Source organism: Streptomyces chartreusis (genome assembly GCF_008704715.1).
GTDB classification, from domain to species: Bacteria; Actinomycetota; Actinomycetes; order Streptomycetales; family Streptomycetaceae; genus Streptomyces; species Streptomyces chartreusis.
Map to the genome: position 1 here is coordinate 7,600,052 of NZ_CP023689.1, position 55,648 is coordinate 7,655,699.

General features: G+C 71.7%; 56 protein-coding genes and 1 riboswitch (2 of these 57 cut by a window edge). Of the genes, 26 read left to right on the plus strand and 30 right to left on the minus strand.

Features of this window, described 5'->3' with window-relative positions; translation table 11 throughout:
- The 11 genes from cobM to CP983_RS33580 form a co-directional block, all read right to left on the minus strand.
- Window positions 1–485, minus strand: the 5' portion of a protein-coding gene (gene cobM, locus CP983_RS33530) for a precorrin-4 C(11)-methyltransferase (RefSeq protein WP_125528611.1). Its footprint begins 334 nt before the window's first position; 485 of the gene's 819 nt are visible here — the first part of the coding sequence; it begins with the start codon at window positions 483–485; its stop codon lies beyond the left edge, outside the window.
- 53 nt (window positions 486–538) lie between these two features.
- Entirely contained in the window at window positions 539–1,270 is a 732-nt protein-coding gene (cobI, locus tag CP983_RS33535; protein WP_150503778.1) for a precorrin-2 C(20)-methyltransferase, read from the minus strand.
- Window positions 1,267–2,613, minus strand: coding sequence for a cobyrinic acid a,c-diamide synthase CobB (locus tag CP983_RS33540; protein WP_189749021.1), 1,347 nt, complete (start codon window positions 2,611–2,613; stop codon window positions 1,267–1,269). Before CP983_RS33540 ends, cobI begins: the two co-directional genes overlap by 4 nt.
- On the minus strand, window positions 2,613–3,212 hold the full coding sequence (cobO, locus tag CP983_RS33545) for a cob(I)yrinic acid a,c-diamide adenosyltransferase (RefSeq protein WP_125529964.1): 600 nt from the start codon (window positions 3,210–3,212) through the stop codon (window positions 2,613–2,615). Before cobO ends, CP983_RS33540 begins: the two co-directional genes overlap by 1 nt.
- The gene (locus CP983_RS33550; RefSeq protein WP_150503780.1) at window positions 3,212–5,221 is read right to left on the minus strand and encodes a putative cobaltochelatase; all 2,010 of its coding nucleotides are present in this window, start codon (window positions 5,219–5,221) and stop codon (window positions 3,212–3,214) included. The genes cobO and CP983_RS33550 overlap by 1 nt, the downstream gene beginning before the upstream one ends.
- A complete protein-coding gene (gene cobN / locus CP983_RS33555; protein ID WP_150503782.1) occupies window positions 5,218–8,874 on the minus strand; it encodes a cobaltochelatase subunit CobN in 3,657 nt (1,218 codons plus the stop codon). Before cobN ends, CP983_RS33550 begins: the two co-directional genes overlap by 4 nt.
- Window positions 8,871–10,382, minus strand: a complete 1,512-nt coding sequence (locus CP983_RS33560; RefSeq protein ID WP_093745542.1) for a cobyric acid synthase — start codon at window positions 10,380–10,382, stop codon at window positions 8,871–8,873. The genes cobN and CP983_RS33560 overlap by 4 nt, the downstream gene beginning before the upstream one ends.
- Window positions 10,379–11,320, minus strand: a complete 942-nt coding sequence (locus tag CP983_RS33565) for a cobalamin biosynthesis protein (protein WP_150503784.1) — start codon at window positions 11,318–11,320, stop codon at window positions 10,379–10,381. The genes CP983_RS33560 and CP983_RS33565 overlap by 4 nt, the downstream gene beginning before the upstream one ends.
- Window positions 11,321–11,419: 99 nt before the next feature.
- Window positions 11,420–11,539, minus strand: a riboswitch (cobalamin riboswitch).
- Between the two features lie 155 nt (window positions 11,540–11,694).
- Window positions 11,695–11,916 (minus strand): hypothetical protein, encoded by a 222-nt coding sequence (locus tag CP983_RS33570; protein WP_030956485.1) that lies wholly within the window; start codon window positions 11,914–11,916, stop codon window positions 11,695–11,697.
- A 35-nt stretch (window positions 11,917–11,951) separates the two neighbouring features.
- Entirely contained in the window at window positions 11,952–13,187 is a 1,236-nt protein-coding gene (locus CP983_RS33575; RefSeq protein WP_107907276.1) for an inorganic phosphate transporter, read from the minus strand.
- A gap of 153 nt (window positions 13,188–13,340) precedes the next feature.
- Window positions 13,341–14,114, minus strand: a complete 774-nt coding sequence (locus CP983_RS33580) for a lysozyme (RefSeq protein ID WP_107907277.1) — start codon at window positions 14,112–14,114, stop codon at window positions 13,341–13,343.
- A 206-nt stretch (window positions 14,115–14,320) separates the two neighbouring features.
- Between CP983_RS33580 and CP983_RS33585 the strand changes: the two genes are divergently transcribed.
- The 3 genes from CP983_RS33585 (at window position 14,321) to CP983_RS33595 (ending at window position 18,239) form a co-directional block, all read left to right on the plus strand.
- A complete protein-coding gene (locus tag CP983_RS33585) occupies window positions 14,321–15,049 on the plus strand; it encodes a class II aldolase/adducin family protein (protein ID WP_150503786.1) in 729 nt (242 codons plus the stop codon).
- A 463-nt stretch (window positions 15,050–15,512) separates the two neighbouring features.
- Window positions 15,513–16,628 carry an alpha/beta hydrolase gene (locus tag CP983_RS33590; protein ID WP_107907278.1) on the plus strand — a complete coding sequence of 372 codons (1,116 nt, stop codon included), beginning with the start codon at window positions 15,513–15,515 and terminating at the stop codon, window positions 16,626–16,628.
- A gap of 207 nt (window positions 16,629–16,835) precedes the next feature.
- Window positions 16,836–18,239, plus strand: a complete 1,404-nt coding sequence (locus CP983_RS33595; RefSeq protein ID WP_163017027.1) for a hypothetical protein — start codon at window positions 16,836–16,838, stop codon at window positions 18,237–18,239.
- A gap of 12 nt (window positions 18,240–18,251) precedes the next feature.
- Here CP983_RS33595 and CP983_RS33600 read toward each other — a convergent pair whose 3' ends face one another.
- Window positions 18,252–18,662 (minus strand): VOC family protein, encoded by a 411-nt coding sequence (locus CP983_RS33600; protein ID WP_163017028.1) that lies wholly within the window; start codon window positions 18,660–18,662, stop codon window positions 18,252–18,254.
- Between the two features lie 256 nt (window positions 18,663–18,918).
- Between CP983_RS33600 and CP983_RS33605 the strand changes: the two genes are divergently transcribed.
- From CP983_RS33605 to CP983_RS33615, 3 genes are all read left to right on the plus strand, one after another.
- Window positions 18,919–20,517 (plus strand): ABC-F family ATP-binding cassette domain-containing protein, encoded by a 1,599-nt coding sequence (locus CP983_RS33605; RefSeq protein WP_147996808.1) that lies wholly within the window; start codon window positions 18,919–18,921, stop codon window positions 20,515–20,517.
- Window positions 20,518–20,852: 335 nt separating this feature from the next.
- Window positions 20,853–21,074 (plus strand): helix-turn-helix domain-containing protein, encoded by a 222-nt coding sequence (locus tag CP983_RS33610; RefSeq protein ID WP_004002281.1) that lies wholly within the window; start codon window positions 20,853–20,855, stop codon window positions 21,072–21,074.
- Between the two features lie 131 nt (window positions 21,075–21,205).
- A complete protein-coding gene (locus CP983_RS33615) occupies window positions 21,206–22,009 on the plus strand; it encodes an enoyl-CoA hydratase/isomerase family protein (RefSeq protein WP_150503788.1) in 804 nt (267 codons plus the stop codon).
- Between the two features lie 11 nt (window positions 22,010–22,020).
- Here CP983_RS33615 and CP983_RS33620 read toward each other — a convergent pair whose 3' ends face one another.
- Window positions 22,021–22,743 carry a nucleopolyhedrovirus P10 family protein gene (locus tag CP983_RS33620; protein WP_150503790.1) on the minus strand — a complete coding sequence of 241 codons (723 nt, stop codon included), beginning with the start codon at window positions 22,741–22,743 and terminating at the stop codon, window positions 22,021–22,023.
- A gap of 88 nt (window positions 22,744–22,831) precedes the next feature.
- Between CP983_RS33620 and CP983_RS33625 the strand changes: the two genes are divergently transcribed.
- The 5 genes from CP983_RS33625 to amaP are packed head-to-tail and all read left to right on the plus strand — an operon-like array spanning window position 22,832 to window position 25,210.
- Window positions 22,832–23,308, plus strand: coding sequence for an Asp23/Gls24 family envelope stress response protein (locus tag CP983_RS33625; RefSeq protein WP_150503792.1), 477 nt, complete (start codon window positions 22,832–22,834; stop codon window positions 23,306–23,308).
- A gap of 45 nt (window positions 23,309–23,353) precedes the next feature.
- A complete protein-coding gene (locus CP983_RS33630; protein WP_107907285.1) occupies window positions 23,354–23,545 on the plus strand; it encodes a hypothetical protein in 192 nt (63 codons plus the stop codon).
- 5 nt (window positions 23,546–23,550) lie between these two features.
- Window positions 23,551–23,949: an Asp23/Gls24 family envelope stress response protein gene (locus CP983_RS33635; RefSeq protein WP_229914977.1), complete on the plus strand. Its 399-nt coding sequence runs from the start codon at window positions 23,551–23,553 to the stop codon at window positions 23,947–23,949.
- Window positions 23,946–24,626: a DUF6286 domain-containing protein gene (locus tag CP983_RS33640; protein ID WP_150503795.1), complete on the plus strand. Its 681-nt coding sequence runs from the start codon at window positions 23,946–23,948 to the stop codon at window positions 24,624–24,626. The genes CP983_RS33635 and CP983_RS33640 overlap by 4 nt, the downstream gene beginning before the upstream one ends.
- Window positions 24,623–25,210 carry an alkaline shock response membrane anchor protein AmaP gene (amaP, locus tag CP983_RS33645; RefSeq protein WP_107907288.1) on the plus strand — a complete coding sequence of 196 codons (588 nt, stop codon included), beginning with the start codon at window positions 24,623–24,625 and terminating at the stop codon, window positions 25,208–25,210. Before CP983_RS33640 ends, amaP begins: the two co-directional genes overlap by 4 nt.
- Before the next feature lie 12 nt (window positions 25,211–25,222).
- Here the strand turns inward: amaP and CP983_RS33650 are convergent, their stop codons facing one another.
- Genes CP983_RS33650 through CP983_RS33670 form a run of 5 tightly spaced genes read right to left on the minus strand, consistent with a single transcriptional unit; the run spans window position 25,223 to window position 30,227 of the window.
- A complete protein-coding gene (locus tag CP983_RS33650; protein WP_107907289.1) occupies window positions 25,223–25,978 on the minus strand; it encodes an SDR family oxidoreductase in 756 nt (251 codons plus the stop codon).
- A 5-nt stretch (window positions 25,979–25,983) separates the two neighbouring features.
- Window positions 25,984–27,771: a glycoside hydrolase family 15 protein gene (locus tag CP983_RS33655; RefSeq protein ID WP_150503797.1), complete on the minus strand. Its 1,788-nt coding sequence runs from the start codon at window positions 27,769–27,771 to the stop codon at window positions 25,984–25,986.
- A gap of 34 nt (window positions 27,772–27,805) precedes the next feature.
- Window positions 27,806–28,120 (minus strand): hypothetical protein, encoded by a 315-nt coding sequence (locus tag CP983_RS33660; protein ID WP_107907291.1) that lies wholly within the window; start codon window positions 28,118–28,120, stop codon window positions 27,806–27,808.
- Window positions 28,117–28,692 (minus strand): sigma-70 family RNA polymerase sigma factor, encoded by a 576-nt coding sequence (locus CP983_RS33665; RefSeq protein ID WP_107907292.1) that lies wholly within the window; start codon window positions 28,690–28,692, stop codon window positions 28,117–28,119. Before CP983_RS33665 ends, CP983_RS33660 begins: the two co-directional genes overlap by 4 nt.
- Entirely contained in the window at window positions 28,689–30,227 is a 1,539-nt protein-coding gene (locus CP983_RS33670; RefSeq protein WP_107907293.1) for a sodium:solute symporter family protein, read from the minus strand. The genes CP983_RS33665 and CP983_RS33670 overlap by 4 nt, the downstream gene beginning before the upstream one ends.
- 168 nt (window positions 30,228–30,395) lie before the next feature.
- On the opposite strand from CP983_RS33670, the gene CP983_RS33675 reads away from it, so the two are divergent.
- The gene (locus tag CP983_RS33675) at window positions 30,396–30,614 is read left to right on the plus strand and encodes a DUF3311 domain-containing protein (protein WP_125528423.1); all 219 of its coding nucleotides are present in this window, start codon (window positions 30,396–30,398) and stop codon (window positions 30,612–30,614) included.
- A 56-nt stretch (window positions 30,615–30,670) separates the two neighbouring features.
- Window positions 30,671–32,797 carry a carbon starvation CstA family protein gene (locus tag CP983_RS33680; protein ID WP_150503799.1) on the plus strand — a complete coding sequence of 709 codons (2,127 nt, stop codon included), beginning with the start codon at window positions 30,671–30,673 and terminating at the stop codon, window positions 32,795–32,797.
- 255 nt (window positions 32,798–33,052) lie between these two features.
- Here the strand turns inward: CP983_RS33680 and CP983_RS33685 are convergent, their stop codons facing one another.
- The 3 genes from CP983_RS33685 to CP983_RS33695 all read right to left on the minus strand — a co-directional run bounded on the left by CP983_RS33685 (window position 33,053) and on the right by CP983_RS33695 (window position 35,206).
- A complete protein-coding gene (locus CP983_RS33685; protein WP_150503801.1) occupies window positions 33,053–33,847 on the minus strand; it encodes an SURF1 family cytochrome oxidase biogenesis protein in 795 nt (264 codons plus the stop codon).
- 49 nt (window positions 33,848–33,896) lie between these two features.
- Window positions 33,897–34,130 (minus strand): hypothetical protein, encoded by a 234-nt coding sequence (locus CP983_RS33690; protein ID WP_037873332.1) that lies wholly within the window; start codon window positions 34,128–34,130, stop codon window positions 33,897–33,899.
- An 80-nt stretch (window positions 34,131–34,210) separates the two neighbouring features.
- Window positions 34,211–35,206 (minus strand): DEDDh family exonuclease, encoded by a 996-nt coding sequence (locus tag CP983_RS33695; protein WP_107907417.1) that lies wholly within the window; start codon window positions 35,204–35,206, stop codon window positions 34,211–34,213.
- 196 nt (window positions 35,207–35,402) lie between these two features.
- Between CP983_RS33695 and CP983_RS33700 the strand changes: the two genes are divergently transcribed.
- Window positions 35,403–36,113, plus strand: coding sequence for a VIT1/CCC1 transporter family protein (locus tag CP983_RS33700; RefSeq protein ID WP_107907297.1), 711 nt, complete (start codon window positions 35,403–35,405; stop codon window positions 36,111–36,113).
- Window positions 36,114–36,250: 137 nt separating this feature from the next.
- Complete coding sequence (locus tag CP983_RS33705; protein ID WP_150503803.1) at window positions 36,251–37,294, plus strand: zinc-dependent alcohol dehydrogenase family protein; 1,044 nt, start codon at window positions 36,251–36,253, stop codon at window positions 37,292–37,294.
- Window positions 37,295–37,327: 33 nt separating this feature from the next.
- Here the strand turns inward: CP983_RS33705 and CP983_RS33710 are convergent, their stop codons facing one another.
- The 3 genes from CP983_RS33710 to CP983_RS33720 all read right to left on the minus strand — a co-directional run bounded on the left by CP983_RS33710 (window position 37,328) and on the right by CP983_RS33720 (window position 41,382).
- Window positions 37,328–38,332, minus strand: a complete 1,005-nt coding sequence (locus tag CP983_RS33710) for a CopD family protein (RefSeq protein ID WP_150503805.1) — start codon at window positions 38,330–38,332, stop codon at window positions 37,328–37,330.
- Between the two features lie 129 nt (window positions 38,333–38,461).
- Complete coding sequence (locus tag CP983_RS33715) at window positions 38,462–39,829, minus strand: CoA transferase (RefSeq protein ID WP_150503807.1); 1,368 nt, start codon at window positions 39,827–39,829, stop codon at window positions 38,462–38,464.
- Window positions 39,830–39,852: 23 nt separating this feature from the next.
- Window positions 39,853–41,382, minus strand: coding sequence for a S8 family peptidase (locus CP983_RS33720; RefSeq protein WP_107907301.1), 1,530 nt, complete (start codon window positions 41,380–41,382; stop codon window positions 39,853–39,855).
- Between the two features lie 387 nt (window positions 41,383–41,769).
- On the opposite strand from CP983_RS33720, the gene CP983_RS33725 reads away from it, so the two are divergent.
- The 3 genes from CP983_RS33725 (at window position 41,770) to moaA (ending at window position 44,880) form a co-directional block, all read left to right on the plus strand.
- Entirely contained in the window at window positions 41,770–42,126 is a 357-nt protein-coding gene (locus tag CP983_RS33725; RefSeq protein WP_107907302.1) for a DUF485 domain-containing protein, read from the plus strand.
- Window positions 42,123–43,742, plus strand: coding sequence for a solute symporter family protein (locus CP983_RS33730; RefSeq protein ID WP_126901741.1), 1,620 nt, complete (start codon window positions 42,123–42,125; stop codon window positions 43,740–43,742). Before CP983_RS33725 ends, CP983_RS33730 begins: the two co-directional genes overlap by 4 nt.
- A 148-nt stretch (window positions 43,743–43,890) precedes the next feature.
- Window positions 43,891–44,880 (plus strand): GTP 3',8-cyclase MoaA, encoded by a 990-nt coding sequence (gene moaA / locus CP983_RS33735; protein WP_217284858.1) that lies wholly within the window; start codon window positions 43,891–43,893, stop codon window positions 44,878–44,880.
- Here the strand turns inward: moaA and CP983_RS33740 are convergent.
- A complete protein-coding gene (locus CP983_RS33740; protein WP_093745523.1) occupies window positions 44,863–45,087 on the minus strand; it encodes a hypothetical protein in 225 nt (74 codons plus the stop codon). The genes moaA and CP983_RS33740 overlap by 18 nt on opposite strands.
- 213 nt (window positions 45,088–45,300) lie before the next feature.
- The gene (locus tag CP983_RS33745; protein WP_150503809.1) at window positions 45,301–45,699 is read right to left on the minus strand and encodes a DUF3099 domain-containing protein; all 399 of its coding nucleotides are present in this window, start codon (window positions 45,697–45,699) and stop codon (window positions 45,301–45,303) included.
- A gap of 245 nt (window positions 45,700–45,944) precedes the next feature.
- Here CP983_RS33745 and CP983_RS33750 point away from each other — a divergent pair, with 245 nt between their 5' ends.
- Entirely contained in the window at window positions 45,945–46,226 is a 282-nt protein-coding gene (locus tag CP983_RS33750; protein ID WP_150503811.1) for a GlsB/YeaQ/YmgE family stress response membrane protein, read from the plus strand.
- 148 nt (window positions 46,227–46,374) lie between these two features.
- Here CP983_RS33750 and tyrS read toward each other — a convergent pair whose 3' ends face one another.
- The 3 genes from tyrS to CP983_RS33765 are packed head-to-tail and all read right to left on the minus strand — an operon-like array spanning window position 46,375 to window position 50,613.
- Window positions 46,375–47,643: a tyrosine--tRNA ligase gene (gene tyrS / locus CP983_RS33755; protein ID WP_107907307.1), complete on the minus strand. Its 1,269-nt coding sequence runs from the start codon at window positions 47,641–47,643 to the stop codon at window positions 46,375–46,377.
- Between the two features lie 55 nt (window positions 47,644–47,698).
- Entirely contained in the window at window positions 47,699–49,093 is a 1,395-nt protein-coding gene (locus tag CP983_RS33760; protein ID WP_150503813.1) for a metallopeptidase TldD-related protein, read from the minus strand.
- On the minus strand, window positions 49,090–50,613 hold the full coding sequence (locus CP983_RS33765; RefSeq protein ID WP_107907418.1) for a TldD/PmbA family protein: 1,524 nt from the start codon (window positions 50,611–50,613) through the stop codon (window positions 49,090–49,092). Before CP983_RS33765 ends, CP983_RS33760 begins: the two co-directional genes overlap by 4 nt.
- 239 nt (window positions 50,614–50,852) lie before the next feature.
- Here CP983_RS33765 and fabG point away from each other — a divergent pair, with 239 nt between their 5' ends.
- The 3 genes from fabG (at window position 50,853) to CP983_RS33780 (ending at window position 52,855) form a co-directional block, all read left to right on the plus strand.
- Complete coding sequence (fabG, locus tag CP983_RS33770) at window positions 50,853–51,557, plus strand: 3-oxoacyl-[acyl-carrier-protein] reductase (protein ID WP_107907309.1); 705 nt, start codon at window positions 50,853–50,855, stop codon at window positions 51,555–51,557.
- A gap of 5 nt (window positions 51,558–51,562) precedes the next feature.
- Window positions 51,563–52,330, plus strand: a complete 768-nt coding sequence (gene fabI, locus CP983_RS33775; protein ID WP_030946156.1) for an enoyl-ACP reductase FabI — start codon at window positions 51,563–51,565, stop codon at window positions 52,328–52,330.
- Window positions 52,331–52,492: 162 nt separating this feature from the next.
- The gene (locus tag CP983_RS33780; protein ID WP_107907310.1) at window positions 52,493–52,855 is read left to right on the plus strand and encodes a hypothetical protein; all 363 of its coding nucleotides are present in this window, start codon (window positions 52,493–52,495) and stop codon (window positions 52,853–52,855) included.
- On the opposite strand, the gene CP983_RS33785 is transcribed toward CP983_RS33780, so the two are convergent.
- On the minus strand, window positions 52,833–53,525 hold the full coding sequence (locus CP983_RS33785) for a FadR/GntR family transcriptional regulator (RefSeq protein ID WP_107907311.1): 693 nt from the start codon (window positions 53,523–53,525) through the stop codon (window positions 52,833–52,835). The two genes, CP983_RS33780 and CP983_RS33785, sit on opposite strands and share 23 nt — an antisense overlap.
- 70 nt (window positions 53,526–53,595) lie before the next feature.
- On the opposite strand from CP983_RS33785, the gene CP983_RS33790 reads away from it, so the two are divergent.
- The 4 genes from CP983_RS33790 to CP983_RS33805 form a co-directional block, all read left to right on the plus strand.
- Window positions 53,596–54,891 carry a CynX/NimT family MFS transporter gene (locus CP983_RS33790; RefSeq protein ID WP_150503815.1) on the plus strand — a complete coding sequence of 432 codons (1,296 nt, stop codon included), beginning with the start codon at window positions 53,596–53,598 and terminating at the stop codon, window positions 54,889–54,891.
- Between the two features lie 48 nt (window positions 54,892–54,939).
- A complete protein-coding gene (locus CP983_RS45000) occupies window positions 54,940–55,056 on the plus strand; it encodes an SGM_5486 family transporter-associated protein (protein WP_093745518.1) in 117 nt (38 codons plus the stop codon).
- A 193-nt stretch (window positions 55,057–55,249) separates the two neighbouring features.
- On the plus strand, window positions 55,250–55,456 hold the full coding sequence (locus CP983_RS33800; protein WP_107907419.1) for a hypothetical protein: 207 nt from the start codon (window positions 55,250–55,252) through the stop codon (window positions 55,454–55,456).
- 65 nt (window positions 55,457–55,521) lie between these two features.
- Window positions 55,522–55,648, plus strand: the 5' end (the start) of a protein-coding gene (locus CP983_RS33805) for a SixA phosphatase family protein (protein ID WP_150503817.1). The gene runs 392 nt beyond the window's last position; only the first 127 of its 519 coding nucleotides appear in the window; its start codon is at window positions 55,522–55,524; its stop codon lies beyond the right edge, outside the window.

The following is a 55,648-nucleotide window of genomic DNA, read 5'->3' on the forward strand; positions in this document are numbered from 1 at the left end:
TTGGCGAACTCCCGCACCTCCTCGCCCGGCGGCATCGGAGTCTTGCCGCCACCGAGCCGGGTCAGCACCACGGACTGGGCGACCTCGGGGATCGTCAGTTCCCGCTGGGCGAGCGCGGCCACGGCGGAGAAGGCGGAGACGCCGGGGACGACCTCGGTGGCGATGCCGATCGAGGCGCACCGGTCGAGCTGCTCCTGCGTGCCGCCCCACAGCGCCGGGTCGCCCGAGTGGATACGGGCGACCTTGAGGCACTCGGCCCACGCCCGCTCGTACACGCCGACGACGTCCTCCAGGGACATGGTCGCCGAGTCGAGGATCTCGGCACCCTCCCGCGCGTGCTGGAGGACCTCCGCCTGCACCAGGCTGGCCGCCCAGATCACGACGTCGGCCTCGGCGATGGCGCGCGCGGCACGGAACGTCAGCAGATCGGCGGCGCCGGGGCCGGCACCGACGAAGGTCACTTTGCCGCTGGGGGCATCGGCCATGGGGATCGGTCCTCTCCTACAGGTACAGGGGTCGGTGGGCGCGGGGGCGGGCGTCAGAGCTTGCCGCCCCGGCCGCCGTCGCGCCGGGCGGGTGCGATCAGGGTCGAGAGGTAGGGCAGCGGGGTGTCGTCGAGGTCGGCGGCCGGCCGGATCGACTCCTCCGCGAGGCCCAGCGCCGACCCCCACACCGCGTCGTCGATCCGCCCGGTCTCCCGCAGCGCCTCGGCGACCTCGGCCGCCTGCCGCCCGAACTTGTAGGCGACGACGGTGCCGGGCCCGGCGAGCGCGTCCTTCAGCACGGCCGAACCGGCGGTGACGGGCACCAGCGTGAGCGGCTCCGTCCCCTCGGTGAGGACCGCTCCGGAGCGCGCGGCGAGGTCCTGCATGGCGGTGATGCCGGGCACGGTCTCCACGACGGTGCCGGGGACCAGCTCGCCGATGGTCTGGGCGAGATACGTGAACGTGGAGTACACGTTGGGGTCACCGATGGTGGCGAAGGCGACGGCGCCGTGCTCCGCCAGCAGCCCGGCGACCCGCTCGCCCGCGGCGTCCCAGGCGGCCTCGCGCCGCGCCCGGTCGGTGCGCTCGTTCAGCGCGAACACGACCCGTACGACCTTCTCCTCGGGCACGTAGTGCAGCACGGTCGCCTCGGCCCGCCCCCGCTCCCCGCTGTCCATGACGGGTACGACGACGACGTCGGCGGCGCGCAGCGCGTTGACGCCCTTCACGGTCACCAGCTCCGGATCGCCGGGACCGACCCCGACTCCGATCAACCTGCTGCTCATGACGTCCGGCACCTCTCCACGAACCGACGGGCGACACCGGGCTCGGCGGCCCAGTGCGTGTGCAGATAACTCGCGTGCACGCCCTGCTGTACGAAACCTTCGACCCGGCGCTGAGGGGACCTGACTCCCCAGGCGGGCGCCGTCCCCGAGCCGGGCTCGACGACGGTCCGATGAAACTCGTGCGCCCGCATCCGCGTCCCGGCGACGGCGAGCGAGCTGTCGCCGACGGCCACGGCGTCCCGGTACCCGAGGGTGAGCCGCTCGCTCATCCGGGCGCTCGCGTCGAGCACCCCGCACATGGGCAGCCCGTCCAGTTCGCGGCACAGATACAGCAGCCCCGCACACTCGGCGGCCACCGGAGCGCCGCTCTGCGCGAGTGCGGCGACGGCCTTGCGCAGCGGCTCGTTGGCGGACAGCTCGGCCGCGTACACCTCGGGGAACCCGCCCCCGATCACCAACCCGGCCGTCCCGTCCGGCAGTTGCTCGTCCCGCAACGGATCGAAGGCAACGACGTCCGCACCGGCGGCGCCGAGCAACTCGGCATGCTCGGCGTAGGAGAACGTGAAGGCGGGGCCGCCGGCGAGGGCGACCACCTCACGCTTCTCCGTCGTGGTGAGCTGGGGTTCCCATGCCTCGCACGACAACGCACCCGCGCTCCGCGCCAACGCCAGCAACCCGTCCAGGTCACACCCCTGCTCGACCCGCGCCCCCATCGCCGCCACCGCGTCCACCGCCTCGGCGCGCCGTTCCGCGACCGGCACCAGCCCCAGATGCCGCGAAGGCGTGTCCACCTGGACGGCCCGGCGCAGCATCCCGAGGACCGGTACCCCCGCCGAGTCCAGGGCGTCCCGCAGCAGTTCCTCGTGCCGGTCCGAGGCGACCTTGTTCAGGATCACGCCCCCGACCCGCACCTGCGGATCCCAGGACGCGAACCCGTGCACCAGCGCCGCCACGGACCGCGACTGCGACGAGGCGTCCACGACGAGCACGACCGGCGCCCGCAGCAGCTTCGCCACATGGGCCGTGGACGCCAGCTCGCCCTCCCCGGCGGCCCCGTCGTACAGCCCCATCACACCCTCGACGACGGCGATGTCACACCCGCGCGACCCGTGCAGGAACAACGGCCCGACCAGCTCCGGCCCGCACAGATACGGGTCGAGATTCCGCCCCACCCGCCCGCTCGCGAGCGTGTGGTACCCGGGGTCGATGTAGTCCGGTCCGACCTTGTGCGGGGACACGGCGAGCCCCCGCGCGGCGAACGCGGCCATCAACCCCGTGGCGACGGTGGTCTTGCCGCTGCCGGAGGACGGCGCGGCGATGACCAGCCGAGGGACGGAAGGCATCACCACTCGATGCCTCTCTGGCCCTTCTGGCCCGCGTCCATCGGGTGCTTGACCTTGGACATGTCGGTCACCAGATCGGCGAACCCGACCAGCTTCTCCGGCGCGTTCCGCCCGGTGATCACGACATGCTGGGTCCCCGGCCGGTCGCGCAGCACGTCGACGACCTCGTCGGTGTCGATCCAGCCCCAGTGCATCGGGTACGCGAACTCGTCGAGCACGTACAGCTTGTACGTCTCGGCGGCGAGGTCCCGCTTGACCTGCTCCCAGCCCTCCCGGGCCTTCTCCTCGTTGTCCATCTGGGCGTCCCGCTGGACCCAGGACCACCCCTCGCCCATCTTGTGCCAGTCGACGGAGCCGCCCTCGCCGGAGGCGCCGAGCACCCGCAGCGCGTTCTCCTCGCCGACCTTCCACTTCGCGGACTTGACGAACTGGAACACCCCGATGGGCCACCCCTGGTTCCAGGCGCGCAGCGCGAGCCCGAACGCGGCGGTCGACTTGCCCTTCCCGATGCCGGTGTGCACCACCACCAGCGGCCGATTACGCCGCTGACGTGTCGTCAGACCATCGTCCGGCACCACACTCGGCTGCCCCTGCGGCATTACGCGGCCCTCCTCTTCGACCCACCCTGAACATCCCTGACCAGCCCCGCGATCGAGTCCGCCCGCAACTCGTCCAGCGTCACCGCCGTACCGCCCAGCTCACCCGCGAGCTGCCCCGCGAGCCCCAGCCGCACCGGCCCCGACTCGCAGTCCACGACCACGGAGGCGACCTCGTCGGCCGCGAACAGCCGGGCAGCCCGCCCCGCGAGCGCCACCGGCTCCGGGCCACCCGTGGCCCGCCCGTCGGTCACCAGGACCACCAGCGCCCGCCGGGCGGGATCGCGCAGCCGCTCGACCCGCAGCACCTCGTGCGCCTTCAGCAGCCCGGCCGCGAGCGGGGTCCGCCCACCGGTCGGCAGGGACTCCAGCCGGGCCGCCGCGGCGTCCACGGACGACGTCGGCGGCAGCGCCACATCGGCGGCCGACCCCCGGAACGTCACCAGGCCCACCTTGTCCCGCCGCTGATACGCGTCCAGCAGCAGCGACAGCACCGCCCCCTTCACCGCGCCCATCCGCTGCCGCGCGGCCATCGAACCGGAGGCGTCCACCACGAACAGCACGAGGTTCCCCTCGCGCCCCTCCCGCACGGCCTGCCGCAGATCGTCCCGGCGCACCACGAGGCCGCGCCCCGACCGTCCCCGGGCCCGCTGATGCGGCGCCGCCGCCTGCACGGTGGCCGCCAGGTGCAGCTTCGTCAGCGTCCCGCGGGGCCGTCGGGCCCCCGTGGTCCGCCCGTGCTCGGTCCGCGCCCGCGAACGCCGCCCGGCGGCACCGCCCTCACCGACACCCGGCACGCTCAGCGCCTTCGCCCGGAACGGCTCGGAAGCCCGTACGGGAGTCTGCTCCCCGGCCCCGGAGCCCTGCGGCTCCCCGTCCTCACCGGCCTCGGGACGCGCGGCCGTGTCGCCCCCTTGCGGGCCGTCGTCGGACTGCGGCGGCTGCCCGCCGCCCCCGCCGGGACCGTCCGGCCCGGGATCCGGGTCCTCGTCCTCGGAGCCCCCGAACTCCTCCAGGGTCTCGTCGAGCTTGTCCTCGTCCAGACCGGGCGCGTCGAAGGGGTTGCGGCGCCTGCGGTGCGGCAGCGCCAGCAGCGCCGCCTGCCGCACATCCTCGGCGAGCACATCGGTCCGTCTGGCCCAGGCGGCCAGAGCGGTCGCGGTGCGGGCCATCACGATGTCGGCCCGCATGCCGTCCACCTCGAAAGCGGCACAGGTCGCCGCGATCTGCCTGAGCGCCCCGTCACCCAGCCGCACCGACGGCAGCAACTCCCGTGCGGCGACGATCCGTCGACGTACGGCACGCTCCTCGTCGGCCCACCGGGCGGCGAAGGCACCCGGGTCGTCGTCGTACGCGAGCCGCCGTCGTACGACCTCCACCCGCTGGTCGGGCTCCCGCGAGGCGGCGACCTCGACGGTCAGTCCGAACCGGTCGAGCAACTGCGGCCGCAGCTCGCCCTCCTCGGGGTTCATGGTCCCGACGAGAAGGAAACGGGCGGCGTGCCGGACCGAGACACCCTCGCGTTCGACGTACGACGCACCCATCGCCGCCGCGTCAAGGAGCAGGTCGACCAGGTGGTCGTGGAGGAGGTTGACCTCGTCGACGTACAGGATCCCGCGGTGGGCGTCGGCGAGGAGGCCCGGCTCGAACGCCTTCACGCCCTCGGCGAGCGCACGCTCGATGTCCAGCGCGCCGACCAGCCGGTCCTCGGAGGCACCGACGGGCAGTTCGACCATGCGGGCGGGGCGTCGCGTGCCGGCGCCCGTCTCCTCGTGCGGTCCGTCCGGGCACGCGGGGTCCGGGGCGCCCGGGTCGCAGGAGAAACGGCAGCCGGGGACGACCGGGACCTCGGGCATCAGCGCCGACAGCGCCCGTACCGCCGTCGACTTGGCGGTGCCCTTCTCGCCGCGCACCAGCACACCGCCGACCGCCGGCGACACGGCGTTCAGCAGCAGCGCGAGCCGCAGGTCGTCCTGGCCGACAACGGCCGTAAAGGGGAAGGGGGTGGTCACTTCTCGTCGCCCTCCAAGTCGCCTTCCAGCTCCAGGTACGTGGCGCGCAGCCGCTCCAGCGTGTCGGCGTCCGGCTCGGCCCACAGCCCGCGGTCCGCGGCCTCCAGGAGCCGTTCGGTGATGCCGCGCAGCGCCCAGGGGTTGGACTTCTTCATGAAGTCCCGGTTCTCGGCGTCGAAGACGTACTCCGCGCTGAGCTTCTCGTACATCCAGTCGTCGACCACGCCCGCGGTGGCGTCGTAGCCGAACAGGTAGTCCACGGTCGCCGCCATCTCGAAGGCGCCCTTGTAGCCGTGCCGGCGCATGGCCGCCATCCAGCGCGGGTTGACCACGCGGGCGCGGAAGACGCGGTGGGTCTCCTCGCCGAGGGTGCGCGTCTTCACCTGGTCGGGGGTGGCGCTGTCGCCGACGTACGCCTCGGGGTTGGCGCCCGTCAGGTGCCGCACCATGGCGACCATGCCGCCGTGGTACTGGAAGTAGTCGTCGGCGTCGACGAGGTCGTGCTCGCGGGTGTCGACGTTCTTCGCGGCCACGTTGATCCGCTTGAACGCGGTCTCCATGTCGCCGCGCGCCGCCCGGCCGTCGAGCCCGCGCCCATAGGCGTAGCCGCCCCAGACGGCGTACACCTCGGCGAGGTCGGCGTCCGAGCGCCAGTTGCGGGCGTCGATCAGCGGCAGCAGACCGGCGCCGTACGCGCCCGGCTTGGAGCCGAAGATACGGGCCGTCGCCCTGCGCCGGTCACCGTGCTCGGCGGTGTCCTCGTCGGCGTGCGCCTTCACGAAGTTCCGGTCGGCGGGCTCGTCCAGTTCGGCGACCTTGCGCACGGCGTCGTCGATCAGGCCGACGACGTGCGGGAACGCGTCCCGGAAGAACCCGGAGATACGGACGGTGACGTCGATGCGAGGCCGCCCGAGCTCCTCAAGGCCGATGATCTCGAACCCGGTCACCCGGCGCGAGGCGTCGTCCCACACCGGGCGGCAGCCCAGCAGCGCGAGGATCTCGGCGATGTCGTCGCCCTGGGTGCGCATGGCCGAGGTGCCCCAGACCGTCAGGCCGACGGACTTCGGGTACTCACCCGTGTCCTGGAGGTACCGCTGCACCAGCGAGTCGGCGAGCGACTGCCCGACCTCCCAGCTCAGCCTGGACGGAATGGCCTTGGGGTCGACGGAGTAGAAGTTCCGGCCCGTCGGCAGGACGTTGACCAGACCGCGCGTCGGCGAACCGGACGGGCCCGCCGGGACGTAACCGCCGTCGAGCGCCTTGAGGATGTGGCCGATCTCGTCCGTGGTCCGGGCGAGACGCGGCACGACCTCGTCGCAGGCGAACTTCAGCACGGCTACGGCTTCGGGGAGTTCGGCGCCGAGGACGTCACGGACGAGGCCGGGGGCCTCGGACACCGTCCAGCCGTTGGATTCCATCCCCTCCGCGACCCGCCGACACAGCTGCTCCAGCAGGTCGATGGCGTCGGCGGCCGTGCGGGAGGGGCCCTCGACGAGGTCGCTCAGCTCGACCGGGACCTTCACCGGAGCACCCGGCTCGGCGAGCAGCTCCTTCTCCACCAGGCCGAAGTGCTCGGCCAGTGAGGCCCGCAGGCCCGGCAGCGCGTTCGCCTGTCCGCCCCACACCTGCGAGGCACGCAGCACCGCGAGGACCAGGTTCACGCGCGGCTCGCCGACCGGGCCGCCGCCCAGGATGTGCAGGCCGTCGCGGATCTGCACGTCCTTGATCTCGCACAGATAGCCGTCGATGTGCATGACGAACTCGTCGAAGTCACCGTCGTCCGGCTGCTCGTCCACGTGGAGGTCGTGGTGCAGCTCCGCCGCCTTGACCAGCGTCCAGATCTGGGCCCTGACGGCCGGCGCCTTCGTCGGGTCCAGGTCCGAGACGAGCGCGTACTCGTCGAGGAGCTGCTCCAGCTTTGCCAGGTCGCCGTAGGTGTCCGCGCGGGCCATCGGCGGCACCAGGTGGTCGACGACCGTGGCGTGACCGCGGCGCTTGGCCTGCGTGCCCTCGCCGGGGTCGTTGACGATGAACGGGTAGATCAGCGGCAGATCACCGAGGACGGCGTCCGGGGCGCAGCCGCCGCTCAGCCCGAGCCCCTTGCCCGGCAGCCACTCCATCGTGCCGTGCTTGCCCATGTGCACGATCGCGTCGGCGCCGAACGAGTTCTCCAGCCACCGGTAGGCGGCCATGTAGTGGTGCGACGGCGGCATGTCCGGGTCGTGGTAGATCGCGATCGGGTTCTCGCCGAAGCCACGCGGCGGCTGGATCATCACGACGACGTTCCCGAACTGGAGGGAGGCCAGCACGATGTCGTCCCCGTCGACGTAGAGAGCGCCCGGCGGCTCGCCCCACGCCTCGGTCATGGCGTCCTTGAGTTCCGCATCGAGCTTGTCGAACCAGGCCTGGTAGTCGGCCAGCGGCACGCGCGCGGGCGCCGACGCCAGCTGGTCCTCGGTCAGCCACTCGACGTCGTGCCCGCCCGCCTCGATGAGCCGGTGGATCAACTCGTCGCCGTTGTCCGGGTACTCGGTCACCCCGTACCCGGCCTGCCTGAGCGCGTCCAGCACCCGCACCGCGGAGGCGGGGGTGTCCAGGCCGACCGCGTTGCCGACGCGCGAGTGCTTGGTCGGGTAGGCGGTGAAGACGAGCGCGAGCTTCTTGTCGGCGTTCGGCTTGTGCCGCAGCCGGGCGTGCCGTACGGCGATCCCGGCGACGCGTCCGGCCCGCTCCGGGTCGGCCACGTACACGGGCACGTCGTCCGGGCCCTGCTCCTTGAAGGAGAACGGGACGGTGATCAGCCGGCCGTCGAACTCCGGGATCGCGACCTGCATCGCCGCGTCCATCGGGGAAAGGGCGGCGTCGGACTCGTCCCAGGCGCTCCTGGACGACGTCAGGCACAGCCCCTGCAGGACGGGGACGTTCAGCTCGGCCAGCCTGCCGATGTCCCAGGCCTCCTCGTCGCCGCCCGCCGAGGCCTGCGAGGCGTGCGTGCCGCCGGCGGCCAGGACGGTGGCGACCAGGGCGTCGGCCTGACCGAGGATCTCGTACAGCTCCGGGTCCGCGCCGCGCAGCGAACCGCAGTACACCGGCAGCGCGTTGGCGCCCCGCGCCTCGATCGCGTCGCACAGGGTGTCCACGAACGCGGTGTTGCCGCTGAGCTCATGGGCCCGGTAGAAGAGCACCCCGACGGTCGGGCGGCCGCTCTCCAGGGGCCGGGCGCCGTGGACGCCGTACTCCGGCATCTTCTGCGGCTCGACGAACCCCTCGCCCGTCAGCAGCACGGTGTCGGAGAGGAACCGGGCGAGCTCGGTGAGGTTGGCGGGGCCGCCCTCGACGAGGTACTTCAGCGCCTCGGCGACCACACCGGCCGGGACGGACGACTCCGCCATCAGCTCCGCGTCCGGCACGGCCTCGCCGCCCAGCAGCACGGTCGGCACACCCGACGCCTTCAGCTTCGCGAGCCCGTCCTCCCAGGCCCGCTTGCCGCCCAGCAGCCGGACGACGGCGAGGTCCGCGCCGTCGAGCAGCGCGGGCAGCTCGGTCTCGACGTCCACGCGCGTCGGGTTGCCGATCCGGTAGTCGGCACCGGAGGCGGCGCGGGCCGCCAGCAGATCCGTGTCGGCGGTCGACAACAACAACACTGTGCTCATGCGGGCGCTCCCGGTGGAATGAAAGGCAGTCCTTGCGGCGCGCCGGACTCGATGAGCCGCCACAGCGCGTCCGTGTCCGCGTGCTGTTCGATGAGATCGCCGAGCCGGTCGAGCTGCTCCTCGCGCAGCGCGGCGAACGAGGTGTCGGGCGCCGGCACGAACCGGCGGCCCGCGGCGGCCGCCACCTCGCGCAGGAACGCCCGCCTGAAGCCGTCCGACTCCAGCGAGCCGTGCCAGTGCGTGCCCCAGGTCCGGCCGACCCGGCAGCCGTCCAAGAAGGGTTCTCCCCCTGTCACTTCGGCGACCCCGTGGTGGATCTCGTACCCCTCGACCGGCTCCCCGAGGGCCTCGCCGACGGGCCGGGTCAGGGTCTTCTCCCGGGCGAACCGCACCCGGACGGGCAGCACCCCGAGCCCCTCGACCTGTCCGCGCCGGCTCTCCACGTCGTCCTCGATGTGCTCGCCGAGGAGCTGGAAGCCGCCGCAGATGCCGAGGATCGGCCGCCCCTCGGCGGCCCTGCGGACCAGGGCCCGCGCGAGGCCGCGCTCCCGCAGCCACTCCAGGGCACGGACGGTGCCCCGGGTGCCGGGGACCACCACCAGGTCCGCGTCGGCCAGTTCCTCGGGCCGGTCCACGAACCGCACGACGACGCCGGGCTCGGCGGCGAGGGCGTCCACGTCGGTGAAGTTGGACATCAGCGGCACGGCACACACGGCGACGCGCAGCACGTCCTCACCGACGGGGGAGGAGACCTCCGACTCCCGTACGGCGCCCCGCAGGGAGATCCGCAGCCCGTCCTCCTCGTCGATGCCGAGGCCGTGCCGGAAGGGCAGGACGCCGTACGTCCGCCGCCCGGTGAGGTCGTGCAGCATGTCGAGGCCGGGTTCGAGGAGCGAGACGTCGCCGCGGAACTTGTTGACCAGGAACCCGGCGATCAGCTCCTGGTCCTCCCGGGACAGCAGCGCGACGGTCCCGAAGAAGGAGGCGAAGACGCCGCCGCGGTCGATGTCGCCGACGACGAGCACCGGCAGCCCGGCATTGCGGGCGATGCCCATGTTGACGATGTCGGTCCGCCGCAGATTGATCTCGGCCGGAGAGCCGGCCCCCTCACAGATCACCGCGTCATACGTGCCCCGCAACTCGGCGAGGCACTCCAGCACCGTCCCCAGCAACTGCTGCTGCCGCCCGCCGTGGTACCCGCGTGCACTCAGCTCGCCCACCGGCTTGCCCAGCAGCACGACCTGACTGCTCTGCTCGCCGCCGGGCTTCAGCAGCACGGGGTTCATCAGCGCGGTCGGCTCGACCCGGCACGCCTGGGCCTGCATGGCCTGCGCCCGCCCGATCTCGGCGCCCTCGCGCGTCACGAACGAGTTCAGGGACATGTTCTGCGCCTTGAACGGCGCGACCTTCACCCCCTGCCGCACCAGCCACCGGCAGATCCCGGCGGTGACGACGCTCTTGCCCGCGTCGGAGGTGGTGCCGGCGACAAGAAGGCCACCGCCCGTCATGAGGTACGCCCCTTCGCGATACGGCGCGCGGCGACACACACGCCGAGCGCCAGCCAACTCACACGCTTCGACAGCCGTACGGCCCGCTCGACGTCGTGGACGCCCACGGCCCGTCCGTTCCCGTTCAGTACGGGACGGTGCTCGACCCGGCCGCCGTAGGAGAGGGTCCCGCCCAGCCGCACCCCGAGGGCGCCCGCGAACGAGGTCTCGACGGGCCCGGCGTTGGGGCTCGGATGCGCGGCGGCATCGGCACGCCAGGCCCGCACCGCACCCAGGGGATCGTCGCCGGCGAGGGTGGCGAGTACGGCCGTCAGCCGTGCCCCCGGCCAGCCGGCCACGTCGTCGAGGCGGGCCGAAGCCCAGCCGTAGCGCAGGTACTTGGGCGACCTGTGCCCGACCATCGCGTCGAGCGTGTTCACGGCCCGGAAGCCGAGCAGTCCGGGCACCCCGCCGACGGCCCCCCACACCAGGGCGCCCACGACCGCGTCGGAGGTGTTCTCGGCGACGGACTCCACGACCGCCCGCGCGATCCCGTCCGCGTCCAGCGCCTGCGGATCCCGTCCGCACAGATGCGGCAGCCGCGCCCGGGCCGCCTCGACGTCCCCCGCCTCCAGGGCCCGCCCGATGGCACGGGCCTCCCGGGCGAGCGAGGTGCCCCCGACGACCGCCCAAGTGGCGGCGCCGGTCAGCGCGAGGGAGGCGGCCGGAGAGGTACGGACGACACGGGCGGCGACGGCACCCAGGGCCACGGCGCCACCGGCGCACACGGCGGTGTGCAGGGCGCCGCGTGCGCGGTCGTCGCGCCACAACACCCGTTCCACGGCGGCCGCGGCCCGTCCGAACGCGGCGACCGGATGCCCCCGGCGGGGATCGCCGAGCAGCAGGTCACCGAGGAGCCCGGCGGCGGCGCCGTACGCGAAGACGCGATCGGCTCGCATCGGGGTCAGCCGACCGTAGGGCCGGACGAGGGTCTGCTACTGCATGTCGATCGGCAGGCGAGCATCGCGTTGTGTCCTCACTCAGGGTGTCCGCGCCCTGGTTCGACGAGACCGACGGCGAGAGTTCCTGGCTCCCGGGGATTGCTACCCCGGTCACAGTGGCGGGACCGCGCCGGATTCTCACCGGCTTCCTCTTCTGCCGTCGTACTTGGCCCCGGAAGTCCACCACGGGGTTCCGAGGGGCGTCAACTTGCCGTTGACCTGCGACGGGAGAGTGTGCGAAGGCCCACACAGCGGCGAGGTGCGGGACGGTCGTCCGTCCCGCACCTCGGGTGTTTCGCGTGTTGTGGGTCAGGCCACGGCGGGCCTGTGGGTCACGCCACGATCAGATAGATCCCGTAGCCCACGGCGGCCGCGCAGGCCGCGAAGCAGGCGTAGGCGCCGGTGACCGCGAGCGAGGCCGAGTCGCCCTGGGCCACGGCCCGTTCGCGGCGCGAGAGGCCCGCGACGCCGAGGGTGAACAGGCCCACCAGGGCCACCGTGACCACGAGGCTGACGCCGAAGACGGAGCCGAGAGCCGCCCAGTCGATCTTCATGCTTCTACTTTCTGGATAGCCGGATTACGCGGCGGTCAGACGGTGGCCTGCGAGGACGCGGGCTCGGAGGACGACGGGGCCGGGATGGTGGCCGAGAGGTCCTCGGCCGGCGTGCCCGCCGGGGGCGGGGTGACGGCGGCGATGGCGGTGGTGACCACGCCGGGCGCCTCGTCGGTCTCGTTGACGTTGGTGTGGTCGACGACCTCGCGGCGGGAGATCTTCCAGATCGCGGCGCTGGAGGCGACCAGGAAGACGGCGACGACGGCCGTGCCCCAGGTGCCGAAGCCCGTCACGTACTCCGCGAGCGCGCCGACCAGGGCGGCGGCCGGCAGGGTCAGGCCCCAGGCGACGAACATCCGGGTGGCCGTCGACCAGCGGACGACGCCGCCCTTGCGGCCGAGGCCGGCGCCCATCACCGAGCCGGAGACGGAGTGCGTGGTGGAGAGGGAGAAGCCGAGGTGGGAGGAGGCCAGGATGACGGTGGCCGCGCTGGTCTGGGCGGCGAAGCCCTGCTGCGGCTGAAGGTCGGTCAGGCCCTTGCCCATGGTGCGGATGATGCGCCAGCCGCCGAGGTACGTGCCGAGCGCGATGGCCAGGCCCGCGGAGAGGATGACCCACATGGGCGGGTCCGAGTCGGGGGCGACGACGCCGCCGGCGACCAGGGCGAGGGTGATGATGCCCATCGTCTTCTGCGCGTCGTTGGTGCCGTGCGCGAGCGAGACCAGGCCGGCGGAGGCTATCTGGCCGGTCCGGTAGCCCTTGGCGGCGGCCTGGCCGTCGGCCTTCTTGCCGAGGCTGTAGGTCAGGCGGGTGCCGAGGAACGCGGCGATGCCCGCGACCAGCGGGGCGGCGATCGCCGGGATCAGCACCTTGGTGACGAGCGCGTCGCCGTGGACCGCGCCGACGCCGGCCGAGGCGATGGTGGCGCCGATCAGACCGCCCATCAGGGCGTGCGAGGAACTGGAGGGCAGGCCCACCAGCCAGGTGAGCAGGTTCCAGAGGATCGCACCGACCAACGCGGCGAAGATGACCTCGGGACGGATGCCGGTCTCGTCGACGAGACCTTTGGAGATCGTGTTGGCGACCTCCACGGAGAGGAAGGCGCCGACAAGGTTCAGCACGGCGGACATGGCCACCGCGACCTTGGGCTTGAGCGCACCGGTCGAGATGGTGGTGGCCATCGCGTTGGCGGTGTCGTGGAAACCGTTCGTGAAATCAAACGCGAGTGCGGTTACCACCACAATCGCGAGGATCAGCGAGAAGTTTTCCATTTACCCAGGCAATCGTTCGAGGTCATTGGCTGGACGAACGTAGGTAACCTGGATGAACGCAAGGTGAACTGGGGTGGGCCGCATGGTGTCCGGGAAGGCTGGAAGAGGCAACCTCGGAACGGCCGGTGGCCGCGCGGCCCGGACGCTGCGGGGCTAGTGGCCCCGGGCGAACTTCTGGAGCTGGGTCATGGACCCGTTGAAGAGATTCTGGTCACCCGGCAGGCTGCCGGCGTTGTCGTACTGCCAGAAGGTCCAGAACTGCCATCCGGCCGGCATCGAACCGGCCGTCGACGAATTGTAGCGGGCTATCCACAGAGCGTGGTTCGACGCGAAGGCGCGGCTGGTGCCGGTGCAGGTGTTCCACCAGTGGGTCGTGGTGTAGATCACCGGGCGGCGGCCGGTCAGCCGCTTCACCTCGTTGCTGAAGGACTGGATCCAGGCGACCATCTTCGCCTTGCTCAGTCCGTAGCACTTCTGCCTGCCGTACGGGTTGTACTCGATGTCCAGGGCGGGCGGCAGGGTCCAGCCGTCCGGCCGCCAGGCGCCGCCGTTGCGTACGAAGAAGGCGGCCTGGGTCTTGCCCGAGGACTTGTTCGGCAGTGCGAAATGGTACGCGCCGCGGACCAGGCCGGCGTCGCGTGAGCCGCTGTACTGCCGGCCGAAGTAGGGGTTGCGGTAGGTGTGGGACTCGGTGGCCTTGACGTAGACGAACCTCGCGCCCTTCGCCCTGGAGCTCTGCCAGTCGACGTCCTTCTGGTGGGACGAGACGTCGTGGCCCTTGGGCTTGCTCGCGGCCGCCGCCGGGATCTCGGCGAGTGCGGTTCCGCTGAGGGTGAGGGCCGCCACGGATATCGCTATGAGGCGGGAGCGGTGGGTGCGTTGACTGAGGCGGGAACGGTGGCGGGACGGTTTGTGATCACGGGCCATATTTCCCCCCGGAATGGCGACGTGTGCGACAAATCTCCCAGAGGCTACTGGAAGATCGTTGAAATCCGATCGATCTCAGGCCAAGGCGGGAGTGGGGTGGTGTATCGGCCTGTGCGCCCTGCCGGAGGCCGGGCTTCCCCCTTAAAGTGCGCCGCCCCGGCGGCGACTTGACGCCGTGTCGGCGTGGTGGCTGGCAGGATCGCCGCATGGTTGAGGAGCGGCGGGATCAGCGGGGCGGGCGGGATGCGCGGGAGGGCGCACAGGGAGTGGGGGAGGCGTGGGGCAGGAGTGCGCGCCCTGAGGAGGTGGAGGCATGGGAGGCCCTCGTGGCGACGGCTCGGCGGACCGTCTCGGAGGGGCTCGTCGTGGGTACGTCCGGCAATGTCTCGGTGCGGGTCGGGGACACGGTGCTGGTCACGCCGTCGGGGGTGCCGTACGACCGGCTGTCGCCGGACGATGTGACGGGGGTCGATCTGGCCGGGGACCGGGTGCTCGGGTCGCTCGTGCCGACCAGTGAGCTGCCGATGCACCTGGCGATCTACCGCGCCACGGACGCCGGTGCCGTTGTCCACACCCACGCGGTCCATGCGGCGGCGGTCTCGACGCTGGTGCCGGAGCTTCCGCTGATCCATTACATGGCCGCGGCGCTCGGGGGGCCGGTTCGGGTCGCCCCATATGCGACGTACGGCACGCCGGAGTTGGCCGAGAACATGCTCCGTGCACTCACCGACCGCACCGCCTGTCTCCTGCAGAACCACGGCACGATCGCGTACGGCGCGGGCCTGGACCAGGCGTACGACCGGACGGCCCAGCTGGAATGGATGTGCCGCGTCTGGCTGACGGCGTCGTCGGTTCCGGGGCTGGCTCCGACGCTGCTGTCGGAGGGGCAGGTGGCGGAGGTGGGGGAGCGGTTGCGGGGGTACGGGCAGCGGTGATGCCTGCGGCGGCCTGTTGCTGATGGGTGGGGGTTCGCGTAGCGCCTGCGGGTGGGGGGTGGGTCGGGGCCGTGCCGGGGGGTGTCCGTCCTCGGTCGGGCGGTTGCCCTCACTTAGAAGGGTGCTCGGCGTTGACGCCCGCCGCTGCGGGCGGACACCCCCCGGCACGTCCCCTTGCCACCGTGGGCGACTGCGACCCCCTAGGGGCGCGGGGAACTGCGCAACGGTTGCGAAGCCCGCGGTCAGGTCTCGGTCTTTGGGGGCGCGGGGAACTGCGCAACGGTTGTGAGGCCCGCGGTCACGTCTCGGCGCAGGGCCATTGCAACCCCCTGCCTTTAGGGGCGCGGGGAACTGCGCGGCCAGCCACCGCGGGCCCGCAGCCGCCGGACTGCGAACACCGGCGCACTCGAGGCGCGGCGTCCTTCCACTGGCCGGTGAGGCCGTCCGCCCGGACACTGGATGGGTGCGCACTGTCAAAGCGACGGCCGCTGCCGTCACCGTGGCTCTGGCCGCCGGCGCCGCGAGCGTCGCCGCCGGGCGGTTCGCCAGTGGCGCCGCGCTGACGGCGCAGCCCGGCAGGCCCCTGCCCACCGAACCCCGTCTCACCGTGCACGCCACGGCCGCCGGCCAGATCGCGCTCACCCGCGACCTCGCCACCCTGCGCCCCGGCACCTACGGCCTGTCCGGCGACGGCTCGCACGCGGTCGTCGGCCCCGTCCTCGCCGCCGCGAAGCACTCCGCCGACACCGTCGTACGCCGACTCGAACGCGTCACGCACGGCACCCTCCAGCCCGGCGACAACGTCTGGCTCACCCCGAACGTCTACGTCGGCAACCCGAGCGCCGCCCTCGACCTCGACCACGCGGACGTCGACATCCCCGGCGAACTCGGCTCCCTGCCCGCCTGGTTCGTGCCCGCCGCCCGGGACACCTGGGTCATCGCCGTGCACGGTCTCGGCACGACGCGCGAACAGGCCATGAACGTCATGCGGTTCCTCAACGGCCGCCACTTCCCCGTCCTCGCCCTCGCCTACCGCGGCGACCTCGGCGCACCCCGCCCGCCCGACGGCCTGAACCACCTCGGCGAGACCGAGTGGCGGGACCTGGACGCGGCGATGCGGTACGCCGTGCGGTACGGCGCCAAGCAGCTCGTCCTGCTCGGCTGGTCCACCGGCGCGACCATGGCGCTGCGGGCCGCGGCCCACTCGGGACTGCGCGACCGGGTCTCCGGCCTCGTCCTGGACTCCCCGGTCCTGAGCTGGGAGACCACCCTGCGCGCCCTCGCCACGGCCCGCCACACGCCCAGCGCGCTGCTGCCGCTCGCCGTCCGCGCCGCACAGGGCCGCACCGGCATGAACGCCGACGGCCGGGTCCGCGCCCCCCTGACCGTGCCGACCCTGGTCTTCCACGGTCCCGACGACCGGGTGGCGCCCTGGGCCCTGTCCCGCCGCCTGGCCGACGCCCACCCCAACCTGGTGACCCTCCAGAGGGTCGACCGGGCCCCCCACGCGGCCATGTGGAACGCCGACCCCGAGTCCTACGAGGAGTCCCTGCGCCGGTTCGTCACGCCCCTCATGTGACGGCTGCGACGGGCATCGCCTGTGGGGCCTGGCGGTGCTCCTTCCGCCTGCCCCGCCCGCACCGGTCCCGAAGGTTCCGTTTAAGGGCGTACCACTGGCCTGTTATCGGCCCTCAGCCGCTCGCCGGACCCCGTGCGTTGGCCATCCCCGTCGCCCCTCGTGACATTCCGTTTGGGTTTTCGGACCGTCAACCGGAAGACTGCACCCGTGACGTCCCGTATCCCGCGCGACTCCAGGCTTCGACTCGTCCGCCCGCGACCCCTGGCCGCCGCCCCCCGAGCCGTGAACCAGCGGCGCCCACGCCGTCCCGCACCACGCCCCCCGGAGGGCACGCCGGCCCGGTCCGAGCTGGCCAGAATGGCTCGCTCGGGTCTGGCCGCCGCCGCCCGCGTCGCCCACTGGGCCGACACCGCGCTGCGCCCCGGCCGCGGCGGCACCCACTCCGACGGCAAAGGCACCCTCTCCGACGCGACCGCCGAACGGGCGGCCGCCGACCTGGGTCTGACCGTGGCTCAGGTGCGCGCCGACTGGGACACCGCGCGGCTCGCCGGTCTCGTCGAGGTGCACGGCGACAGCGCCCGCCCCGGCTGGCGACTGCGCGCCTGGGACCGCGACGACAGCGCCGTACTGCGCGGCTGGGTGGCCCTTTTCGACGCCTGGTCGCTCGCCCACCCGGAACCCGACCACTTCGAGCACGGCGCCGTCGCCGACGTCGTCTCCGGCCTGCCCCAGGTGCTCTCCTTCCTCCAGCTGTCCGCCGGGCCCGTCCCCGTGGAACAGCTGCTGGACCTGCTGGAGCAGCGCGTCACCGAACTGCGCACCGAGCGCTGCGAGGTCCCCTACGGGCCGCGGCCCGAGCCGGTCGCCGTCCCGGTTCCCGTCGACGACACCCCGCTTGCTCCGCTCCTGGACTGGGCTCTGCACGCCCTCACCTCCGTCGGCGCCCTCACCTGCGGCGACGGACAGGCCACGCTCACCCCGCTCGGCAGCTGGGCCGTGTGGGTCAAGCTGGAGCAGATCTGCGTCGCCGCCCAGAGCCCCGCCGGGAACATCGAGCAGGCCGCCGAGGACATGCTGCGCGGCTGCGCCCAGCTGCGCCCGAACGCCGCCCGTGACGAGTACCGCGCCTGGCTCGCCGCCCGCCCCGTCGGCAGCGCCGTCACCGAGCTCCTGGTCGCCGCCCGCGGCGACGACGCCCTCCTGCGCGGCCTCGCCTTCGAGGCACTGCGCGTCGTCGGCGCCCCCGCCGAGCCCGACGTACGCGGTGTCGTCGACGAGCCCGCCCTGCGGCCGTACGCACTGCTGTGGCTCGCCGAGCACGACGGCGTCGACCCCGAGGACGCCCACGAGGTGCTCACCCGGGAAGAGGCCACCTGGCTGTGGGTCGACACCGCCGCCGCCGTCACCGACCACGGCGAGGCCCCGATGCTCGTCCGGCACCTGGAGTCCGCGCTCCAGCCGACCGTCCCGGCGCTCCTGGACGAGGTGCGTGCCGTCGGCCACCCCCGCACCGTCCAGGTCCTGGTCGCGCTCGCCGCCGCGCACCCCGACCCCGCCCTCGCGAAGGCCGTGCGCCGTGCCGCCTTCCAGGTGCACACCGGGGGGAGCTGAGCCGGGCCGGCGTCAGCCCTTGATCTCGGGGGCGTAGGTGCCGAAGCTCCACACATTGCCCTCGAGGTCCCGGGCCATGTAGTCCCGTGAGCCGTAGTCCTGGTCCGTCGGGGGCATCAGGATCTCCGCGCCGTGCTCCACGGCCCGCCGGTGGTGTGCGTCGACGTCGTCCACCACGACGTACACCCCGGTCGTGCCGTCCCGCATCGCCTTGTCGAAGGCGCTGCCGGTGCCCTTCGAGCCGAGCATCAGCGCGCCGTTGCCCTGCGCCAGCTCGGCGTGCGCCACCTTGCCGTCCTCGCCCTCGTACACCGCGAGCTCCGTGAACCCGAAGGCCTCCGTGAGCTGCTTGATCGCCGCCTTCGCGTCCGCGTACCGCAGCGTCGGATAGATGCTCGGACGCCCCTCACCGTTGCCTGCCATGCCGATCACCCCTTTGTGATCCCCACCTGTGATGGATGCGCCCAGTCTCGCAGCGGCCACTGACAACGGCCCGCGAACCGGATCCACATCCCCCTGAGTGCCGTACGTCACGGCAGGGCGCCCGAACACCCGATCCCAGAAAAAGTGGTTGCACGGCCCCGTTAGACTGGCCTCATGGCCATTCTCCTCGCGCATTAGACGGCGGGAACGTCCTCAGCCGCCCATCCCGCCACCTACCCCTGCCTGGAGTCTGTCCGTGATCTCCGCCTCCGGTATCGAGCTGCGCGCCGGTGCGCGCGTCCTCATCGAGTCCGCGACCTTCCGCGTCGCCAAGGGCGACCGAATCGGCCTGGTCGGCCGCAACGGCGCCGGCAAGACCACCCTCACCAAGTGCCTCGCAGGCGAGGGCATCCCCGCCGGCGGCAACATCACCCGCTCCGGCGAGGTCGGCTACCTCCCGCAGGACCCCCGCACCGGCGACCTCGACGTCCTCGCCCGCGACCGCGTCCTCTCCGCGCGCGGCCTCGACGTACTGATCCGCAAGATGCGCGACAACGAACAGCGCATCGCCAACGGCCAGGGCGCCACCCGCGAGAAGGCGCTTCGGCAGTACGAGCGGCAGGAGACGGAGTTCCTCACCAAGGGCGGTTACGCCGCCGAGGCCGAGGCCGCCACCATCGCCGCCGCGCTGAACCTGCCGGACCGGGTGCTCGGCCAGCCGCTGCACACGCTCTCCGGTGGTCAGCGCCGCCGTATCGAGCTCGCCCGGATCCTGTTCTCGGACGCGGACACCCTGCTGCTCGACGAGCCGACCAACCACCTCGACGCCGACTCGATCGTCTGGCTGCGCGACTACCTCAAGACCTACCGCGGCGGCTTCATCGTGATCTCCCACGACGTCGACCTGGTCGAGACGGTCGTGAACAAGGTGTTCTACCTGGACGCCAACCGCGCCCAGATCGACGTCTACAACATGGGCTGGAAGCTCTACCAGCAGCAGCGCGAGGCCGACGAGAAGCGCCGCAAGCGCGAGCGGCAGAACGCCGAGAAGAAGGCCGCCGCACTGCACTCGCAGGCCGACAAGATGCGCGCCAAGGCCACCAAGACGGTCGCCGCGCAGAACATGGCCAAGCGTGCCGACCGGCTGCTCGCCGGGCTGGAGGCGGCACGCGTCTCCGACAAGGTCGCCAAGCTCCGCTTCCCGGAGCCGGCGCCCTGCGGCAAGACCCCGCTGACCGCCGAGGGCCTGTCGAAGTCGTACGGCTCGCTGGAGATCTTCACCGACGTCGACCTGGCCATCGACAAGGGGTCCCGGGTCGTCATCCTCGGCCTCAACGGCGCCGGCAAGACCACCCTGCTGCGACTCCTCGCCGGTGCCGAGCAGCCGGACACCGGCGCCGTGATCCCCGGCCACGGCCTCAAGATCGGCTACTACGCCCAGGAGCACGAGACCCTCGACCCGGAGCGCTCGGTCCTGGAGAACATGCGCTCGTCCGCCCCCGACCTGGACCTGGTCGAGGTCCGCAAGGTGCTCGGTTCGTTCCTGTTCTCCGGCGACGACGTCGACAAGCCCGCCGGCGTCCTCTCCGGCGGTGAGAAGACCCGTCTCGCCCTCGCCACCCTCGTGGTGTCGTCGGCGAACGTCCTGCTGCTCGACGAGCCGACGAACAACCTCGACCCCGCCAGCCGCGAGGAGATCCTCGGGGCGCTGCGCACCTACAAGGGCGCCGTCGTCCTCGTCACCCACGACGAGGGTGCCGTCGAGGCGCTCCAGCCGGAGCGGATCATTCTGCTGCCGGACGGCGTCGAGGACCTGTGGGGCGCCGATTACGCGGATCTCGTCGCTCTCGCTTGATCGAATGCGTGATCAACGGGCTATGGATCATTCGGCCCATCGGTGATCCATCATCTGTGTGAGATCTCCTCGTACCGAGGTGTGTGCTACATCGAATTCGCGGCCGAGTCCTTTATCGACAAGGGCTCGGCCGTCGTGCCGCCCTGACCTGGGCCTTCGTGAAAGAACCCGTTCGGGCGTACGGACGGAACAGGTCGGAATTCAAGATTCCGCATGTGGGGATGTGCTCCTGTCGTCAAAACCATGTCTCACGGACCTTGCCGAATGGGTGGCCATGAAGGCCCGGAGGGGTGATCATGAGGAGACCAGAGCGCACTTCCCATGAGGAGGCACGGGTGGCCGAGACTCTGAAGAAGGGCAGCCGGGTAACCGGCGCCGCGCGCGACAAGCTCGCGGCAGACCTGAAGAAGAAGTACGACTCCGGTGCGAGCATTCGGGCGCTGGCCGAGGAAACCGGTCGCTCGTATGGCTTCGTTCACCGGATGCTCAGCGAATCGGGCGTCACGCTCCGTGGGCGTGGCGGGGCGACGCGGGGCAAGAAGGCCGCTTCGTCCTGAGCCCGGGCGGCCCATCGGCTTCGATGGTGGCCACCCGGTCGGTCGGCTGACTGGCCGGGTGGTTACTGTGCAGTCACTTAGTGGGTGCCTCTCCGGCATCCCTGGCTGACCGCACGCATCGGAGGCACCGCATGGCTTCGCCCGACCAGGAACTCGCTCCCCTGCTCGACAAGAACGGCGTACGGCTCACCGTCGACGGCGCGATCGCCACGGTGAGCCTGACGAACCCGGCCAAACGCAATGCGCAGAGCCCCGCCATGTGGCGGACGCTCGCGGAGGCCGGGCAGGTCCTGCCGGGCAACGTGCGGGTCGTGGTGCTGCGCGGGGAGGGCCAGGCCTTCTCCGCCGGACTCGACCGGCAGATGTTCACCCCCGAGGGGATCGAGGGCGAGCCTTCCTTCGTGGAACTCGCGCGCAGCAGCGACGGCGAACTCGACGCTGCCATCGCCGAGTTCCAGGAGGGCTTCACCTGGTGGCGGCGCAACGACATCGTGTCCATCGCCGCCGTGCAGGGCTACGCCATCGGGGCGGGCTTCCAGCTCGCACTCGCCTGTGACGTGCGCGTCGTCGCCGACGACGTGCAGTTCGCCATGCGTGAGACCAGCCTCGGGCTGGTTCCGGACCTGACGGGCACGCATCCGCTCGTCGGGCTGGTCGGCTACGGCCGCGCGCTGGAGATCTGCGTGACGGGTCGCTTCGTGCTGGCCGAGGAAGCCGTGACCAGCGGTCTCGCCAATCTCGCGGTGCCCGTCGACCAGCTCGACGACGCCGTACGGGACCTGGCGGGGGCGATCGTCGCCGCGCCGCGTGACGCGGTCATCGAGACCAAGGCGCTGATCCGTGGTGCCGTGGACCGCACGTACGACGAGCAGCGCGCTGCCGAGCGGGCCGCGCAGGCACGACGGCTGCGGGATCTGGCCGGCCTCGGCGAGTGAGCCGCGGGCGGTCAGCCGACGGCTGTCACCAGCACGGCCACCGTCGGACGGTCGGTCAGTGCCGCCCGCACCCTTTCGCGGACCTCCCGGGCCACGTCCAGGGCCCGGTGGTCCCCGTCCACGGCGATCTCCACCCGCACATGCCGGTGCGGCAGGGCGGCCGTGCCCTGCCGCTGCTCGATGTGCACCGCATGACCCAACCCGCCCAGAGCGGCGGTCAGCCGGTCCACTCCCGGGACCGCGAGGGCCGCGGCCGTGACGCGTTCCTCGTCGGGGCCGGCGGGCCCCGCGGCCTGCGCCGGGTCCGGCGGACGTACGGCATCCGGCTCGGCGTTCTCGTCGAGCAGGGCCGTCACGCGTAGGTCCACCTCCGTCACGGTCAACCCCAGGCGTTCCGTCGCCGCAGCCGTCAGCAGTGCGCGCAGCCGGTCCGCCGTCGCAGGCAGCGGCTCGGCCGCCGTCGCCGCGAAGTCTGCCGTCACCCGCAGCGGGCCCGGCGGGAGGGCGCTGGGCGGTGCAGGTACGGCGGCGTCCCGGGTGTCCTCCGGATCGCCCAGCGCGATCCGCAGCGCGCCCAGACGCGCCCCGCGCATGTCCCCGGCCGCGCGCCGCAGCACCGCCTCGGCCGCCTGCTCGGAGATCCAGGCGCCGTCTTGCGCGCCCCCGAGCGGCAGCAGTCTGCCGAGCCCCACCTGTTGCCGGACCGCCTGCGTCCACCTGTCCGCCGTCGTCATTCCTCCAGCCTGCCCCATCCCCGAAGCGCGGTGCGGCAACCGCACTTACGGTGGTCGAAGGAACGACATACCGAAGGGACGTACGGCGATGACCGAGACGGAGCAGAACCGCACGCAGCACCCTGAGGAGACCGTGGCGCCGTCGCGCAGGACCACCAAGCGCGGCGGGGGCGACCCGGCCGGCCGGGGACGGACCACCATCGCCGACGGCGTCGTGGAGAAGATCGCCGGAATGGCCGCGCGCGACGTGGTGGGCGTGCACACGATGGGCAGCGGCATCAGCCGCACCTTCGGCGCCGTCAAGGAACGGGTGCCCGGCGCGTCGAAATCCGTGACCCGCGGCGTCAAGGCCGAGGTCGGCGAGGTGCAGACCGCGCTCGACCTGGAGATCGTCGTCGACTACGGCGTCTCGATCGCCGACGTGGCGCGTGCCGTACGGGAGAACGTCGTCGCCGCCGTCGAGCGGATGACCGGCCTCGAAGTCGTCGAGGTCAACATCGCGGTGAGTGATGTGAAGCTTCCCGAGGAAGAGGAAGAAGAGCCGGAGCAGCCCCGGATCCAGTGACTGGGGACGTGAGCGGGCGCCGGCGGCAACCGATCGGAGGGCATCATGAGCATGGCCGTGGTCGGCATGATCGCCGGCATGGCACTGGGCTTCGCCGGGTACTTCGGCGGGTTCGGCGCCTTCGTGCTGGTGGCGGCACTGGGTGCCGTCGGATTCGGTGTCGGCCGGTTCCTGGAAGGCGACTACGAGCTCGGCGACTTCTTCCGCCAGCGTGACGGCCGGCGCGAACGGCGGTGACTTCGGTGAGCGCCGAGGCCGCGGAACCCGGCGGACCGCCGGCCGTCGTCCCGGCCGGTGAGCGCGGGGCGACCCGGATCGCCGACCGCGTCGTCACGAAGATCGCCTCCCAGGCGGCACGCGAGGCCGTCGGCCGGTTGCCCAAGGACGCCGCCCGGGCCTACGCGCATGTCGTCATCCGCCCCCAGGCCGCGGAGGGGCGCACCGCCGAGGCCGCCCGGGTCCGCGTCCACGTCGAGCTCGACTACCCCACCGACATCGGCTCCCGGTGCGCGGCCGTGCGTCGGCGGGTCGTGGAGCGGGTAGGCGCGTTGGTGGGCATGGAGGTGCCGGAGGTCGCCGTGCACGTGGAGCGGCTGCACCCGGCGCCCGGACAGGGCGCGGCACAGGGGAGGACGCGATGAGCGAGTCCCAGGGGTCCGAGGGCACCACACAACCACTGCCGGTCCTGGAGAAGGAGGCCGGTCCCGAGCCTCTCGACCAGTCGGCGTCGGCGGCGGACTACGAACCCCCGCCCGTCCTCGAGGGCGACGGCGGTCACGAGCGCCGGTTCTGGTCGGCCCGCCGGATCCCGGCCGCGATCACGGCGCTCGTGCTGCTGTTCCTCGCGGGCGTCTTCCTGTACGACATCGCCTCGGTGCGCGCCGAGCGGCCGCCCATGCGCTGGCGCCGGGAACTGGCCCACCAACTCGCCGAGCGCCCCCTCGACGACATCTGGGTGCTGGTCGGCGCGGGCGTCGCCGCCGCCCTCGGACTGTGGCTGCTCGTCCTGGCAGCCACGCCCGGACTGCGCCGGGTGCTGCCGATGCGGCGCACCCACACCGACGTACGCGCCGGACTCCACCGCGACCTGGCCGCCCTCGTCCTGCGCGACCGGGCCATGGAGATCTCCGGCGTCCAGTCGGTACGGGTACGGATGCGCCGGGCCAAGGCCGACGTCCGCGCGGTCTCGCACTTCCGCGACCTGGACGACGTACGCGCCGACCTGGACGCCACGCTCGCCGACGCGATCAGGGGCCTCGGGCTGTCCCGCCCGCCGTCGCTCTCGGTTCATGTACGCCGGCTCGGACGGAAGGGGTGAGGGCCGTGCTCAGGGTCGTCAACCGGGTGCTGATCGGGTTCGTCGGACTGGTGCTGCTCGTGCTCGGAGGTTCGGTGCTCGCCGTGGGACTGGGCGCCCCGGCGCCGTCCTGGTGGATCCACGACGACCGCCACGACGTGCTGCTCAGCGACGCCGAGCGCACCCGCTGGCGCGAGGACACCTGGTGGTGGCCGACGGTCATCGCCGTGCTGGTCGTCCTGATGCTGCTCGCCCTGTGGTGGCTGACCGCGAACCTGCGCCGACGCCGCCTCGCGGAGGTCCTGGTGGACACCGGGGACGGGGAGGGCGCACTGCTGCGCGGCCGCGCCCTGGAGAGCGTGCTGGCGAACGAGGCGGCCGGCCAGGAGGGCGTCCAACGCGCCCACGTGCACCTGACGGGCAGGCGCAGCACCCCGCAGACCCGGGTACGGCTGCTGCTGGCACCGCATGTGAACCCGGGTACGGCGTTGAACGACCTCACCGACCAGGCCCTCGCCCACGCCCGTAACTCGGCGGGCCTGGCGTCACTGCCGGCGGAGGTCCGCCTGAAGGGCGTCAAGCACGGTGCCGAGAGGGTCAGTTGACGCAGTGGGCGCTCAGAACCCGTGCCGCATGCCGCCGTCCACCGGCAGCATGATCCCGGTCAGATAGGACGCGGCCGGCGACAGCAGGAACGCCGCCGCGCGCCCGAACTCCTCCGGGTTGCCGTACCGCCGCAGGGGAATCCGTGCCTCGTTCGCGGCCCTGGTGGCCTCCGGGTCCGCCGACATCCCGTCCAGCTCGCGCACCCGGTCGGTGTCGATGCGGGCCGGCAGCAGCCCGACCACCCGGATCCCGCGCGGCCCCAGCTCGTCCGCGAGCGACTTGGCGAAACCGGCGAGCCCCGGCCGCAGCCCGTTCGAAATGGTCAGCCCCGGAATCGGCTCGTGCACCGACCCCGACAGCACGAACCCGATGACCCCGCCCTCGTCGAGTTCCGCCGCCGCCGTCCTGGCGAGCCGCACCGCGCCGAGGAACACCGACTCGAACGCCGACTGCCACTGCTCGTCCGTGTTGTCCGCGAGAAACCCGGCCGGCGGCCCGCCGACGCTCACGAGGATGCCGTCGAACCCGCCGAAGGTGTCGCGCGCGGCGGCGACGAGCCGGGCCGAGGCGTCCGGCTCGGCGTTGTCGACGGCGATCCCGACCGCGTTCGGCCCCAGTTCGGCCGCCGCGTCGGCGACCCGCTTCTCGTCCCGGCCGGTCACCACGACCTTCGCCCCGTCGGCGACCAGCTCACGCGCCGCCGCGTTGCCCAGTCCACGGGTGGCCCCCGTGACGACGTACACCCGGTCCTTCAGTCCAAGATCCATGGCCCCTATCCTGCCCCGTCCTCCCCGTACAGGGCGAGGGCGGTGTTCACCAGGCCGATGTGGCTGAAGGCCTGCGGGAAGTTGCCGAGCTGGCGGCCGGAGACCGGGTCGTACTCCTCGGCCAGCAGACCCACGTCGTTGGTGAGCCCCACCAGCCGGTCGAACAGCTCGCGTGCCTCCTGCTTGCGGCCCGTCATGTGCAGCGCCTCGGCCAGCCAGAACGAGCAGGCCAGGAACGTGCCCTCGCTGCCCGGCAGTCCGTCCACGGTCGCCTCGTCGGTGCTGTAGCGGCGCAGGAAGCCCCGGTGGCTCAGCTCGGCTTGGATCGCGTCGATGGTGCCGACGACACGCGGGTCGTCGGGCGGCAGGAAGCCGACGCGCGGGATGAGCAGCAGCGCGGCGTCCAGTTCACGGGAGCCGTAGGACTGCGTGAAGGTGTTCCGCTCGGGGTCGTACCCCTTCTCGACGACCTCGCGGTGCACCTCGTCGCGGAACTCCCGCCAGCCGTCGAGGTCGCCCTCCAGCTCCGGGTTCCGCTCCAGGGTGCGCACCGCTCGGTCCGCGGCCACCCACACCATCACCTTCGAGTGCACGAAGTGCCGCCGGCCGCCGCGCACCTCCCACAGCCCCTCGTCCGGCTGCCGCCACGCCGAGCGCAGCCACTCCACCAGGGCGACCTGGATGGCCCACATGTGCGGCTTCGTGGGCAGCCCCGCCTCCCTCGCCAGCGCCAGGGTGTCCATGACCTCGCCGTACACGTCCAACTGGAGCTGTTCCACGGCCTGGTTGCCGATGCGTACGGGCACCGAGTCCGCGAAGCCCGAGAGCCACGGCACCTCGAACTCGGGCAGCCGGCGCTCGCCCGCGATGCCGTACATGATCTGCAGGTCGGCCGGATCGCCGGCGACCGCGCGCAGCAGCCAGTCGCGCCACGCCTCGGCCTCCTTGCGGTAGCCCGCCGAGAGGCCCACGTTGAGGGTGAGGGTGGAGTCGCGCAGCCAGCAGTAGCGGTAGTCCCAGTTGCGGACACCGCCCGGCTCCTCGGGGAGCGAGGTGGTGGGGGCGGCGACGATGCCGCCGGTCGGCCGGTGGGTGAGGGCCTTCAGGGTGATCAGGGAGCGGACGACGGTGTCACGGTAGGGGCCGTCGAAGCGGCAGTGCCCCACCCACTTGCGCCAGTCCCGGATGCTGTGGTGCAGCGCCTTGTACGGGTCGATCATCGGCGGGCGGGGCTCGTGCGAGGGGTGCCAGGTCAGGACGAACGCGACCTTCTCGCCCTCCTCGACGGTGAACTCCGAGTGCGTGCCGAAGTCCTCGCCCCAGGTCGGCACCGCGGGGTCGCTGCGCAGCCAGACCGAGTCCGGGCCGGCGACGGCCACCCGGTGGCCGTGGGACTTGCGCACCCACGGCACGATCGAGCCGTAGTCGAAGCGCAGCCGCAGGGTGCTGCGCACGGTGACCCGGCCGCGCAGCCCCTCCACGACGCGCACCAGGTCCGGGGCGCGGTCGCGTTGGGGCATCAGGTCGGTGACCCGGATCGCCCCCTCCTCGGTCTCCCACTCGGTGTCCAGGACCAGGGTGTCCGGGCGGTAGGCACGGCGGGAGCACGGACCCTTGGCGTGCTTGGGGGCGATGCGCCAGTGGCCGTTGTCCTTGTCGCCGAGGAGTCTGGCGAAGCAGGCGGCCGAGTCGAACCGTGGCAGACACAGCCAGTCGACCGAGCCGTCCTTGCCGATCAGGGCAGCCGTCTGCTCGTCACTGATCAGGGCGTAGTCCTCGATGCGCGGGTGCACGCAATTGCGGGTTCCCCGAGGGCGGGTGGGCCAATCAGGGGTGGGGCCGGGGGAGTGACGTGGCGGCCGGGGAACCGGTGCCGGAGAAGATGACACCGGGCTCCGCGGGGGCGTGGTTGAGGACCCACAGTCCGATCAGGGTGGCCAGGGCGAACACGACCGTGATGAGGACGGCGAGGACGAGCCGGCGGCGGCGTTCCCGGCGCAGCCACTCGCCGCGCGCCGTGCGATAGGTGTCGGGCGTGGCCTCCGGCACCCCGCCGGCGAGCGCGGCGAGCGCCTCGCGCAGCTCCCGCTCGGTGCGGTCCGCCGATGCGCCGGGCGACGGAGTGGTGTTCTGGTGCGTCATCGCCGGGCCTCCATCGCCTGGGTCAGGGCGGCGAGGCCGCGTGCCGTGTGCGTCTTGACGGAGCCGCAGGAGATCCCCATCGCCGCGGCGATCTCGCTCTCCTTCAGCCCGAGCCAGTGCCGCAGCACCAGCGCCTCGCGCTGCCGGGCGGGCAGCTGCTGGAGCGCGTCGATCAGGACACGCTGGTCGTCCCGCAGCAGCGCGGTGCTCTCGGCGGACGCGACGACCTCGTCGGCCGGCTTCTCGACGTGCTTGCGGGCCACTTGGAGGTGCCGTATCCGCATCCGCGTCAGATTGCACACGGTGGAGCGCAGATACGCCTCCGCCGCCTCGGCGTCCCGCAGCCGGCGCCACTTGCGGTAGATCTGGTAGTAGGCCTCGGCGACCACGTTCTCCGGGTCGTCGGCGCCGAGCAGGACCGCCAGGCGCAGCATCGAGGAGTAGTGCAGCTCGAACAGCCGGGCCAGGCCCGCCTCGCGCGCCGCGTCCGCCGGGTCGCTCGCGGCCGGGGCCAGCGGGACGGCGCCGGCCGGTATCGCGGCACCGGTGTCCGGTCTCAGGTGCTGTCTCACGGGTTGTTCGCTCCCGTCTCGGGGCGCCGCCCGACGCTCAGGCGCGACGGCAGGTCGGTCAGATCGGCGCCCCGCGGGACGCCGAGGCGGCTCAGCACCGCGGTCCCCGCCGCGGCGACGGTCAGATTGAGCAGCAGCGCGGCGAGCCCGGCGTAGATCTCCGGTCCCGAGCCGAGCGACACGATGGACGAGAAGCCCTGCCGTACGACCATGAAGGTCCCCGCCACCATGCCCACGCCCCACCCGGCGAGCAGTGCCCGCGGATGCAGCCGTGCGGTGAACAGCCCGATCGCGACGGCCGGGAAGATCTGCAGGATCCACACCCCGCCGAGCAACTGGAGGTTGATGGCGTCCTGGTCGCGCAGCCCGAACACGAACGCCACCGCGCCCACCTTGGCGGTCAGCGACACCGCCTTGGCGATGCGCACCTGCCGCTTCGGCGTGGCCGTCGGATGCACGTACTCCACGTACACGTTGCGTACGAAACTCGTGGCGGCCGCGATCGACATCACCGCCGCCGGGACCAGCGCGCCCACGGTGATCGCGCCGAACACCAGCCCCGCGAGCGGCGCCGGCATCAGCCGGTCGACGAGCATCGGTACGGCCGCTTCGGCACCGCCCTTCGGGGCGCGCACGCCGGTCGCGAGGGCGGCGATGCCGAGGAAGCCGAACAGGGCGAGCAGCCCGGTCCAGGCGGGCAGCGCCACGGACACCTTGCGCAGGGTGCGCGGGCCGTCGGCGGCGAACCCTGCGGTCAGCACATGCGGGTACATCAGCAGGGCGAGCGCGGAGCCGAGGGCGAGTGTGGCGTAGGCGGGCTGCTGCTCGGGGGTGAGGAGCAGCGCGGGGCCGCCGAGGCGTTCGGCAGCGCCGTCGAAGACGGGACCCGGGCCGCCGAGCCGTTCGAGGACCAGCCAGGTCACCGCGGTCAGCGACACGAAGACGGCCACGGCCTTGAGCGCGGAGATGACGGTGGGAGCGCGCAGCCCGTGCCGGTAGGTGGCCACGGCGAGCCCCGCGAACAGCGCCACCATCACCAGATCGCCGGCGGCGCCCCGCGGATACACCCCGCCGGCCGCGAGCACCGCCCGGATACCGAGCAGTTGCAGCGCGAGATACGGCATCGTCGCGAGGATCCCGGTCAGCGCGACCACCAGCGCCAGCGGCGGCGAGCCGTACCGGCCGCGCACGAAGTCGGCCGCCGTGACATAGCCGTGCCGGCGGGCCACCTCCCACAGCCGGCTCAGCAGCACGAAGGCCAGCGGGCAGACGATCACCGTGTACGGCACCGCGAAGAAGGCGGGCGCGCCGTTGCCGTAGGCGAGTCCCGGTATGGCGGCGAAGGTGTACGCGGTGAAGATCGTGCCGCCGAGCAGCAGCCAGGTCCACAGCGGGCCGAGGCTGCGGTCGGCCAGTGCCCAGCCCTCCAGGGACGGCAGCCGGTCGTTGGGGCTGAGGCGCCGCGCGGTGACGGCGAGCAGCGACGCTCCGCCGATCACGGCGAGAAACGTCGCGGTCATGGCTCCGTCGGCCATGGGTCACCGTCCTTGGTGTGCCTGTGCCCCTGCGCATGAGTTGCGCGAACCGCCGGAACGGAGGACAGGGAACCGGCGGAAATTTTCCCGGCATCCCGCTGTCAACCGGTTCCGGGGGGTGGGCAACTCTTGCACAGACCCACAGCGAGCGGGAGAGGAGCGCAGGTCATGGCACGCACCGGTCAGCACCGGCTACGGCACGTCGCGATCGCCGTACTGCTCCTCGCGCCCGCCGCGGGTCTGCTGTGGGTCCCCTGGTACGCCGGTGCCGAGCCGCGGCTGGCCGGGACGCCGTTCTTCTACTGGTACCAGCTCGCCTGGGTGCCGGGGTGCGGCCTCTGCCTGCTCGCCGCCTACGCGCTGACGGACCGACATCGACGTCGCTGATCCCTAGATCCCTTTCTGCCGCACCGCTGTCCCGCCTGTTCAGGTCAGGAGCCGCCATGCCCGTATCAGCCATGCCCGAATCCGGTAGCCAGGCGCCGGAAAGATCCCGGATGTCGCGGAAGTCCTTCGCGATCTGGACCGCTGTCGCCCTCGCCGGCGCCCTCGGCTGGGCCGTGCTCGCCCTGTCCCGGGGCGAGGAGATCTCGGCCGTCTGGCTGGTCGTCGCGGCCCTCGGGTCGTACGCGATCGCCTACCGCTTCTACTCGCGCTTCATCGCCCGCCGGGTACTTGAGGTCGACGACACCCGAGCCACCCCCGCCGAACGCCTGGAGGACGGCGTCGACTTCCACCCGACCGACAAGCGGGTGCTGTTCGGCCACCACTTCGCGGCGATCGCCGGCGCCGGCCCACTGGTCGGCCCGGTGCTGGCGGCCCAGATGGGCTATCTGCCCGGCACGATCTGGATCATCGCGGGCGTGATCTTCGCCGGGGCGGTGCAGGACATGATCGTCCTGTTCCTGTCCATGCGCAGGGACGGCAAGAGCCTCGGCCAGATGGCCCGGGACGAGATCGGCAGGGTGGGCGGCGCCGCCGCGCTGATCGGCGTCTTCGCCATCATGATCATCCTGCTCGCGGTGCTGGCGATGGTCGTCGTCAACGCGCTCGCCGAGTCCGCGTGGGGCACCTTCTCCGTCTCGATGACCATCCCGATCGCCCTCTTCATGGGCTTCTACCTGCGCTATCTGCGGCCGGGCCAGGTCGTGGAGACCAGCCTCATCGGCGTGGCCCTGCTGCTGCTCGCCATCCTCGGCGGCGGCTGGATCCAGGACTCCGCACTCGCCGAGTACTTCGTCTGGAGCCCCGAGACCCTGGTCTTCTGCCTGATCGGCTACGGCTTCGTCGCCTCCGTGCTGCCGGTGTGGATGCTCCTGGCGCCCCGTGACTACCTGTCGACCTTCATGAAGGTCGGCACCATCGCCCTGATGGCCGTCGGCGTGGTGATAGCCGCCCCGAACCTCAGGGCCGAGCCGGTGACCGACTTCGCCTCGACCGGCGCCGGACCGGTGTTCGCCGGCTCCCTCTTCCCCTTCCTGTTCATCACCATCGCCTGCGGCGCCCTGTCCGGCTTCCACGCCCTGGTCTCCTCGGGCACGACCCCGAAGCTGATCCAGAAGGAGTCCCAGGTCCGGCTGATCGGCTACGGCTCCATGCTCACGGAGTCCTTCGTCGCCGTCATGGCCCTGATCGCCGCCTGCGTCCTGGAACCCGGCCTGTTCTACGCCATGAACTCCCCGGCCGCCCTGCTCGGCCCGACCGTGGACAGCGCCGCCGAGGCGGTGAAGAACCTCGGCTTCACCATCACCCCGGACCAGCTGACGGCCGCGGCGAAGGCGGTCGAGGAGGAGACCCTGGTCGGCCGCTCCGGCGGCGCGCCCACCCTCGCCGTGGGCATGTCGGAGATCTTCTCCGGGGTGCTCGGCGGCGCCGGGATGAAGGCCTTCTGGTACCACTTCGCGATCATGTTCGAGGCGCTGTTCATCCTGACCACGGTGGACGCCGGCACCCGCGTCGGCCGCTTCATGCTCCAGGACATGCTCGGCAACGTCTGGAAGCCGATCGGCCGGGTCACCTGGAAGCCCGGCATCTGGATCACCAGCGCCCTGGTCGTCGGCGCGTGGGGCTACTTCCTCTACGCCGGTGTCACCGACCCGCTCGGCGGGATCAAGCAGCTGTTCCCGCTGTTCGGCATCGCCAACCAGTTGCTGGCCGCCGTCGCCCTGGCCGTCACCACCACGGTCCTGATCAAGTCCGGCAGGCTGCGCTGGGCCTGGGTCACCGGCATTCCGCTGGCCTGGGACGTGGCCGTCACCTTCACCGCCGGCTGGCAGAAGATCTTCTCCGACAACCCGGCGATCGGCTTCTTCGCCCTGCGGGACAAGTACGCGCAGGCCATCGAGGACGGTCAGCTGCTGCCGGGCGCCACGGACATGGACGACATGCACACCATCGTGCTCAACAACACGGTCGACGGCGTGCTCATGGCGATCTTCCTGCTCCTGGTCCTCACGGTTCTGGTCAACTGCGCGGTGGTCTGCGTCCGCGCGGTCCGCGCCCCCGGGCCACTGCCGACGACCGAGGCGCCGTACGTCGAGTCCCGGCCGCTGTCGGGGGTGGGGTCATGAGGGCGGTGCGGTGGGTGCGGTGGTACGTGCGTGAGCTGACGACCGTCCTGAGCCTGCGACACCGGGAGGGTCGGCCGGAGGGCCGCTGCTGTTGATGCCGGTGGGCGGCTGCGGGTGGTTCGTGGTTGCTCGCGCAGTTCCCCGCGCCCCTTTGAGGGACATCTGCTGGGCGCCCCTTCAGGGGCGCGGGGGACGGCGCGACCAGCCACAGACGACCCGCGGCCGCCCACGGTCACAACTCAGACGGCGAGACCGCTACACCGCAGCCGGCGTCGACTCGGACTCCTCCGGCACCACAGCGGAAGCGCCGCGATCCCGCGCCTCCCGACGAGCCAGAATCCACCACCCGACCGGCACCCCGGCCGCGAACAACCACCACTGCAGCGCATACGCGTAATTCAGCGGAGCGTTCTCGTTCCCCGGCTTGCCGATCAGCTCCGGAGTGTCCCCCTTCGGCTCCGGCGCCGTCTGCACGACGTACCCGCCGAGCACCCGCGCGTCGAGCCGCCCGGCCTCCTGCTCGCTGTTGATCAGCATGACCTGCCGGTCGGGCAGACCCTTGAGGTTCTTGATGCCGCTCGCCTCGGTCGTCTCGTCCGGCATCAGCCGCCCGGTGACCGTGACGGTGCCGCCGGGAGCGGCGGGGACCTTGGGGAAGGCGGTCTGGCTCGGACCGTCGGCGGGGATCCAGCCACGGTTGACCAGCAGCACCTTGCCGTCCGTCAGCACCAGGGGCGTCAGGACGTGGAACCCGACCTCCTCGTCGGCGTTGACGCGCCGCCTGACCACGACCTCGTGCCCGGTGTCGAAGCGGCCCTGCGCGGTCACCGGGCGATACCGCTCCTTGGTGGTGACCGTGTGCCCGGGGGACGTCAGCGTCTCCACCGGTACCGGCTTCGACTCCAGCGCGTCGGCGACCAGCTGATTGCGGGCGCTGCGCTCCTCGTAGCGGTGCATCTGCCAGAAGCCCAGCCGGATCATCGTGGGGATGAGGATCAGGGCGACCAGCGTGAGGATCACCCACTGCCGGGACAACAGGAAGCGGTACACCCCACGACCGTACAACTCGGTCGTGGGGCGCTCTCGGCCGGGTACCCGCTCACACCTTGTCGACGATCCCCGCCTTTCCTTCCGCGCGAGCGCAGTGGGCGCCGCAGAACCATTGACCGTCGACCTCGACGCCCTGCCCGATGATCTGCACACGGCAGTGCTCGCAGATGGGGGCCATACGGTGGATCGCACAGGAGAAGCAGTCGAAGACGTGCACCGCGCCCTGCGCGTGCACCTCGAAGGTCATGCCGTAGTCGTTTCCGCAGACTTCACATGTCGCCATGCGCCACAGGGTGAGCGCTCCCCGCGGCGCGCGGCGGGACGGCCCCGGGCGAGTCGCCCGTCAATCACCCGTCCGTACGGTCACTGCTCCGACGCCGGTTCCACGTCCCGAAGGAGCTGTCCGAACGCCGCCTCGTCCACCACCGGCGTCCCGAACTGGCGGGCCTTGACCACCTTCGAGGTGCCCGAGTCCGGGTCGTTGGTGACGAGCAGGCTGGTCAGCCGGGACAGGCTCGTGGCCACGTGCAGCCCGGCCTCGACCGCGCGGTCCTCCAGCAGGTCGCGCTCGATCGACGTGTCCCCGGAGAAGGCCACCCGCATGCCCTGTTTGAGCCTCTTGCCGTCTTCGTACCGACCTGGGTTGGGATGGGGGCAGGCGGGCCTTTTGCGGGACGGGCGCCAACTGGTCGGCCGATAGCCGCCGCTGTAGCCCCCCGCCTGCTGCCCGATCCGGGGCGCGGCGGTGTCTCGCCATTCGGTCAGCGGCCGGCACTCCTGGAGCGGCAGCCGCACACTGCCCGCCGCCGCGGCCCGCAGGCTCGGTCGGAACGCCTCGGCCAGCACGCGCGCGTCGTCCAGCGCGTGGTGCGCCCGCTGCTGGACGACGCCGAAGTGCGCCGCCAGCGACTCCAGCTTGTGGTTGGGCAGGGGCAGCGCCAGCTCCTTGGACAGCGCGATGGTGCACAGGCGCTGCCGCACCGGGGCCTCGCGCTCCGCGCGCGCGTACTCCCGCGCGATCATCTGCCAGTCGAAGACGGCGTTGTGCGCGACGAGCACCCGGCCGTCGAGCCGCGTCGAGAACTCCTCGGCGACGTCCTGGAAGAGGGGTGCCGACTCCAGCACGTCGCTCGTCAGACCGTGGATCCAGACCGGGCCCGGGTCGCGCTCCGGGTTGACCAGTGTGTACCAGTGGTCCTCGACCTCGCCCTGCGCGTCCAGCCGGTAGACGGCCGCGGAGATTATCCGGTCGTCCCGGGCCAGGCCGGTGGTCTCCACGTCAACGACCGCGTATCCCCGGGGATACGCGGCCGGCCACGCTGTGGGGGAGGGCGCCTCGGTCGTACGGTCTTCGAGCATGGTCACTGAGGATACGGGCCGCCACTGACAGTCCTCGCCGTCAGGTGCCTTGCCCCGCCTGCCTGTTCGAGCCCGGCGAACGCGAGAATGTCAACCGCGCGGCAGGCGCCCGCCGTTGTCGTACGCCGGCGGGGCCGCCGCCCGCGGTGGAGCGTCGGTACGTCCCCGATGCCCCCCGCGGTGCGATCCTCCGCATATGACCGAACCAACGCATGACGAGGCGCACGGCGGCGCGCTGGGGGAGCGGCTGAACTGGCTGCGGGCGGCCGTCCTCGGGGCGAACGACGGCATCGTGTCGACCGCGGGCCTCGTGGTCGGCGTGGCGGGCGCGACCGACGACCGCTCGGCCCTCCTCACGGCCGGGCTGGCCGGGCTGCTCGCCGGGTCGATGTCGATGGCGGCGGGGGAGTACGTCTCGGTCTCCACCCAGCGCGACTCGGAGAAGGCCGCGCTCGCCCAGGAGAAGCGGGAGTTGCGGGAGCAGCCGGAGGCGGAGCTGGAGGAGCTGACGGAACTGCTGGAACGCCGGGGCCTGTCCCGGGACGTGGCCCAGGAGGCCGCGGTGCAGCTGACGGAACGTGACGCGTTGAAGGCGCACGCGCGCGTGGAGCTCGGCATCGACCCCGACCGGCTGACCAACCCGTGGCACGCGGCATGGGCGAGCTTCCTGGCGTTCACGGCCGGGGCGCTGCTGCCGCTGCTCGCCATGGTGCTGCCGCCGGCCGAGTGGCGGGTGACGGTCACCGTCGTCTCCGTCCTGGCCGCGCTCGCCCTGACGGGCTGGAGCAGCGCCCGCCTCGGCGCGGCCGCCCCGGGGCGGGCCATGCTGCGCAACGTGGCCGGCGGGGCACTCGCCATGGCGGTCACCTATGCGGCGGGGTCGCTGCTGGACGTGGCCGGGGCGTAGCGCTCGGCCGTTTGCGCAGCTCAGCGCCGATCACGGCACCCTCGAAGCGCGCCGGGTGCCGTGCGCGACGTACGGTGAGAGACGCGTTCACCACCCCTTGAGCGCTCGTACGACGAAAGACGAGAAGGACCCTCGCCATGCGCGCCACCACCATTCACGCCCCCTTCGACATGCGCGTGCAGAACGTGCCCGACCCCGTGGTGCGCGAGCGCACCGACGCCGTGGTCCGGGTGCTGCGGGCCTGCATCTGCGGCAGCGACCTGTGGGCGTACCGGGGCGAGGCGGCCCGGCAGCCGGGTCAGCGGATCGGCCACGAGTTCCTCGGCATCGTCGAGGAGACCGGCTCCGAGGTGAGCGACATGAAGCGTGGCGACCTCGTCGTCGCGCCCTTCATGTGGTCCGACGGCGTCTGCGACTACTGCCGCGAGGGCCTGACGACCTCCTGCCGGCACGGTGGCTTCTGGGGTTCCGTCGGCTCCGACGGCGGCCAGGGCGAGGCCGTGCGCGTGCCCTTCGCCGACGCCACCCTCGTCCGGCTGCCCAAGGACGCCGCCTCCGACGACCACCTGCTGTCCGCCCTGCTGACCCTGTCCGACGTCCTCGGCACCGGCCACCACGCCGCTCTCGGCGCCGGGGTCCGCCCGGGCGCCACGGTCGCCGTCGTCGGGGACGGCGCCGTCGGGCTGTGCGCGGTGCTCGCCGCCAAGCGGCTCGGCGCCGAGCGGATCATCGCGCTCGGCCGCCACCAGGTCCGTACCGACATCGCACGCCGCTTCGGCGCCACCGACGTCGTCGCCGAGCGCGGGGACGCCGCCGTCGAGACCGTGCGCGACCTGACGGGCGGGCAGGGCGCGCACGCCGTCGTCGAGGCCGTCGGCACCGAGCAGTCCATGCGGACGGCCGTCAACATCACCCGCGACGGCGGCGCCATCGGCTTCGTCGGAGTGCCGCACGGCAGCGGCATCGGGCTCGACCTCGGCGTCATGTTCGACGGGAACATCGCACTGCGCGGCGGCGTCGCGCCGGTCCGCACCTACATCCCCGAGCTGCTGCCCGACGTCCTGAACGGCACCATCGACCCGTCGCCGGTCTTCGACCTGACCGTCGGTCTGGAAGAGGTCCCGGCCGGCTACAAGGCGATGGACGAGCGCACCGCCCTGAAGGTCCTCGTCACCGGCTGACCCCGGTGCGGGGCCTGCTGACGGCGTGACGGTTCACCAGCGGATCGGTACCGGCAGCGCCGTCAGCAGCCCCGACAGCGCGACCACCACGCCCAGGGCGACGACCTCCGCCCGCGCGGGGGAGCAGGCGGTCAGCGGGTCGGCCGCGCGGCTCAGCCGGATCCGCGCCCACAGCGCGAGCCCTGCCACGGCCGCCACCAGCAGCACCTTGGCCAGCAGGGCCCGCCCGTACGCCGTCCCGGTCAGCTGGTCGAGGATCGTGTCCGACGGCATCCGGCGCAGCGAACTCCACACCCCCGTCGCGGTGATGGCGGCCAGCAGTACGGCCGCCACGCGCGCGTAGAGGCCCAGCAGCGCCGCCCCCGCCTCCCGGACGCCCCACCCGCGCAGGGTCCGCAGGGCGTACAGCAGCCCGCCCACCCAGAGCGAGGCACAGGTCAGATGCACCAGCGTCAGACCCGAGCCGAGCAGCGGGCCGTACTCGGTCGTGGGGTGCGCGCGCAGCGCCTCGGCGACCACCACCGCGGCCAGCGGCCAGACCTGGGAGGCGGGCCGGCGCGAGAGGGCGCACAGGCCGGCCGCGGCGAAGGCGTTGACCTCCAGCAGCGCCAGCTTGCCGTCGCGCGAGGCGTACAGACCGCCGACGTCGAGGTCGGCCGGGCTGTGCGGCACGAGGTTGCCGGTGGAGACGACCGAGGCGAGCCCCAGCGCGGCGACGAAGCCGACGCCCGCCGCGTACGGCGCCCAGCTGCGCGGCCGGACCGCGGGAGCGCCGGGCACGGACCGGGCCAGCCGGTCCACGAACACTTCCCCCAACGGAACGCACAGCGCCGCGAACAGCACCGCACGCAGCAGCCCGATGCCGCGGGTGCCGGGCGCGGCGGCCTCCCCGGTGCCGTGCAGCGCGGCCGGCGGCCCGAGCAGCGGTATCAGCGCCGCGAGCGCCACCAGGGCCACCACGGCGACAGCCCGCGCCAGGCCGGGGCGCGGGCCGGGCGCGCTCCCGTCGGACACGCCGGGGGAGGATCCTGTCGACATCACCTCAAGATCTTCACAAAGCAACGCAGAGCTGGGCAAGCGCCGGAAAACAAGTAGGGGCAGAGCATTCCGTCCCGGGTACCGCTCCACGCATTCCGTCCCTGGGTACGGCTCCTGCGCCCCCGGCGCTCAGTCCCACCGTGCCGGATCCGCGCCCCACACCCCGGGCGGGCGTGCCCAGTCGCGGGGGCCGTCCTCGAACGACACCGGCGACAGGGCGTACCGCAGCCGCCCGAGCGCGCTGTCCCGCTCGCCGAGCCACGCGTCCGGCGCCTCGTACGCCACGTCGCCCCGAGGCCCCGGCTCGATCCCGTCCGTCAGCCAACGAGCCGTACGCGCCAGCGCCAGTCGTACACGGCGCCCGTCCCCCTGCTCCGCCCGCTCGGTCAGCGCCCGCAGTACGGCCGCCGCCAGCAGATACCCGGTGCCGTGGTCGAGGGCCTGCGCGGGCAGCGCGCCTGGCTGCTCGGCCGAGCCCTCGGTCGCCGCGATCCCGGTGGCGACCTGCACCAGGCTGTCGAAGCCGCGCCGCCCGCTCCACGGCCCGTACGCGCCCCACGCCGACAGCTCCGCCACGATCAGCCCGGGCCGGCGTTCGGCCAGCGCCCGCGCGGACAGCCCGAACCGGTCCAGGGCGCCCGGCCGGTAGCCGGTGACGACGACGTCGGCCGCGGCGAGCAGTTCCTCGAAGGTGCGCCGGTCGGCCGCCAGGTCCAGCGTCGCCGACCGCTTCCCGAAGCCCGTGTCGGTGTGCTGGTCGAGCAGTTCGGGCAGCAGCGGGGTGTCCAGGCGCAGCACGTCCGCGCCGAGCAGCGCGAGCGTGCGGGTGGCGACCGGTCCCGCGATGACCCGCGTCAGGTCAAGCACGCGGACCCCTGCGGCGGGCAGCAGGGGGGTGCCGTGGAGAGGCGGGAGCGCACGCGCGCGTGCCGTGCCCAACCGCTCGTGCTCGACGAGCGGCCGCCGGGCCACCTCCACCGCCTGCTCGTGCGCCGCCCACTCCCGCGGCGTCCGCAGCGCTACGGCCAGCCCGCCGGCCGCGTACACGGCCTGTTCGACCTCGTGCGAGGACCGCTCGGCGAGTACCGCCCCGACGGCGTCCGGATCGTCCTGCGTCATCCCCAGCCCGGCCAGCAGCCCGGCCCGGTGATGCGGATAGTTCGCGTGCGTGCGGACCCAGCCGTCCGCCGTCCGCCAGAACTTGGACAGCGGCGCGAACCAGACCGGGGCGCGCCCGTCGACCAGCAGATGCCGCTCGCTCACGAACGCCGTGGCGATCGCCCCGTCGTCCAGCCGGACCCGCGGCACCTCGGACCGCCCGGCCCGCCGCGCCCCCAGCTCGGCGGCGGCCAGCGCGCACGCGCCCACACAGGCGCGCGCCAACTCCCGTACGGGAAGGCGCGCATCGAGCGCGCCCTCCCGCACCACGGTCGACACCCGCGGCAGCAGGGCGGCATCGCCGCCCACCGCGGACCAGGCAGTACCGAGTGCAGTCATGACCGCACTATGCAGTACGGATCTCAGTCGACGGCATCCAGGGCGTTGACGATCCCGAATCCGTAGAACCCGTTGACCCGCTTGCCGCCCACGCAGACCGCGTCCGGCGTGCCGTCGCCGTTCTGGTCGTACGACTCCGGGCAGCCCGGGTTGTCCGCCTGCGCCTTCAGCAGCGCCTGCAGTTGGTCCGGAGTGGCCTTCGGATAGCGGGACTTCAGCAGCGCGGCGACGCCCGCGGCGTGCGGCGAGGCCATCGACGTGCCCTGGAGGTAGCCGTACTGGTTGTTCGGAAGGGTGGCCAGGATGCGGCCGTTCTTCGACGGCGTGTCGGGGATCTGGTAGAGCCGGTCGCCGCCGGGGGCCGCGATGTCGACCACGCCGTAACCGTACGAGGAGTAGTACGACTTGAGGTTCTTCACGCCCGTCGCGCTGACCGTCACGATGCCCGGCAACTGGGTCGGCACGTCGAAGCACTTGTGCGGGTCGATCGTGCGCTCGACCGGCGTCGAGTCGTCGGGGCTGCTGTCGTCGACGAGGGCGTCGGAGTCGAGGTCGTGGTTGGAGTTGCCGGCCGACGCCAGGTTGAGGGTGCCCTTGCGCTGGGCGTACAGCTGCGCCCGGTTGACGGCGTCCACGATCGCCCGCTGGTCCGGGTCGTCCACGCAGTTGTAGAGCCACGGGTCGACGTAGTAGCTGTTGTTCGTGATCTCCACCCCGTGGTCGGCGGCGAACACGAAGGCGCACACGACACTTTCGGGGTAGTAGAGGCCGTTGACGGGGTCGCTCACCTTGATGGCGGAGACCTTCACGCCGGGGGCGACGCCGGCTATGCCGATGCCGTTGCGAGGCGCGGCGATCTCACCGGCCACGTGCGTGCCGTGCGAGTCGGCGGTGGTGTACGGCCGCCAGGCGCCGTCACCGGTGTCCGCCTTGCCGCCGACACAGTTCGCGGACTGGGCGGCGGAGAAGTTCGGGGCGAGGTCGGGGTGGGTGTCGTCGACGCCGTTGTCGATCACGGCGACGGTCACCTTGGGGCTGCCCGGGTTGATCGTGGCGGCCCGGTCGGCGCCTATGGCGCGCAGGTTCCACTGGTCGGCCTCGAGCGGCTCGCTCTCGCCCGCGGCGTCCGACGCCCTGGTGGTCCGCGCGGCCTGCTGCTCCGTCAGGACCTGCACGGGACCCTCGTCCGTCGTCCCTGCGGCCGTCAGCGGCGTCGTACGCGTCACGCCCGCCGACTGCACCCCGCGGACCTTGCGCATCGTCTCGGCGAAGCCGGAGTGCGCCGAATGGACGACGATCACGCCTATCCGGTCGTACGCGATCACGACGGTCCCGCCGGCCGCCTCGATCGCCTTGCGCACCGACGCCACCGTGCGGCGGTCGGGCTTGGTGTTGACGACATAGGCCAGTGCGGGCCCGTCCGCGGCCTGTGCGACGGATTCGGTGGGCGGTGCCGCCGAGGCCGCCGTCGGCAGGAAGCCGAGCGAGGCGGTCAGCGAGAGAACGAGCGGGACGGCGAGGGCGAGTCGCCGTCTGGACCGCAGATGAGCCATGGGATCTCCACATCATCCGGAACCGGAACCGCCCGAGCCGCGTGTGGCGCTCGGGCAGGTACATGACGAGTGGTGCTGGGGCGAAGTTATCCCTGAACCTCCTGGCCAGCAATCCGGCCGAGGCGACTTCGGAAAGAAGCCCCGGGAGTTGAACCGGTCCTCGCGTGGCGCCGTGACCTTGGACAGGAGGCGCGAGCACGATCGAGCCCCCTGCCGGATCACCCGCCGTGGCCCTACTATCGCCAGCCGGCTCATGTGATCCATGTCACTGCTAAGAACAGAGCCGCCATGCCCGCACCCGAACCGTCCCCGACCCCTGAGCCGTCCCCAACCCCCCAACCGTCCCCGTCCAACGTCGCAACAGCGCCCGCAACGCGAGGAGACTCCGTGGCTACCGACGCACCGCCCCCCTCGAAAGAGCAACACCAACTCCCCTCCACCGAGGAGTTCACCGAGGTGCAGCAGAGTGCGGAGTTCGGTGAACTGCGCCGCTCCTACCGCTCCTTCGCCTTCCCGCTGACCGTCGCCTTCATCGCCTGGTACCTGCTGTACGTCCTGCTCTCCAACTACGCGGGCGACTTCATGGGCACCAAGCTCTTCGGCAACATCAACATCGCGTTCGTCTTCGGTATCGCCCAGTTCGTCACCACGTTCCTCATCGCCTGGTGGTACTCGCGCCACGCCGGCGCCAAGCTCGACCCCAAGGCCGAGGCCATCAAGACACGTATGGAGGGCGGCGCATGAGCCCCGCGATGACCCTTGCCGCGAACGAGGCCAGCGAGCACCGGCCGCTGATCATCACCCTGTTCGCCTGCTTCGTGGTTGCGACCCTGTTCATCACCGTCTGGGCGGGCCGCCAGACCAAGGACGCCGCCGACTTCTACGCGGGCGGCCGGTCCTTCAGCGCCTTCCAGAACGGCCTCGCCGTCTCCGGCGACTACATGTCCGCCGCGTCGTTCCTCGGCATCGCGGGCGCGATCGCCCTCTTCGGCTACGACGGCTTCCTGTACTCCATCGGCTTCCTGGTCGCCTGGCTGGTCGCCCTGCTCCTGGTGGCCGAGCCCCTCAGGAACTCCGGCCGCTACACGATGGGTGACGTGCTCGCGTACCGCATGCGTCAGCGCCCCGTGCGCACCGCGGCCGGCACCTCCACCATCGTCGTGTCGATCTTCTACCTCCTGGCCCAGATGGCCGGTGCCGGTGTCCTGGTCTCGCTGCTGCTCGGCATCACCACCGACGCCGGCAAGATCCTCATCGTCGCGCTCGTCGGCGTCCTGATGATCGTGTACGTCTCCATCGGCGGCATGAAGGGGACCACCTGGGTCCAGATGGTCAAGGCCGTGCTGCTCATCGGTGGCACGATCCTCATTACGTTCCTGGTGCTGCTGAAGTTCAACTTCAACATCTCGGATCTGCTCGGCAAGGCCGCCGAGAACAGCGGCAAGGGCGCCGCCTTCCTGGAGCCCGGCCTCCAGTACGGCGCCACCGGCACCTCCAAGCTGGACTTCATCTCCCTCGGCATCGCCCTGGTCCTGGGCACCGCCGGTCTGCCGCACATCCTGATCCGCTTCTACACGGTGCCCAACGCCAAGGCCGCCCGTAAGTCCGTGAACTGGGCGATCGGCATCATCGGCGGCTTCTACCTGATGACCATCGCCCTCGGCTTCGGCGCCGCCGCGCTGATCTCCCAGGACGAGATCATCGCCTCCAACCCGTCCGGCAACACCGCGGCGCCACTGCTCGCCCTGCATCTCGGCGGCGTCGATTCGGCGTGGGGCGCGATCCTGCTCGCCACCATCTCGGCGGTGGCCTTCGCGACGATCCTCGCGGTCGTCGCCGGTCTGACGCTGGCCTCGTCCTCGTCGTTCGCCCACGACATCTACGCGAACGTGATCAAGAAGGGCCAGGCCACCGAGAAGGAGGAGATCCGGGCCGCCCGCCTCGCCACCATCGGCATCGGCGCCGTCTCCATCCTCCTCGGCGCCCTCGCCCGCGACCTGAACGTCGCCGGCCTGGTCGCCCTGGCCTTCGCGGTCGCGGCCTCCGCCAACCTGCCGACGATCCTCTACAGCCTCTTCTGGAAGCGGTTCACCACCCAGGGCGCGCTGTGGTCGATCTACGGCGGCCTGATCGTCGCCGTCGGCCTGGTGCTGTTCTCGCCGGTCGTCTCCGGCGACCCGAAGGCGATGTTCCCGGACGTCGACTTCGCCTGGTTCCCGCTGAAGAACCCGGGCATCATCTCCATCCCGTTCGGCTTCCTCATGGGCTGGCTCGGCACGGTCCTGTCCAAGGAGGAGCCCGACGCCGGCAAGTACGCGGAGCTGGAGGTCCGGTCCCTGACCGGCACCGGCGCCCACTGAGCAGGCCCCCCGAGCGGCCGCGTCGTAGGGATCTACGACGCGGCCGCGTCGTACGTCGTGGGATCGGGCCTGTGTCACTGTCAGTGCGGTCACGTAGGCTCGCAGGTGACGGAAGTTGAAACTGGTCGCGTCGAGGGAGGGGGCCCACGTGCTCATCGACACATACGGCCGAGTGGCCACCGACCTGAGAGTCTCGCTGACCGACCGCTGCAACCTGCGGTGCACGTACTGCATGCCCGAGGAGGGCTTGCAGTGGCTGGCCAAGCCCGACCTGCTCACCGACGACGAGATCGTCCGCCTGATCGACATCGCCGTCACCTCCCTCGGCATCGAGGAGGTCCGCTTCACCGGCGGCGAGCCCCTGCTGCGCCCCGGCCTGGTCGGCATAGTGGAGCGCGTCGCCGCGCTGGCCCCGCGCCCCCAGATGTCCCTCACGACGAACGGCATCGGCCTCAAGCGCACCGCCGCCGCCCTGAAGGCCGCCGGCCTGGACCGGGTCAATGTCTCCCTGGACACCCTGCGCCCCGATGTCTTCAAGACCCTGACCCGCCGCGACCGCCACAAGGACGTCATCGAGGGCCTCGACGCCGCCCGCGCCGCCGGCCTGACCCCGGTCAAGGTCAACTCGGTCCTGATGCCGGGCCTGAACGACGACGAGGCCCCCGACCTGCTGGCCTGGGCCGTGGAGCACGACTACGAACTGCGCTTCATCGAGCAGATGCCCCTGGACGCCCAGCACGGCTGGAAGCGCGACGGCATGATCACCGCCGGTGACATCCTGACGTCCCTGCGCACCCGCTTCGAGCTGACCGCCGAGGGCTCGGAGAAGCGCGGCTCGGCCCCGGCGGAGCGCTGGGTGGTCGACGGCGGCCCGCATGTCGTCGGTGTCATCGCCTCGGTCACCCGCCCGTTCTGCTCGGCCTGCGACCGCACCCGCCTCACCGCCGACGGTCAGATACGCACGTGCCTGTTCGCCACCGAGGAGACGGACCTGCGAGCGGCCCTGCGCTCCGGCGCACCCGACGAGGAGATCGCCCGCATCTGGCGCCTGACGATGTGGGGCAAGAAGGCGGGCGCGGGCCTGGACGACCCGTCGTTCGTCCAGCCGGACAGGCCGATGTCAGCCATCGGTGGCTGAAGAGGCCTCTTCCCATTCCTTCAGCAGGACGACGTCCTTCAAGAACCCCCGCACTCCGAGAAACTGCGACAGATGCTCGCGATGCTCCTCGCACGCGAGCCATGTCTTGCGCCGCTCCGGCGTATGAATCTTCGGGTTGTTCCACGCCAGCACCCACACGGCGTCGACGCGACATCCCTTGGCAGAACAGATGGGTGTGTCACTCACGAATTCATCTCACAAGTCGCGCACAAAAAGGCGACGCCGAGCAGCCACGGGGGGAGCTGCCCGGCGTCGGTCCGTCGCTCCGACGGGGGATGCGGAGCGCCTACGAAGTATGTCACGGGTAACCCGTCGCCCGGCACCTGAACAACACGATTGATCTGAGCTTTTCATGAGCTTGGCGCGGAGTAGTCTTTCGGAACCGACCGGTCCGCGGCATCACGCCCCGTCGCGCGGTTTGCTTTGTGCGCCGGGCGCGGAGTCGTCCACCACATCTTCCGGGACCGATTCCGCGAAACCGTCGTTCGTCCGCGGCGGCGCGATCATCGTCCGCATCGGCGAGCTCACGAACGTCGACGGCAGTGACGGCGCATTCTCCCGCCCCGCGTTGGCGACGACCACCGCGATGTACGGCAGGATCGCGCCGAGCACCAACGCCACGATCGCGACATGCCGTTCCACGTTCCACAGGGTGGCCGCGAGGATCACCGAAAGCGTGCGGATCGACATCGAGATGATGTACCGACGCTGCCGGCCGCGCACATCCTCCTGGAGACCCGTGCGGGCCCCGGTGATCCGGAACACCTCGGTGGCGCCGCCGGCGTGCAGCTTCCGCATCACATTCCACCATCCGCCCGCATCGGACTCTCCCCCTGCCCGTACCCCTCCGTTCCCGGTCGGGGGACCGTGCCGGGACACCGTCCACGTTACGCCTCGCCTGCGCCGCCTACGAGACCGGGGCCCATGCCACCTGGGGGAACGCGGGGAGCCGTAACGCGTACGGCGGTACCCCGCATGCGGCGTACCAGGGCCGGACCAAGACTGGGCCTACTGCTCACCCCGAGCCGTACGAGGAGGCAGCCATGGGCTGGTTGTGGGCGATCATCGTGGGATTCGTGCTGGGCCTGCTGGCCAAGTTGATCATCCCCGGCAAGCAGCACAGCCCTCTCTGGCTGACCACGATCTTCGGCATCCTCGGCGCCATCGTCGGCAACTCCATCGCCCGCGCGTTCGGCGTCGAGTCCACCCGCGGCATCGACTGGAGCCGGCACATCTTCCAGATCGTCGCCGCGGTGATCATCGTCTACCTGGGCGACATGCTCTACGTGGCGACGATCGGCAAGAAGAAGATGCAACAGACGTAACTGATGATCAGTGTGCTTTTGGGGCGTTGCCCCTGGGGCAACGCCCCAAAGGGGCGCGGGGAACTGCGCGACCGGCCACGACGAAAGCCGCACCCTGCAGATCGCCGCACCCCTACGACGCACCCCTATCCGGCGCCCCCGCGGAGCGCTACGCGCCGGTGAACTCCACCGCCGCCAGGTTCTTCTTGCCGCGCCGCAGCACCAGCCACCGCCCGTGCAGCAGGTCCTCCTTCGCGGGCACCGCGTCCTCGCCGGCGACCTTGACGTTGTTCACGTAGGCCCCGCCCTCCTTCACGGTGCGCCGAGCGGCCGACTTGCTGGCCACCAGCCCGACCTCGGCGAACAGATCGACCACCGGGCCGAGCTCGCCGACCTGGACGTGCGGCACCTCGGACAGCGCGGCCGCCAGCGTCGCGTCGTCGAGATCCGTCAGCTCGCCCTGCCCGAAGAGCGCACGGGACGCGGCGATCACGGCGGCCGTCTGGTCGGCGCCGTGCACCAGCGTCGTCAGCTCCTCGGCCAGCGCACGCTGCGCGGCCCGCGCCTGCGGACGCTCCTCCGTCTGCTTCTCCAGCTCCTCCAGTTCCGCACGGGACTTGAAGGACAGGATCCGCATGTAGGTCGAGATGTCCCGGTCGTCCGCGTTCAGCCAGAACTGGTAGAACGCGTACGGCGTCGTCATCTCCGGGTCGAGCCAGATGGCGCCACCCTCGGTCTTGCCGAACTTGGTGCCGTCCGCCTTGGTCATCAGCGGCGTCGCCAGCGCGTGCACACCCGCGTGCGGCTCCAGCCGGTGGATCAGGTCCAGGCCCGCCGTGAGGTTGCCCCACTGGTCGCTGCCGCCCTGCTGGAGCGTGCAGCCGTACCGCCGGTACAGCTCCAGGAAGTCCATGCCCTGGAGCAGCTGGTAGCTGAACTCGGTGTAGCTGATGCCCTCTTCGGACTGGAGCCGGCGGGCGACGGAGTCCTTGGTGAGCATCTTGTTGACACGGAAGTGCTTGCCGATGTCCCGCAGGAACTCGATGGCCGACAGGCCGGCCGTCCAGTCGAGGTTGTTCACCATCACCGCGGCGTTGTCGCCCTCGAAGGAGAGGAAGGGCTCGATCTGCCCGCGCAGCCGGTTCACCCAGTTCGCGACCGTCTCCGGGTCGTTCAGCGTGCGCTCGGCCGTGGGGCGCGGGTCACCGATCTGGCCCGTCGCGCCGCCGACCAGCGCCAGCGGGCGCAGGCCCGCCTGCTGGAGGCGGCGCATGGTGAGGACCTGCACCAGGTGGCCGACGTGCAGGCTGGCCGCGGTCGGGTCGAAACCGCAATAGAACGTGACGGGACCGTCCGCGAGCGCCTTGCGCAATGCGTCCTCGTCAGTGGACAGGGCGATCACGCCACGCCACTTCAGCTCGTCGACGATGTCCGTCACGGTTCTCGTGTCTCCTTGATGATCTCGGGCAGTCGGGTGACAGCCGACTACGAGGTTATACGCCCTGACTGACAGAGCTCATGTTGAAATCGGGGACGCGCAGAGCCGGCATCGCGGCCCTGGTGAACCAGTCGCCCCACTCCCTGGGCAGGGTCTTCTCCGTACGGCCGGCCTCGCTCGCCCGTCCCAGCAGATCCACCGGCGATTCGTTGAACCTGAAGTTGTTGACCTCGCCCTTCACCTCGCCGTTCTCGACGAGGTAGACACCGTCCCGGGTCAGGCCCGTGAGCAGCAGCGTCGCCGGGTCGACCTCCCGGATGTACCAGAGGCAGGTCAGCAGCAGCCCGCGCTCGGTGTTCGCGACCATCTCCTCGATCGAGCGGTCCTGGCCGCCGTCCAGGATCAGGTTGTCGATCGCAGGTGCCAGCGGCAGACCGGTCAGGCCCGCGCTGTGCCGGCTGGTCGTGAGGTGGCTCAGCTCGCCCTCGCGCAGCCAGTCGGTGGCCGTGAGCGGCAGCCCGTTGTCGAACACCGACTGGTCGCCACCGGAGGAGTGCGCGATCACGAACGGCGCGGACTCCAGGCCCGGCTCGTTCGGATCGCTGCGCAGCGTCAGCGGCAGCTCGCTCAGCTTCTCGCCGAGGCGGGTCGCGCCGCCCGGCTTGGAGAAGACGGTCCGGCCCTCGGCCGCGTCCCGGCCCGATGCCGACCAGAGCTGGTAGATCAGCAGGTCGGCCACGGCGGTCGGCGGCAGCAGCGTCTCGTACCGGCCGGCAGGCAGCTCAAGGCGCCGCTCGGCCCAGCCGAGGCGTACGGCCAGCTCGGCGTCCAGCGCCGTCGGGTCCACGTCCTTGAAGTCCCGGGTGGCGCGTCCCGCCCAGGCCGAGCGGGTGCGGTCGGGCGACTTGGCGTTCAGCTCCAGCGTCCCGTTGGGCTGGTCGTGCCGCAGCCGCAGCCCGGTGGACGTGCCCATGTACGTCGAGACCATCTCGTGGTTCGCGAAGCCGTACAGCTCCCGTCCGCCCGCACGCGCGCGTGCGAACGCCTCGCCCAGCGCCGGGGCGAAGTCGGCGAACACCGTCGACGACGTCTCGGCCGGCGCGTCGGTGAAGTCGGGGGACGCCGGTACGTCCGTCGCCAGCGGCTGCGCGTCCTCGGCGGGCCCGGCGGAGCGGGCGGCGGCCTCGGCGGCCCGCACCAGCGGCTCCAGCTCGTCCAGGGTCACGGCCGAGCGGGACACGACACCGGAGGCGGTGCCCTCCTTGCCGTCGACGGTCGCGACGACGGTGAGCGTCCGCCCGCGCGTGACGCCGTTCGTGGTCAGCGCGTTGCCCGCCCAGCGCAGATTGGCGGTCGACTGCTCGTCGGCGATGACGACGCACCCGTCCGCCCGCGACAGCTCCAGGGCCCGCTCGACGATCTCGTGCGGCTTGTTCGTGCGGGCACTCATCGACCGGCCTCCTGCGTGGTGTTCAGAATGTTGACGCCCTTGAAGAGGGCCGACGGGCAGCCGTGCGAGACCGCCGCGACCTGGCCCGGCTGGGCCTTGCCACAGTTGAAGGCGCCGCCGAGGACGTACGTCTGCGGACCGCCCACCGCCGCCATCGAGCCCCAGAAGTCGGTGGTCGTCGCCTGGTAGGCCACGTCCCGCAGCTGGCCGGTGATCCGCCCGTTCTCGATCCGGAAGAACCGCTGCCCGGTGAACTGGAAGTTGTAGCGCTGCATGTCGATCGACCAGGACCGGTCGCCGACGACGTAGATCCCGCGGTCCACGCTGCCGATCAGATCCTCGGTCGACATCCCGGCCGGATCCGGCTGGAGCGAGACGTTGGCCATGCGCTGCACCGGCACATGGCCGGGGGAGTCGGCGAACGCGCACCCGTTGGAGCGCTCGAACCCGGTCAGCCTCGCGATGCGCCGGTCCAGCTGGTAGCCGACCAGGGTGCCGTTCCGCACCAGGTCCCAGGACTGGCCCGCGACGCCCTCGTCGTCGTAGCCGATCGTCGCGAGGCCGTGTTCGGCGGTGCGGTCACCGGTGACGTTCATCAGGTCCGAGCCGTAGCGGAGCTTGCCGAGCTGGTCGAAGGTGGCGAAGGAGGTGCCGGCGTAGGCGGCCTCGTAGCCGAGGGCGCGGTCCAGCTCGGTGGCATGCCCGATGGACTCGTGGATCGTCAGCCACAGGTTGGAGGGGTCCACGACGAGGTCGTACGGCCCCGCCTCCACGCTCGGCGCCCGCATCTTCTCGGCGAGCAGCCCGGGGATCTGCTCCAGCTCGCTCTCCCAGTCCCAGCCGGTCCCCGTGAGGTACTCCCAGCCCCGGCCGACCGGCGGCGCGATGGTGCGCATGGAGTCGAACTCGCCGCTCGACTCGTCGACCGACACCGCGGTCAGCTGCGGGTGCAGCCGGACGCGCTGCTGGGTGGTCACGGTCCCGGCGGTGTCGGCGTAGAACTTGTTCTCGTGGACCGTCAGCAGCGAGGCGTCCACGTGGTTCACGCCGTCCGCCGCGAGCAGCCGCGCGCTCCAGTCCGCCAGCAGCGCCGACTTCTCCTCGTCGGGCACGGTGAACGGGTCGATCTCGTACGACGAGATCCACGTCTGCTCGGCGTGCACGGGCTCGTCGGCGAGCTCCACCCGCTCGTCCGACCCCGCCGACTTGATCACCTGGGCGGACAGCTTCGCCATGGCCACCGCCTGCGACGCGACCTTGGCGGCGGCGTCCAGCGTCAGATCGACCCCGGAAGCGAAGCCCCAGGTCCCGCCGTGCACCACCCGCACCGCGTAGCCGAGGTCGGTGGTGTCCGAGGACCCGGCGAGCCGTGCGTCCCGCAGCCGCCAGGACGCGCTGCGCACCCGCTCGAAGCGGAAGTCCGCGTGCTCCGCACCGAGCGCACGCGCGCGTGCCAGCGCCGCGTCGGCCAGGGCGCGTAGCGGAAGCGCCGTGAAGGCTTCATCGATCGTATGAGGCACGGAGGTCTCCCTGCTGTCGTGGCCTGTCGGCACGATCATGTCGCGCGGGCGGGCCGGTGGACCACACGTTTCCGGCTGGAGTCGGCATCTTTCTGTAGAGACCCGACAGTGACTCCCGTACGCCACTGTCGGTGCCCGAATGTCCCCGGCGGGGAGCGGCCAGATAGGTTTTCGGAGAAGCCGCCTGTCACCCAGCTGTTCGGGCGGGTGTGTCAGACCCCTATCGAAAGGGTGATCCGTTGAGCCGCTCGGTTCTCGTCACCGGAGGCAACCGGGGCATCGGCCTCGCCATCGCCCGCGCATTCGCCGACGCCGGCGACAAGGTCGCGATCACATACCGCTCGGGTGAGCCGCCGGCCGGCTTCCTGGCCGTCAAGTGCGACATCACCGACACCGAGCAGGTGGAGCAGGCCTACAAGGAGATCGAGGCCGAGCACGGCCCCGTCGAGGTGCTGATCGCCAACGCCGGCGTCACCAAGGACCAGCTCCTGATGCGCATGTCCGAGGAGGACTTCACCTCGGTCATCGACACCAACCTCACCGGCACCTTCCGCGTGGTCAAGCGGGCCAACCGCGCCATGCTGCGCGCCAAGAAGGGCCGCGTGGTGCTGATCTCGTCCGTCGTCGGGCTGTTCGGCGGTCCCGGCCAGGCCAACTACGCCGCCTCCAAGGCCGGCCTGGTCGGCTTCGCGCGCTCCCTCGCCCGTGAACTGGGCTCGCGCAACATCACCTTCAACGTCGTCGCGCCCGGCTTCGTCGACACCGACATGACCAAGGTGCTCACCGACGAGCAGCGTGCGGGCATCGTGAAGCAGGTGCCGCTCGGTCGTTACGCGCAGCCGGAGGAGATCGCCGCGACGGTGCGGTTCCTCGCCTCGGACGACGCCTCGTACATCACTGGAGCCGTCATCCCCGTTGACGGCGGACTGGGAATGGGTCACTGATCAACATGAGCGGAATTCTCGAGGGCAAGCGCGTCCTGATCACCGGTGTGCTGATGGAGTCCTCCATCGCCTTCCACACCGCCAAGCTGGCCCAGGAGCAGGGTGCCGAGATCATCCTGACCGCCTTCCCGCGGCCCACGCTGACTGAGCGCATCGCCAAGAAGCTCCCCAAGCCCACCAAGGTCATCGAGCTCGACGTCACCAACGACGAGCACCTCGGCCGGCTGGCCGACGTCGTCGGCGAGGAGCTCGGCGGCCTGGACGGCGTCGTGCACTCCATCGGCTTCGCCCCGCAGGACGCCCTCGGCGGCAACTTCCTGAACACGCCGTTCGAGTCCGTCGCCACGGCCATGCACGTCTCGGCGTACTCCCTGAAGTCGCTGACCATGGCCTGCCTGCCGCTGATGCAGAACGGCGGCTCGGTCGTCGGCCTCACCTTCGACGCGCAGTACGCCTGGCCGCAGTACGACTGGATGGGCCCGGCCAAGGCCGCCCTGGAGGCCACCAGCCGCTACATGGCGCGTGACCTGGGCAAGCAGAACATCCGCTGCAACCTCGTCTCGGCCGGCCCCATCGGCTCGATGGCCGCCAAGTCCATCCCGGGCTTCGCGGAGCTCGCCTCCGTGTGGGACACCCGCGCCCCGCTGGAGTGGGACCTGAAGGACCCGGAGCCGGCCGGCAAGGGCGTCGTCGCCCTGCTGAGCGACTGGTTCCCGAAGACCACGGGCGAGATCGTCCACGTGGACGGCGGTCTGCACGCCATCGGCGCCTGATCCTCCGCACACCCTCGACGCCCCGTTTCCCGCCGCCGCGCGGGGAGCGGGGCGTCACCCGTTCGGCCCATCCGGCGAGGCGGCCGGGGCCCTCGGCCGCGCACCCTGGAGTACGCGTTCCTCACGCGAACCCCTCTCCCGTACGGCCGAGGAGGTCCCGTTGTGCGCTTGTCCCGCCGCTTGGCCTCAACGACCGTCGCCGTCGCACTCGTCCTGCCGGTGTCCTGCGCGGCGATAGCCCACGCGCGTGTGCACTCCGTCGAAGCGGGCGCCGGGACGGAGCCCGCGGAGCCGTTCGGTGCCGCGTGCCGGATCAGTGTCACCGGCTCCCGGGTGACCGCGTTCTGCCACAACCCGTATCCGGAGACCGACAGCGTGAGCCTGCACGTGGAGTGCGCCCGCTGGTGGGACCTGGACAGCGACGGCTCCCCGGTGGCCGCCGAACCCGCGCAGACCGTGCGGATGTCGGCGCGCTGCTGGAAGGAGATCGACTCGGCGTGGGTCAGCCACCGGCGGGAGGGCTGACGCGGCCCGGACGGCAGTGGAACGGATACCCCGCCGCCTCGTCCGCGGCGGCGGACGCGTCGCCCGCGCGGATCGCGTCGACCAGCCGCGCGTGGTCCAGGTACGTCTCCGGCGTCAGCTCCGTGCCGACGTCGTCGCGCAGCCAGTCCACCAGGACCTCGCCCAGATCCGCGTACATCGCGGTCATGACGTCGTTGTGGGAGGCCGCGACCACCGCCAGGTGGAAGGTCGCGTCCGCTGCCACGAACGCCTCCGTGTCGCCGGACTCCCAGGCCTCCTCGCGCCGCGCCAGCAGCGTGTCCAGCTGCTTGAGGTCCTTCTCCGTGCGGCGTACGGCGGCCAGCTTGGCGGCACCCGACTCCAGCGTGGAGCGCAGCTCGGCGATGTGCCGGGGGTCGGCGTCGGTGAAGCGGCGGTGCATGACGCCGGCCAGCTCGCTGGTCGCCACGACGTAGGTGCCGGAGCCCTGCCGGATGTCCAGCAGGCCGTTGTGCGCGAGCGCGCGGACCGCCTCGCGGACCGTGTTGCGGGCCACGCCGAGCTGCTCGACCAGTTCCGGCTCGGTCGGGATGCGGGAGCCGACGGGCCATTCGCCCGTGGCGATCTGGTTCCGCAAGGCCGCGATGACCTGCTCGGACAGCGCCGAGCGGCGGGGGTGGCTCAAGGGCATGGCACACCTTCGCACGTGAGGACCCGGACCGGGCGGTCCAGGGGTGGACAACCAATCATCCCATGATTCTATGATGGGCCTCATGGCAAGCGAGGAATCCACCCGGACGGTGACGTCCATGCGAATACGCACCCCCGAGACCCAGACCCTCTCGGAGCCCGCCACGCGCGCGTGGACGATGCGGCTGCTCGTGGCCGGCATCGTGCTGACCGCGCTCAACCTCCGCCCCGCCATCACCAGTCTCGGCGCCCTCCTCGAAGAGGTCCGTGACTCCCTCGGCATGAGCGGCAGCGTGGCCGGACTGCTCACCTCCGTGCCCCCGCTGTGCTTCGCCGTCTTCGGCGTCGCCGCCCCGCGCCTGGCCCGCCGCTTCGGCCCCGGCGCCGTGGTGTGCGCCGGCATGGTCGCCATCACCACGGGACTGCTGCTTCGGCCGTACGCCGGCGGCACGGCCGGCTTCCTGGCCGCCACCGCACTCGCCCTGATGGGCATAGCGGTCAGCAACGTCCTGATGCCGGTCATCGTCAAGCGCTGGTTCCCCGACCGGGTCGGCTCCATGACCGGCCTGTACTCGATGGCCCTCGCCCTGGGCACCGCGTCCGCCGCGGCCGTGACGGTCCCGATGACCGATCTGCTGGGCGGGAACTGGCACAGCGGCCTCGCCGTGTGGGCGGGCCTGGCGGTGGCCGCCGTGGTGCCGTGGATCCCCTTCGTGCGGGACCGGTCGGCGGCGCCCGGCACGGCAGCCCAGGAGAAGCACGCGCGCGTGGACGCGCCCCCGGTGCGCATCACCCGCAGCCGCACCGCCTGGGCCCTCGCCGTCTACTTCGGGCTCCAGGCCACCGGCGCCTACATCACGATGGGCTGGATGGCGCAGATCTTCCGCGACTCCGGGGTGCACGCCGGCAAGGCGGGCCTGCTGCTCGCCGTCACCATGGTCATGGGCGTGCCGCTGGCCTTCGTCATACCGCGCCTGGCCACCAGGCTGCCCCACCAGGGGCCGATCGTGCTCGCGCTGGGCGCCTGCGGCCTCGTCGGCTACGCCGGGCTGTTCCTCGCCCCGGTCTCCGGCGCCTGGGTCTGGGCCGTGCTGCTGGGCGTCTCCAACTGCTCGTTCCCGCTGGCCCTCACCATGGTCGGCATGCGCGCCCGGTCCAGCGCGGGCGTGGCCCAGCTGTCGGGCTTCGCGCAGAGCACCGGCTATCTGATCTCCATCCCCGGCCCGCTCCTGGTCGGCGTGCTCTACCAGCACAGCGGCGGCTGGGGGCTGCCGATCGCCCTCATGGCGGGCCTGATGATCCCGCAGATGGCGGTAGGCGTCCTCGCGGGACGCAACCGTGACGTGGAGGAGGAGGCGGCCCGCTGACCGCACCCCGGCGGGGCGGGCACGGGCGGCGGATGGGAGACTTCCCTCATGCCAGTGCTCGACCCGAACCCCCAGAACGGCCAGAAGAAGCTGCTGCTCGTCTTCGGCGCGTTCTTCGCCATCTTCGTGATCATCGGCATCATCGCGACGATCGCCTCACCCTGAACCCGGTCCCCGAGGGGCGCCGCGAGGCACACCTCAAAGGCCCATGGTGGGGCTAGCACCACCATCCCCTAGGGGGTGAGTGTCAGGGTCAACTGGGTGGATCACCGGATGGGTTGAGGGCCGATCGGTCCGTAACTTCGAAGTGTGGCCGCGAAGAGCGGACACCGACCACTCGAAGATCCGCGGAGGCATCATGTCGGCCCGTACGCACACCCCGCCCCAGCCGGCGTCCACGGGCCGTGCCGACATCCGGCTGCCCTGGTGGGCCCTCGCCCTGCCCACGCTCGCGTTCATCACGCTGCTGACGCTGATTCTCAACCCGGCGGACGCGCAGGCCGCCACCGCCGAGCCCGCGGTCACCCAGCTCTTCGAGCGCATACAGCAGCTGATCACGCACTGAGCGCCCCCGGAGGCGCCGGTCAACTACCTGCGCCCCATGGCCTGTTTCGTGCGAAGCTGGATCTCATGAGCGTCCCAGAATCCCGCAGGATCGTCCTCTTCCGGCATGCGAAAGCCGACTGGCCACAGGTGACCGACCATGAGCGGCCGCTCGCCGAGCGGGGCCGCATGGACGCGGCGGAGGCCGGCCGCA

Bases quoted from the DNA above. Each gene is read 5' to 3' on its own strand.
- cobI (WP_150503778.1), bottom strand. From the start codon at position 1,270: ATGAGCAGCAGGTTGATCGGAGTCGGGGTCGGTCCCGGCGATCCGGAG.
- CP983_RS33540 (WP_189749021.1), bottom strand. From the start codon at position 2,613: ATGCCTTCCGTCCCTCGGCTGGTCATCGCCGCGCCGTCCTCCGGCAGC.
- cobO (WP_125529964.1), bottom strand. From the start codon at position 3,212: ATGCCGCAGGGGCAGCCGAGTGTGGTGCCGGACGATGGTCTGACGACA.
- cobN (WP_150503782.1), bottom strand. From the start codon at position 8,874: ATGAGCACAGTGTTGTTGTTGTCGACCGCCGACACGGATCTGCTGGCG.
- CP983_RS33560 (WP_093745542.1), bottom strand. From the start codon at position 10,382: ATGACGGGCGGTGGCCTTCTTGTCGCCGGCACCACCTCCGACGCGGGC.
- CP983_RS33565 (WP_150503784.1), bottom strand. From the start codon at position 11,320: ATGCGAGCCGATCGCGTCTTCGCGTACGGCGCCGCCGCCGGGCTCCTC.
- CP983_RS33570 (WP_030956485.1), bottom strand. From the start codon at position 11,916: ATGAAGATCGACTGGGCGGCTCTCGGCTCCGTCTTCGGCGTCAGCCTC.
- CP983_RS33575 (WP_107907276.1), bottom strand. From the start codon at position 13,187: ATGGAAAACTTCTCGCTGATCCTCGCGATTGTGGTGGTAACCGCACTC.
- CP983_RS33580 (WP_107907277.1), bottom strand. From the start codon at position 14,114: ATGGCCCGTGATCACAAACCGTCCCGCCACCGTTCCCGCCTCAGTCAA.
- CP983_RS33585 (WP_150503786.1), top strand. From the start codon at position 14,321: ATGGTTGAGGAGCGGCGGGATCAGCGGGGCGGGCGGGATGCGCGGGAG.
- CP983_RS33600 (WP_163017028.1), bottom strand. From the start codon at position 18,662: ATGGCAGGCAACGGTGAGGGGCGTCCGAGCATCTATCCGACGCTGCGG.
- CP983_RS33615 (WP_150503788.1), top strand. From the start codon at position 21,206: ATGGCTTCGCCCGACCAGGAACTCGCTCCCCTGCTCGACAAGAACGGC.
- CP983_RS33620 (WP_150503790.1), bottom strand. From the start codon at position 22,743: ATGACGACGGCGGACAGGTGGACGCAGGCGGTCCGGCAACAGGTGGGG.
- CP983_RS33625 (WP_150503792.1), top strand. From the start codon at position 22,832: ATGACCGAGACGGAGCAGAACCGCACGCAGCACCCTGAGGAGACCGTG.
- CP983_RS33630 (WP_107907285.1), top strand. From the start codon at position 23,354: ATGAGCATGGCCGTGGTCGGCATGATCGCCGGCATGGCACTGGGCTTC.
- CP983_RS33640 (WP_150503795.1), top strand. From the start codon at position 23,946: ATGAGCGAGTCCCAGGGGTCCGAGGGCACCACACAACCACTGCCGGTC.
- CP983_RS33650 (WP_107907289.1), bottom strand. From the start codon at position 25,978: ATGGATCTTGGACTGAAGGACCGGGTGTACGTCGTCACGGGGGCCACC.
- CP983_RS33660 (WP_107907291.1), bottom strand. From the start codon at position 28,120: ATGACGCACCAGAACACCACTCCGTCGCCCGGCGCATCGGCGGACCGC.
- CP983_RS33670 (WP_107907293.1), bottom strand. From the start codon at position 30,227: ATGGCCGACGGAGCCATGACCGCGACGTTTCTCGCCGTGATCGGCGGA.
- CP983_RS33675 (WP_125528423.1), top strand. From the start codon at position 30,396: ATGGCACGCACCGGTCAGCACCGGCTACGGCACGTCGCGATCGCCGTA.
- CP983_RS33680 (WP_150503799.1), top strand. From the start codon at position 30,671: ATGCCCGTATCAGCCATGCCCGAATCCGGTAGCCAGGCGCCGGAAAGA.
- CP983_RS33690 (WP_037873332.1), bottom strand. From the start codon at position 34,130: ATGGCGACATGTGAAGTCTGCGGAAACGACTACGGCATGACCTTCGAG.
- CP983_RS33695 (WP_107907417.1), bottom strand. From the start codon at position 35,206: ATGCTCGAAGACCGTACGACCGAGGCGCCCTCCCCCACAGCGTGGCCG.
- CP983_RS33700 (WP_107907297.1), top strand. From the start codon at position 35,403: ATGACCGAACCAACGCATGACGAGGCGCACGGCGGCGCGCTGGGGGAG.
- CP983_RS33705 (WP_150503803.1), top strand. From the start codon at position 36,251: ATGCGCGCCACCACCATTCACGCCCCCTTCGACATGCGCGTGCAGAAC.
- CP983_RS33710 (WP_150503805.1), bottom strand. From the start codon at position 38,332: ATGTCGACAGGATCCTCCCCCGGCGTGTCCGACGGGAGCGCGCCCGGC.
- CP983_RS33715 (WP_150503807.1), bottom strand. From the start codon at position 39,829: ATGACTGCACTCGGTACTGCCTGGTCCGCGGTGGGCGGCGATGCCGCC.
- CP983_RS33720 (WP_107907301.1), bottom strand. From the start codon at position 41,382: ATGGCTCATCTGCGGTCCAGACGGCGACTCGCCCTCGCCGTCCCGCTC.
- CP983_RS33730 (WP_126901741.1), top strand. From the start codon at position 42,123: ATGAGCCCCGCGATGACCCTTGCCGCGAACGAGGCCAGCGAGCACCGG.
- CP983_RS33745 (WP_150503809.1), bottom strand. From the start codon at position 45,699: ATGCGGAAGCTGCACGCCGGCGGCGCCACCGAGGTGTTCCGGATCACC.
- CP983_RS33750 (WP_150503811.1), top strand. From the start codon at position 45,945: ATGGGCTGGTTGTGGGCGATCATCGTGGGATTCGTGCTGGGCCTGCTG.
- CP983_RS33760 (WP_150503813.1), bottom strand. From the start codon at position 49,093: ATGAGTGCCCGCACGAACAAGCCGCACGAGATCGTCGAGCGGGCCCTG.
- fabI (WP_030946156.1), top strand. From the start codon at position 51,563: ATGAGCGGAATTCTCGAGGGCAAGCGCGTCCTGATCACCGGTGTGCTG.
- CP983_RS33785 (WP_107907311.1), bottom strand. From the start codon at position 53,525: ATGCCCTTGAGCCACCCCCGCCGCTCGGCGCTGTCCGAGCAGGTCATC.
- CP983_RS33790 (WP_150503815.1), top strand. From the start codon at position 53,596: ATGATGGGCCTCATGGCAAGCGAGGAATCCACCCGGACGGTGACGTCC.
- CP983_RS45000 (WP_093745518.1), top strand. From the start codon at position 54,940: ATGCCAGTGCTCGACCCGAACCCCCAGAACGGCCAGAAGAAGCTGCTG.
- CP983_RS33800 (WP_107907419.1), top strand. From the start codon at position 55,250: ATGTCGGCCCGTACGCACACCCCGCCCCAGCCGGCGTCCACGGGCCGT.